Below are 57,100 nucleotides of genomic sequence, written 5' to 3'. Positions count from 1 at the left end.
GCTCGTTCTTACCCTGATACTGAGCGGCAACGTTCAGACCATCAACCAGTCCAAAGAAGCCATTATTACGCCAGGTCAGCAGACCGCCTGCACGCCCGGCGAGGAACGCATCGGCATACCCTGAGTTACCGCCAAAGAAGGGCAGCATATCGGTATAGCCTAATGCGTCATAGACCAGACCGTAATTACGGCCGTAATCAATGGAACCGAAATCGCCATATTTCAACCCGGCAAAGCCGAGGCGGGTACGGTTATTGGTTTGTGCATCGCTACCTTCCGAGTTAGCCAGGCTGTACTGATATTGCCAGAAACCATAGCCGCTCAGTTTATCGGTGATTTGTGTTTGCCCTCTGAAACCAAAACGCGCATAAGAGGAGACATCACCATTGTTGCTGTCATCATTGGAAAACAGATGGGAGACGCTGACTTTGCCGTTTAAATCTATTTTATTGCCATCTTTATTATAAATCTCGGCAGCCTGAGTGGAAGATATTGCCAGTAATAACGGCATCAATGCCGTCAGTAACGAACGCTTCATCATCAAATAAACCCTTTTTCATTATGTAAGTTATAAGTTGGTGCGGAGTGAAAATGACACAGAAAGTAAAATTAATCGATTGCAATACCTGTTACAAAATATTTCAGTTAATTTCTATATAAGATGATTATCTTAAGTGACGATGATAAAGAGTTGAATCCCAATATTCGATAACAGTAATGCAATGGGTGGGATTTAAAATATTCATTGAATACAGTGTGTTGTGGTGTTCTGTCTAAGATTAGACAAGGTGAGGGTTACAGCGGGTTTTTATTTGACGGTGACTCTATATACGTTTATATCACAAAGGGAAATAAAGTTAGATGGCTAATTATTCCTCTGGAAATAGATTTTCATTTGTTTTTTGGTCTTTATTTTCGCCTGGTTCATAAGGTTGTTATTATTTTTCACGTGCAGAGAGGGGAATAATGGCAAAGTGAGCAAGAGGCAAACCGCTTCGGACAGGGGGTTGGAAATTATGCTTCCACTTTGCAAACACAATGATTACACTTCTCCATCATTCCTGCTAATTATGCAGTTGGTTAATATCTATTTTCAATTCCTCACGCTTTTCTTCTCATTGTCTTCATGATCGGCGAATCAGTGTCTTTTATGCTTGCAGGGCTTTACTCAGGTTCTGAGTAGTTGACGTTCAGCTGCGTACACTTGTTTCCGAAGACGCGACACAGGCTGTCGTCATGACACTGAATAGTAAGGATAAGAATATGCGTAAACTGACTTCCCTCTTTCTCGCTACCACCCTCGCTCTGGGTGCTGTTACTGTCGTTCACGCGGCGGCTGACAATCTGACACCACCGCCAGCGGGCAGTGAACAACCGCATCACAAGCCGCCACATCGTCCGGGCGACTTCATGTTCAAAAACCTGAACCTGACCGATGCGCAGAAAAAACAGATTCACGATATTTTCGAAGCCAGCCATAAAGAAGGGCATCCGCCAATGAAGGCCGACTTGCAGGCCGGGCATGATATCGTGACCGCAAGCAGCTTTGACCATGCTAAAGCGGAAGCGCTGGCCGATAAAATGGCCGCAGGTGCGAAACAGCGCACTCTGCAAATGCTTGAAACACAGAATAAAATCTACAACATTCTGACACCTGAGCAGAAAAAGCAGTACAACGCCAATTTTGAGAAACGTCTGACAGAGAAACGTCCTCATCACGGTAAAATGCTGCCACCGCCAGCTGAAGGCCAGGATGCACCGCCTCCAGCACAGTAATGGCTTAACGTTTTAAAGACCGCCGGGGCTGTCCATTTTTCAATAAAGTGGGCAGCTTCGGCGGTTTGACGTTGGGTGCCGTTACAGCGGGACCAGCGGATAGTTTCCGGACAACAGTGGCCCGCATAAAATCTTATAGCCGTCATGATCAAAGCCCGATCGTACCTGCTTAAGCCCGGCTGCCTCTTCAAGGCGTTCAACCGAACCCAGATAAAACCAGTGATCAATGACATGAATCTGTGTCTGGTGGCTGCCCGTCTCAATCAGTCCCACCGGCCCTTGCCACGGCCAGCATATTAACCGAAGTCTTTCCAGTGCGGCCAGCAAGCGCATCTGGTGATCGGCGACCGATTCGCGACCACAGCAGGCTCCGCCACAGCGCTTCAGGGCTGAACGGAAACAGGCACGCCCGTTGCTGATGTTTTCCAGCCCGAGTAAGCCGTGACAGAGCCGCTGTTCATCAGCAATATTACGCAGGGTTTCAAGCGCCGCATGTCTGTTTTGAAACAGACCAAACAGGTTGGGTGAGGTAGAAAAGTCCAGATCGCGGGCGTAGACCACTTGCGGGCTGTTGTGCTGCAACTGGAGAGAACAGAGCTGGCGATTGTGGCGCAGACGTTTATTAAACAGGGGCTGCTGCTGTTTGATCATCTGCGCTTCCAGCAGCAGGGCACCTAAGTCCCCGGCGGTGGTGACCCAGGTGATTCTACGCGCCTGGCGCAGCATTTTGGCTTCTTCGACGGTGCGGAAATGGGCCATCACCCGGCTACGCAGGTTGATACTTTTGCCGATATACAGCGGCAGGGTTTCGCTTTCACCGTGAAACGTGTAGACCCCAGGCAAAGCAGGCAGGCCATTTAGCCAGTCACGCAAATGTTCGGGATATTCATAAATAGCCGCCGCGTCAAATTCAAGGCGGGAGGAAGAACGGTTGACCAAAACAGACTCCACTTACTGGTTAAGCATACAGCATATCAGCCTGTATGAACTTTCGCCAGTAAGTGGTTCGGGCTTACGTTTTCGCGAAGTGCGTTTATTTCCAGAAATCATCAAACACGGTAATCGGCGGGCGACGTTTGTGTTCGGTTTTCAGATACCAGGTTTCAATGATCTTCGCCGTTTCTGCTGGGACGGTTTTCCCTTCCAGGTAGGCATCGATCATTTCGTAGGTGACGCCAAGGGCGACTTCATCCTGCAGACCTGGGCGGTTATCTTCCAGATCGGCCGTGGGCTGCTTGAGATACAGGTGCTCAGGACAGCCAAGGTGTTTCAACAGCTGTTTGCCCTGGCCTTTATTCAGGCGGAAAATCGGGTTGATGTCGGTGCCACCATCGCCGTATTTGGTGAAGAACCCGGTTAAGGCTTCTGCGGCATGGTCAGTGCCTACGACCACGCCTTTGGTCATCCCTGCAATGCTGTACTGGGCTTTCATGCGCTCACGGGCTTTCTCATTGCCGCGAATAAAGTCAGAGAGCGTGATGCCAGCAACTTCCAGTGCGCGCTCGCTGGCCAGCACGGCCTCTTTAATATTCACCACCAGAGAACGATCCGGATTGATGAAGGCGAGGGCGTCCTGACAGTCTGCCTCATCGGCCTGAACGCCATACGGCAAACGCACGGCAATAAAGGTGTACTCTTGATCGCCGGTTTCTGCGCGCAGTTCACGAATGGCCGTTTGCGAGAGAATGCCGGTCAGGGTTGAGTCCTGGCCGCCGCTGATCCCCAACACCAGGGTTTTAATAAAGGGATAACGACGTAAATAGGCTTTAAGAAAATCCACGCTAGTACGCACTTCCTGCGCGGCATCAATAGTGGGTTTTACGCCCAGAGCGGCGATAATTTCCTGTTGTAATGACATAGACCTCTCCTCAATTCAGTAGCCTGGCGGCACAATGCGAATCTAGTGCTAAGCTAACGCGCATCACAAAAAACAACAAGCCAGATGGCTTGTTGTTTTCAGGTATTCCTTGAGCAATCAGTGTGTTTGCGCTTTGGGGGCGGGTTTTTTAGCCAACAGCAGGAACATCAGGATGGCACACATGAAACAACCCCAAATGGTGGCCGTCATGCTCAGTACGGAAGTCCCACCAATGCCGGTGAGAGGCACGGCAATGGCACCGAGGGTAAACATAACCACGCCGATCACCGCAGAGGCGCTGCCCGCACGATGTCCCTGGCTTTGCATGGCAAGAGACGATGCGGTGGTTGCGATCACGCCGTTGCTGGCGATAGTAAAGAACAGCAAGCCAAGCACCACCGACAGGGGAGCACCGCTCAGGCCTGCAATCAACAACAGGGTTGAGGAGACGAAGGCCAGCGTTAAGCCACCTTTCAACACGCGATACTCGCCAAAGCGACGGCACAGGCGGGCGCTGGTTTGTGACGCGATGATTAATCCGAAGCCGTTAGCCGCAAAGCAGATACTGAACATTTGCGGGCTCAGACTATAGATCTGTTGCAGGACAAACGGTGACGCGCCGATGTAGGCAAACATCCCTGACATCATGAAGCCCTGTGTCAAACAGAAGCCCATAAAGCCACGGTGTGTGACTACCTGGCCCAAGGCCGCCCAGGCGGAGAAGACCGATCCCTGGCTACGGCGTTCTGCAGGCAGTGTTTCATGCAGCTTCCAGCGCGCCAGGAACACCAGCAGCACCGCGATACAACCCAGCACGACGAAAATGCCGCGCCAGTTCAGCACCGTCATTAACACCCCACCTAATACGGGCGCACCAATCGGGGCCAGACCGTTCACCAGCATCAACAGCGCAAAGAAGCGCGTTAACTCATGGCCACTGTACATATCGCGTGCAATCGCACGGGACAATACTGCACCGCCAGCACCGGCTAAGCCTTCAAAGACGCGTGCGGCCAGCAGTTGATGAATGTTTTGTGCCAGCGCGCAGCCAACAGAGGCGACAAAAAGCAGCACCAGAGAGATGTATAAAGGCCGGATACGGCCAAATTTGTCGCTCATTGGGCCAAACAGCAGTTGGCCTACGCCCAGCCCAATCAGGCCTGCTGTCAGGCTCAGCTGTGCGGTTGCCGTAGACGTATTCAGGTCGCGTGCCAGTTCTGGCAAAGAAGGCAGGTAAAGGTCGATACATAGCGGCCCAAGGGCAGCCATCAGGCCGAGCGTGATGGCATAAACCAGCCGGTTAGAGTGTGCAGGTGTCATTTATCCTCTGATATTTTAACGAGATGTTGAATCATATTTTGATACAGCGCCTGTAGCGTCTCCGCTGACGCTTTCTGCGGCGTCAGGCGGCGAAAGGCGGTGCCTTCTACCAGCACCGACAGGACTTCGACGCAGGCTTTAAGCTGTTCTTCGCTGAGGTGCGGATGGTTTTTACGCAGTTTTCCACACGCACTTTTGAACATGTGGGCATCGGCATCATGCAGAATCTGTGCAACACGCGGATTACGGCTGGCCTCTGCCGCGACTTCCAGCATCAACAGCTCATCTTCCTGGTTGAGGCTAGTGCGCCAGGCGAGCATGGTGGCAATCTGGCCGGCATCAAACTTATCCTGCATCGCGGCCACACGGCTGGTGACGATGCGTGTCACCATCACTTCAATCAATGCATCTTTACTGGGGAAGTAGCGATATAACTGACCTACGCTCAGTTCAGCGGCGCGGGCCAACTGCGCCATGCTGGCAGCGTGAAAGCCAGACTGGCGAAAACAGTGTCTGGCCGCGCAAATGATCTCATCCTGGCGACAGCGATGTCGTTCGTCTCTGGCGTCCTGCTGTCGGGTCATTTGATCCTCTGAGATAGTTTTGAGAGTGCTCATTCTCGACGGGCGATTATACGCAGGAGCATACCGGTGGACACCTTTTTTTCCGCAAAAAACGTGTAAATGCACCATGCAAAAATAGATAAACGGATTTGATAAACAGGGATTTATGTTCCAGGCTTATGTCACATGGATAATCAATGAGGAATAACAAGATGAATAAAGTCATGGGATGTATTGCCGCAGCGCTGACCCTGGCAGCCCTGTCAGGATGTACGACTTACGATCGTGCAGAAAGTTATGTGACTAAGCCGGTCGTAAAAGATGTGAAAAAAGGGATGACACGCGACCAGGTACGCCAGATTGCTGGAGCACCTTCAACTGAAATCACCATGGTACATGCACGCGGAACTTGCCAGACCTATGTTATTGGTGAGCGCGATGGCAAGCTGCAAACCTACTTTGTCAGCTATAACGACACCGGACATGTCATGAACTATGGCTTCCAGAGCTGTAAAGATTACGACACTGACCCGCAAAGCGGACAGTAACGCCAGTTAAATGAAAAATGGCCCGTCAGGTGACTGACGGGCCATTTTTTTAGCTGTAATTACAGGCCGTAAGGGCGAGGAACTTCCGTGTATGAGCCATTAATATCGCGCTCATAGTAGTGGCCTTCCTGCACATAGTAGCGGCGACCGTTGAAATCCAGTACACGCATACCTTCAACCCGATCGGCTGGGGGCTGAACCACTACGTATGTATCACCAGAACGCTGGTAATAATTGCCATTCAACATGTAATAGGTGAGGCCACCAATCAAGACTGCGGTAGCCGCTTCTGGCAGGAACCGCAGTGGGCCAGGGCCACCCCAGCGAGGGCCAGGACCGCCCCAGTGAGGACCCGGTCCGCCACCCCAATGTGGGCCAGGGCCGGGACCCCAGGGATGGGCAAATGCAATGGCTGGCGCAATCAGCGTTAACGCCAGCACAGAGGCGATAACTTTTTTCATGGGTGTGTTCTCCTGCTTGGACTGTATGCAGGATTCTCCTTTTTCAGTGCAAAGACAAGCACAAACAAGGGGGTTTTTCCTCTATTTACCAGGCTTAACGCTTTCTTAACGGAGAGGGGTGTTCGAGGAGAAATTGTGGAGTTTGGGCGGGAAAAAGCAGACGAGCCTGCAATCAGACTCGTCTGTATTATGACCTTATTGTTCAGCCAGTTGCCCGGCATCATCACTGTTTAAAATCTTTTTATCCGTGACGCCTAACCAGCGGCTGGTGAGGGAGCCCGCTGTCATTGCGCCGTTGACGTTCAACGCAGTACGGCCCATATCAATCAGCGGCTCAATGGAGATAAGTAACGCGACCAGGGTCACTGGCAAGCCGAGCGTCGGCAACACAATCAGTGCTGCGAACGTTGCACCGCCACCTACGCCTGCTACGCCCGCTGAGCTGAGTGTGACTACGCCCACCAGCGTCGCAATCCAGACTGGATCGAACGGATTGATGCCTACAGTAGGAGCAACCATGACGGCCAGCATCGCAGGGTAGAGACCGGCACAGCCATTCTGGCCAATCGTGGCACCAAATGAGGCAGAGAAGCTGGCGATGGACTCTGGAACACCCAGGCGGCGCGTCTGCGCTTCAACGTTGAGTGGAATGGAAGCGGCGCTGGAGCGGCTGGTAAACGCAAAGGTAATCACCGGCCAGACTTTACGGAAGAAGCGGAAAGGATTGATGCCGTTAACCGACAGCAGCAGGCCATGAACCGCAAACATGATCGCTAAGCCGAGGTAGGAAGCCACAACAAAGCCACCCAGTTTAATGATGTCTTGCAGATTTGACCCGGCAACCACTTTGGTCATTAAAGCCAGCACACCATACGGTGTCAGCTTCATTACCAGACGCACCAGTTTCATTACCCATGCCTGAAGGGTATCGATGGCCGCTTTTACGCGCTCGCCTTTTTCCGCATCATCTTTGATCAGCTGCAATGCCGCCACACCGAGGAAAGTGGCGAAGATCACCACACTGATAATGGAGGTTGGGCTGGCACCGGTTAAATCGGCAAAGGGATTTTTCGGTACGAAGGAGAGCAGCAGTTGCGGCACGGTGAGATCGGCCACTTTCCCGACATAGTTACTTTGAATGGCGGCGAGGCGAGCACTCTCCTGAGCGCCTTGTACCAGACCTTCTGCACTCAGGTGGAACAACCCGGTGACCAGCACACCCACAAAAGCCGAGACGGCGGTAGTGGCTAAAAGCACACCCAGCGTCAGCAGGCTGATTTTACCCAGTGATGAAGCATTGTGCAGGCGCACTACGGCACTGAGAATGGAAGCAAACACCAGTGGCATCACAATCATCTGCAATAGCTGCACATAACCATTACCGACGATGTTGAACCAGGAGATCGACGTTTTCAGGATCGGGTTATCGGCACCGTAAATCAGCTGGAGTGCCAGTCCAAAAACCACACCCAACACCAGGCCCGTCAGGACCTTTTTCGCCAGCGACCAGCGTTGGCTGCCGAGGCGTGAAAGCACCACGAGCAGTACAATAAATACGGCGAGATTCAGCAGTAGTGGAAAATCCATAACATCCCCAGTTGCCCCGGTCAGGGGGCAGCATTTTATTTATGACGAAATAAGTTGTCACAGAGGGTAGCAGCCAATAATGGTGCGCGGATATATCCAAATGGAATGGCTTATAACTTTTTTGGTTTTTTTGTCTGCTTAATGTACTTTTTGCGTGGAGATCAGCCGACTAACGCCGTTCTGTAGCGTATCGAACAGTTGATTAGGCCAGCCGTTTGCACCAAATGAGGGCGTTCCGGCAGGGAAAATCAAGGCGTATCCCACCAGGGCCAGACACAATGCGCGTTCAAGCTGATTGCCTCTTTGGCTGTTCAGGATAGGCAGACGAAAACGCCAGCGGCAGGGCCACAACAGGGGAACACCCGCAGGGGTGAGCATATCCGCCACGATATGGCTGAGATAGCCTAACGTCAGTCCTTGCAGGACATCTGCGGGCATGAGCCAGTCACCAGGGACATTAACCTGAAATAGCCACAACCCCGCGGCCACCGCCAGCAGGCTGTGGGTAAAGCCGCGATGACCAAACGCCCGGGCAATGGGTTTCGAGATCCATTTCAGGCGCTGGCCCAGCAATGATTTAGGGTGATCGATATCGGGCAGCAAGCAGGTGAGGAGCGCCGCAGAAATCAGGTGCCACCAGTCGGCTTGCGCCAAAACGGGTGTCAGTTCAGCGCGCTTAGCAAAAATGGCGCTGGCAATGGCAAAAATGATGTGGCCTTCGGCCGTCATGATGAAACCTGGCTGCAAACTGTCAATGCATCCAGTATAGGGATTTATCCAGTGAATGAGAATATGTGACGCTGTAACGAGGCGTGAATTTTTTCATGTCAAAATGGCAGCCCGTAGCGCAAAGGGCTGCCGTCTCAACCGCTGTTACTGACCGAGCAGATGGTGATCGTGCAACTGCGTAAGATCGATGAGCTTAACATCGGCCAACGCCCAGCGTGGATCCGGACGATGCTCAGGGGCAGGTACGACGATAGAACGCATTCGCGCCGCTTTGGCGGCAATCATACCGTTGAATGAGTCCTCAAGTGACACGCAATCTAACGGATCAACGCCCAGTTTGGCGGCACCGTCAAGATAGACCTGCGGATGGGGCTTGCTGTAGGGCAACACTTCCGCTGAAGCCAGTGCATCAAAGTAATGACGCAGCTGAAACAGCTCCAGCACGCGCTCCAGCATATGCAACGGTGAGGCAGAGACTAATGCGGTTTTGAGTTCCAGGCTGCGGCAGAGCTTAAGGGCATTTTCTACGCCTGGAAGCAGTGGACGCGTCTCTTCAACCAGTGACAGCGTTCGGGCAAAAATGCGGTTGGTGACTTCTTGTTGACTCGGGCCATTCCACGGTGCGACCTCATACCACATCCGTACCACCTGATCGATGCGCAAACCCAGGGTGTTGGGCAGTTGATCGCGCCGGGAAATATCGACGCCGATACTGGTAAACACCTCCAGTTCGGACTGTTCCCACAACGGTTCTGAATCAATAATCAGGCCATCCATATCAAACAGGGCGGCAAGGATAGGGCGATGATAAGCCATGTATGCACTCCAGAGTGAATTTACGTTACCTTATCATGGCGACACAAGATGACAGTAATCTAACCGCTTGTTACCGCTGCTTATGTTGCATCTGCGGATTTTCCAGGAAAAAACAGCGGGGTGCAGGTAGACTTAGCGCAAACTACTTCAAGTGCAGGAGATACGATGACTTATCAACAGGCTGGCCGCATTGCCATCCTCAAGCGTGTGGCGGGCTGGATCATTTTCCTTGTTGCGTTACTTTCAACGCTGATTTCAGTGCTGAGTTTTATGTTCAAGCACAGTGAAAAGAAACCCGGCATTGATGCGGTGATGCTCGACTTTGTCCACGTCATGATCGACATGATTCGCTTTAATACCCACTTCCTCGATATTTTCTGGCTGAACTCACCGGTGCCTGAATTCCAGGGCTCGGCGAACATCGGATTCTGGATTATTTATATTCTCATCTTCGTTGGCCTGGCGCTGGAAGCCTCTGGTGCACGGATGTGGCGTCAGTCGCGTCATATTAAAGAAGGGATTGAAGATCAGTTGATCCTCGAACAGGCCAAAGGCAGCGAAGGGCGCACGCGTGCGCAGCTCGAAGAGAAGATCAACGTGCCGCACCATACGATTCTGCTGCAAATTTTCCCGCTGTATATTCTACCGATAGTCGTGATCGTCAGCGGTTACTTTGTTTTCTCCCTGCTCGGTTTTATTTAATCCCTTGCGTCAGGCCGGCCTGGTCTGACGCTCTTTCACGCTCTCTTCATCCAGCAACGCCACGATTGCCACCTGTGCTTCCTGCACCCATTCGCCACCAAACACGTTAGCGCGATTTAACAGGTAATAGAGCTGATAAACCGGCTGCCGTTGAGAAAACCCTTCCGGGAGAGGCCAGACATGATGATAGCCTTCATAAATTTGGCGCGGCAAATGCGGAAAATGACTCAGCATCGCCAGGTCACACTCCCGGTCTCCCCAGTAACAGGCGGGATCAAAAATCCACGGCCCCTGGCTGCTACCTGCGCAGTTAGCTGGCCACAAATCGCCATGCAGCAATGAAGGTTGTGGATGATGGGAGGCCAGAACGCGTTGAACGCAGGCGACGATTAACTCTGTATTGCCGTAGCGAATGCCTTTTTCTTCGGCGAGCTGCAATTGCCAGCCAATACGCTGCTCAGCAAAAAACAGTGACCAGCGTTTTAACCAACTGTTCGGCTGTGGAGAAGTGGTGATGTTATTGTCAAAGTCGAGGCCAAATTGCGCTTGCTCACTCCATTGATGTAGCCGCGCCAGTTGAGCACCTAATTCGTAAGCCTGCTCATTGTCCAGTGGCTGTGGCTCTATGTACTCGAGCAGCAGGAAACTTTCATCCCGGTCGGCCCCTACGCCATAGACTTTCGGCACGCGCACTGTGTTACTGCGGGCCAGTAATCCTAGCTGGTCTGCCTCCCAGGTGAATAATGAGAGCATGTCGCGGCTATTACACTTAACAAACACCTGATGCTGACCATAGAGGATCACCCAAGTGGGATGGATATCTCCTCCGGCAAGTTGGCGGCGTTGGCTGATTTCGGCATTGCCTAACTCTTCACGTAACAGACGGCTGATGGCTGACCACATAGGGCTATCCTCGCGATGCGCTGTGTTAAGACCAGTTTAACGCCTAAATATTAAACAAAACTAGCGTTGGAGCGCGCTTTACTGACCTGATGGGCCAGCCTGGAGATACGCCTCCAGCGTCGTAACCTGCACGCTTAACGGCTGTTCCAGCGCGACAGCAGCAGTAGCCGCCGCTTTTTCTTTCATCTCCTCAATGGTAAGCGCACCTACATAACCAAAACTGTTGGTGCCTAATTCATGAGGATGGCCTTCACTGTCACTGAGTGAGGTTGTAAATCCACCGATAGTCATGGTGCTGTTCAGTTCCAGAATATTGCTCAGCCCTGACTCTTGATATTCAATCGTCACAACATAACGGGTAATTTCTGCGGCGCTCATGATTCACCTCTTTGTATTGCAACAGAATTGAGCGTAGACCAGTCAGGAGGAATGAGCGAATAATCTACAGCGCGGATTTATCGTCCCGAGATAAGACAAATTTCATGATTAAAAAGGCGATTTTTCCTGTTTTAATTTGCGTGTTTTTTCGCTAACTGCCTTCTATAATGCGCGCCGTGAATGGGAAGAGTCCGAATAAAAGTCAGGCTTCCCATAATTGCGTGTCTTTTTGAGCGATTTAATATTTTTTTACAATGCTTACTAAAATTAGCGTTGATCGCCGGGAAAAACGCTTCAAACTCTCTGTTTTTTAATCTGTCGTGCGGATCACATTTCATGAAACCGATTTCCAGGATTTCTGCCGTTTTATTGCTTTCAGCCGGGGCTTTCTGTCATCAGGCGTTTGCTGATAACACCGTTTTTACCTCTATGGATGACCCTGCAACGGCGAAAAAACCGTTTGAAGGCAGCGCTGCTGCGGGTTATCTGGCGCAGACCGGCAACACCACCAGCTCTTCTTTGACAGCGCAAGCCAGCATGACCTGGTATAAATCCAGCTGGGCTTACAGCCTGTGGGGCAATGCGGCTAACACCTCTTCTAACGATGAGCGCTCTTCTGAGACTTATAACCTGGGTGGCCGTTCACGTTACAACCTGAACTCCAACGACTACCTGTTCGGTCAGGCTAGCTGGCTGAGCGATCGTTATAACGGTTACTCTTCGCGTGATACGCTGACTGCCGGTTACGGTCGTCAGATCCTGAGCGGCCCGGTTCACTCGCTGCGTGCTGAATTTGGTCCTGGCGTACGCTATGACGATTTCCACGAAGGCGGTCATCAGACTAAAGCCCTGGCGTATGGTGCTTTGAGCTATCAATGGCAGCTGACCGACACCACTAAATTCATTCAGGGCGTCTCTGTATTGAGCAGCCTGGGTGACGATACCACGGTGAACTCTGAGACCGGTTTGCAGGTCGCTATCAACCAGAACTTCTCCTTGAAGCTGGCTTATGATGTGACCTGGAACAACAATCCACCAGAGTCAGCCCCAGATCACACCGATACCAAAACCACGGTGATGCTCTCTTACGCGATGTAATCGCTACAGCCCCGGTACTCCCGGGGCTGGTTCAGACCCGCTTCGCAAAAAAGATAAGCCATTCAGGCCTTAACGCACACTCGGCTGTTGCGGGCAGGGCAAAAGCTGTTATGATCGTCCGCGCTTTACTCTCCTGGCGTCATTCCGACAATGTGGGTCTGACATTACGCCGGGTACTCACACTCTTTCTACTCAGTGTTGCATGTAGGCTTTCGTGTGGCTTACCACTGCAATTAAGGATATGAAATGCCTGTAATTACTCTTCCTGATGGCAGCCAGCGCAGCTTTGATCGTGCGGTTAGCGTTATGGACATTGCTCTGGACATCGGTCCTGGTCTGGCGAAAGCCTGTATCGCGGGTCGCGTTAATGGTGAACTGGTTGATGCGGTTGATCCCATCACTGAAGATGCCAACGTAGCGATTATCACCGCGAAAGACGAAGCGGGTCTGGAAATCATCCGTCACTCCTGCGCACACCTGTTAGGCCATGCGATTAAGCAGTTGTGGCCGAACACTAAGATGGCGATTGGTCCGGTTATCGACAATGGCTTCTACTATGACGTTGACCTCGATCACACCCTGACCCAGGAAGATCTCGACCAACTGGAAAAGCGTATGCACCAGTTAGCTGAGACCAACTATGACGTCGTGAAAAAGAAAGTCAGCTGGCAGGAAGCGCGTGATGTGTTCGCAGCGCGTGGTGAGAACTATAAAACCACGATTCTGGACGAAAACATCAGCCATGATGACCGCCCTGGCTTGTATCACCATGAAGAATACATCGACATGTGCCGTGGTCCGCACGTGCCGAACATGCGCTTCTGCCACCATTTCAAACTGCAGAAGATTTCAGGCGCGTACTGGCGTGGCGATAGCAACAATAAAATGTTGCAGCGCGTTTACGGTACTGCCTGGGCAGATAAGAAGCAGCTGAGTGCTTACCTGCAACGTCTGGAAGAGGCCGCGAAGCGCGATCACCGTAAAATCGGTAAGCAGCTTGACCTCTACCACATGCAAGAAGAAGCACCGGGGATGGTTTTCTGGCATAATGACGGCTGGACCATCTTCCGCGAGCTGGAAGTGTTTGTTCGTACCAAGCTTAAAGAGTACGACTACCAGGAAGTTAAAGGTCCGTTTATGATGGACCGCGTGCTGTGGGAAAAAACCGGGCACTGGGAAAACTACAAAGAAGCGATGTTCACGACCTCTTCTGAGAACCGTGAATACTGCATCAAGCCAATGAACTGCCCAGGCCACGTTCAGATCTTCAACCAGGGTCTGAAATCCTACCGCGATCTGCCATTACGTATGGCGGAATTTGGTAGTTGTCACCGTAATGAGCCATCAGGTGCCTTGCACGGCCTGATGCGTGTACGTGGTTTCACCCAGGATGATGCCCACGTCTTCTGTACAGAAGAGCAGGTGCGTAGTGAAGTCAACAGCTGTATCCGCATGGTTTATGACATGTACAGCACCTTTGGCTTCGAAAAAATCGTGGTTAAGCTGTCTACTCGCCCAGAAAAACGTATCGGAACCGACGAAATGTGGGACCGTGCGGAGAAAGATCTGGAAGCAGCTTTGATAGAAAATGAAATTCCATTTGAATTTCAGTACGGAGAAGGTGCATTCTACGGGCCGAAAATTGAATTTACCCTGTATGATTGCCTCGACCGTGCTTGGCAGTGTGGGACAGTGCAGTTAGACTTCTCGCTGCCGAAGCGTCTTGACGCGACTTATGTCGGCGAAAACAACGATCGTCAGACCCCGGTGATGATTCACCGTGCGATTCTCGGTTCAATGGAGCGCTTTATTGGCATCCTGACCGAAGAGTTCGCCGGTTTCTTCCCAACCTGGCTGGCTCCGTTGCAGGCCGTGGTGATGAATATCACCGACGCGCAAGGTGAATATGTCGAAACTTTGACACGTAAATTGCAGAAAGCTGGCATTCGTGTGAAAGCGGACTTGAGAAACGAGAAGATTGGCTTTAAAATCCGCGAGCACACATTAAGACGTGTCCCCTATATGTTGGTCTGTGGTGATAAAGAGGTGGAAGCAGGCAAAGTTGCCGTTCGCACCCGCCGTGGAAAAGACCTTGGGACAATGGACATTGATGTGTTTGTTGAGAAGCTGCAACAAGAGATTCGCAGCCGAAATCTTCACCAACTGGAGGAATAAAGTATTAAAGGCGGAAAACGAGTACAACCGACGCGTCCTAATCGCATCAACGCTGAAATTCGTGCAACTGAAGTGCGCTTGAGCGGCATTGATGGCGAGCAAATTGGTATTGTCAGTCTACGTGAAGCTTTGGAAAAAGCTGAAGAGGCGGGCGTAGATTTAGTTGAAATCAGCCCGAACGCCGAACCGCCGGTTTGCCGCATCATGGACTACGGCAAGTTCCTCTACGAAAAAAGCAAATCTTCTAAGGAACAGAAGAAGAAGCAGAAAGTTATTCAGGTTAAGGAAATTAAATTCCGTCCTGGAACCGACGATGGCGACTACCAGGTAAAACTCCGCAGCCTGGTACGCTTTCTGGAAGAGGGCGATAAAGCCAAGATCACGCTGCGTTTCCGCGGTCGTGAGATGGCGCACCAGCAGATCGGTATGGAAGTGCTTAACCGCGTCCGTAAAGACCTGTGTGAAGATCAAGATCTGGCGATCGTCGAGTCCTTCCCTTCGAAGATTGAAGGCCGTCAGATGATCATGGTGCTCGCACCTAAGAAGAAGTAACAGGCCTACAAGTAACAGAACCGCAGCGCCTTCGGGTTAAGTGGTTCTGTTCGCCCGTTATTTCATTTTATTAACAATGCGAAGTGGATATTTGTAAAAATGCCAAAGATTAAAACTGTACGTGGTGCAGCTAAGCGCTTCAAAAAAACCGGTAAAGGTGGATTTAAGCACAAGCACGCCAACCTGCGTCACATTCTGACTAAAAAATCAACTAAGCGTAAACGTCACCTGCGTCCAAAAGGCATGGTGTCTAAAGGCGATCTGGGTCTGGTTATTGCCTGCCTGCCGTACGCATAAGTTAACTTTTTTATAAATCTGCCCTAAAACTTTGCGTACTGGCATTGCCGTAACAAAGCGTAAAGGCATCACAGAATCTGATACAGGAGAGCTCACATGGCTCGCGTAAAACGTGGTGTAATTGCTCGCGCACGTCACAAAAAAATCTTAAAACAAGCTAAAGGTTACTACGGTGCACGTTCACGTGTATACCGCGTTGCCTTCCAGGCTGTTATCAAAGCTGGTCAGTACGCTTACCGCGACCGTCGTCAACGTAAACGTCAGTTCCGTCAACTGTGGATTGCGCGTATCAACGCAGCAGCGCGTCAGAATGGCATCTCTTACAGCCGTTTCATCAATGGCCTGAAGAAAGCTGCTATTGAAATTGACCGTAAAATCCTGGCTGACATCGCTGTATTCGACAAAGTGACATTTACTGCACTTGTTGAAAAAGCAAAATCAGCTCTGGCGTAAGTCAGGTAAAAAAGGGAGCTTGCTCCCTTTTTTATTGCTGTAACTTCGCGTAAAGATTGACATTTTACCCGTGGCGCATTTCAATAGTGCACACCGTTCACCATCACAAGGTAATGCAAGCATGTATGCTGCTATTTTCCGTTTCTTTTTTTACTTTAGCACCTGACTTCGGGGGCTTTTGCGCAAAGAAAAGAAACGGAAAATCGCGCTAAAAGCCTCCCTCGTGGAGGCTTTTTTGTTTCCGGCGACAGCACATTGGACGTTAAGTCCCAACAAGAACTGACCAGACCGACTGGAAAAAGAGGAAAACATGTCCCAACTCGCAGAACTGGTGGCCCGTGCCACGGCCGCACTCGACGAGGCGACGGATATCGCCGCCCTTGACGCTGTACGCGTCGAATACCTGGGTAAGAAAGGGCATCTGACGCTGCAAATGACCACGCTGCGTGAACTGCCTGCGGAAGATCGTCCGGCAGCCGGTGCGGTGATCAACGACGCTAAGCAGCAGGTGCAGGCGCACCTTAACCAGCGCAAAGAAGCGTTGGAGTCCGCAGAGCTGAATGCACGTCTGGCTGCGGAGACCATTGATGTCTCTCTGCCGGGCCGTCGGGTGGAAAACGGCGGATTGCATCCGGTTACGCGCACCATTGACCGCATCGAAACCTTCTTTGGCGAGTTGGGCTTTGAAGTGGTGACCGGTCCGGAAATTGAAGACGACTACCACAACTTTGATGCCCTGAACATTCCTGGCCATCACCCGGCGCGTGCCGATCACGACACCTTCTGGTTTGATGCAACACGCCTGCTGCGTACTCAGACATCGGGCGTACAGATCCGCACCATGAAGAACCAGCAGCCACCTATTCGTATCATTGCGCCGGGCCGTGTGTATCGTAATGACTATGATCAGACCCACACCCCAATGTTCCATCAGATGGAAGGCCTGATTGTTGATAAAGACATCAGCTTCACCAACCTGAAAGGGACGCTGCACGACTTCCTGCGCAACTTCTTTGAAGAAGATCTGCAAATCCGCTTCCGTCCTTCTTACTTCCCGTTCACCGAACCGTCCGCAGAAGTGGATGTGATGGGCAAAAACGGCAAGTGGCTGGAAGTACTGGGCTGCGGCATGGTGCACCCTAATGTATTGCGCAATGTGGGTATCGATCCTGAAGTCTATTCTGGCTTTGCGTTTGGTATGGGCATGGAGCGTCTCACCATGCTGCGCTACGGCGTCAACGATTTGCGCGCTTTCTTCGAAAATGATTTACGTTTCCTCAAACAATTCAAATAAGGGCCGATTATCCAATGAAATTCAGTGAACTCTGGTTACGCGAATGGGTAAATCCAGCCCTGGACAGCGAAGCGCTGTCTGAACAAATTACGATGGCAGGCCTGGAAGTGGATGGCCTCGACCCGGTTGCGGGTGCTTTTCACGGTGTTGTGGTGGGTGAAGTGGTTGAGTGCGGCCAACATCCAAACGCGGATAAACTGCGCGTAACCAAAATCAACGTCGGTGGCGAGCGTCTGCTGGACATCGTGTGTGGTGCACCAAACTGTCGTCAGGGCCTGAAAGTGGCTGTGGCAACCGTGGGTGCTGTACTGCCGGGTGATTTCAAAATCAAAGCCGCCAAACTGCGTGGCGAGCCTTCTGAAGGGATGCTGTGCTCCTTCTCCGAGCTGGGTATTTCTGATGATCATGATGGCATCATTGAGCTGCCAGCAGACGCACCAATTGGCACCGATATTCGCAGCTACCTGCGTTTAGACGATAACACCATTGAGATCAGCGTCACGCCAAACCGCGCCGACTGCCTCGGTATTGCGGGCATTGCACGTGACGTAGCCGTATTGAATGGTCTGCCATTGACTGAGCCGGCTATCGAAGCGGTACCCGCAACACTGACAGACACTTTGCCAATTCGTGTTGAAGCAAGCGCAGCATGTCCGCGCTACCTTGGCCGTGTGGTTAAGGGCATCAACGTTAAAGCCGCTACGCCACTGTGGATGCGTGAAAAACTGCGTCGCTGCGGTATCCGCTCCATCGACCCGGTGGTGGATATCACTAACTATGTGTTGCTGGAGCTGGGTCAGCCGATGCACGCCTTTGACCTTGACCGCATTGAAGGTGGCATTGTGGTGCGCCTGGCGGAAGAGGGCGAAGCGCTGACGCTGTTAGATGGCACAGAAGCAAAACTCAACCAGGACACCCTGGTGATTGCCGATCAGCAAAAAGCGTTGGCCATGGCTGGTATCTTTGGTGGTGAGCACTCAGGTGTTAACGAAGAGACGCAAAACGTCCTGCTGGAGAGCGCATTCTTCGCGCCACTGGCAATTACTGGCCGTGCACGCCGTCATGGCCTGCATACCGATGCTTCACACCGCTATGAACGTGGTGTGGACCCGTCGCTGCAATACAAAGCCATTGAACGCGCAACCCAACTGCTGCTGGAAATCTGCGGTGGTCAGGCAGGTCCGGTTATCGACCAGACTGATGCAAAAGAACTGCCAGCGCGCGCCACCATCACCCTGCGTCGTGAGAAGCTGGACCGCCTGATTGGCCATGTGATTGCCGATGAGCAGGTCACAGATATTCTGACCCGTCTCGGCTGTGAAGTGACCGTAGGTGCAGGTGAGTGGCAAGCAGTAGCGCCAGGCTGGCGTTTCGATATGGCCATCGAAGAAGATCTGGTGGAAGAAGTGGCGCGTATTTACGGCTACAACAACATTCCAGATGTGCCGGTCAAGGCGAGCCTTATCATGACCGAACACCGTGAAGCTGCGCTGTCACTGAAACGTGTCAAAACGCTGCTGGTGGATAAAGGCTATCAGGAAGCGATTACCTACAGCTTTGTTGATCCAAAAGTACAGCAGTTGCTGCACCCTGGTGAAGAAGCCCTGATTCTGCCAAGCCCTATTTCAAGCGATATGTCAGCAATGCGTCTGTCGCTGTGGACCGGTTTGCTGAGCGCAGTGGTGTATAACCAGAACCGTCAACAGGGCCGCGTGCGTCTGTTTGAGAGCGGTTTGCGCTTTGTGCCAGAACCTCAAGCTGATTTAGGCATTCAACAGGATCTTATGCTGGCGGGTGTCCTGAGTGGCCATCGTACTGAAGAACATTGGGACATGGCGCGTCAGGCCGTAGACTTCTATGATTTGAAAGGCGATTTAGAGTCGATCCTGGAATTAACGGGTAAGTTAGAAGCGATTACTTTCCGTGCGGAAGCAAATCCAGCGCTACATCCAGGACAAAGCGCGGCAATTTATTTACACGACGAAAAAATCGGATTTATCGGGGTCATTCACCCAGAGCTGGAACGCAAGCTGGATCTTAATGGCCGCACCTTAGTCTTTGAACTGCTGTGGAATAAGGTTGCAGACCGCGTCCTGCCTGATGCGAAAGAGATTTCACGCTTCCCGGCAAACCGTCGTGATATCGCTGTAGTCGTAGCTGAAAACGTCCCTGCAGCAGATATTATCGCGGAGTGTAAGAAAGTTGGCGCAAATCAGGTAGTTGGCGTAAACTTGTTTGACGTGTACCGTGGTAAGGGCGTGAACGAGGGTGAAAAGAGCCTCGCGATTAGCCTGACTTTGCAGGATACCAGTCGGACACTCGAAGAAGAGGAGATTGCTGCGACCGTTGCCAGATGCGTTGCGGCATTAAAAGAGCGATTCCAGGCAACCTTGAGGGATTGAACCTATGGCGCTTACAAAAGCTGAAATGTCTGAATACCTGTTTGAAAAGCTCGGGTTAAGTAAACGCGATGCGAAAGAGCTGGTTGAGCTGTTTTTTGAAGAAGTTCGTCGCGCGCTTGAGAACGGCGAACAGGTAAAATTGTCCGGGTTTGGTAACTTTGACCTGCGTGACAAGAATCAGCGGCCGGGAAGAAACCCGAAAACCGGGGAAGATATCCCGATCACTGCGCGTCGCGTTGTGACATTCCGACCTGGACAGAAACTGAAAAGCCGTGTCGAAAATGCAACACCGAAAGAAACTGACTGATTTCAGTTGAATAGAAGGCCGCTCATGCGGCCTTTTTTTATGTCTAAAATTTATTGTATTCCTGCCTTTCACGATCTCTCCACAGTGTTAGTTTTCCGTAAGGCTCAGGAAAATAGCCCGCAAATCGTCAACCTCTGATAGTGACGAAGAACGGTGTTTGCTATAACCATTGCAACACAAAACAAGAGGTTAAAGCTGATGAAAAAGACAGCCCTATTTTTAAGCATTCTGTTAGGAATGCCGCTGCTGGCAAGTGCAAATCCGGGTCCTGCGGGTCACTTCCAGACCGGTGAACGTGATAAACACGGCAACTACTGGGATGGTTACCAGTGGCGTCAGCCAGCATGGTGGAAAAATCACCATGGCCGCAATGTGGGTCTGAAAGGCCCACACGGTTACTGGAACGGTAACGGCTGGCAGGCACAGCCTCCGGGCAAGCATGCACCAATGAAACCACACGAAGACCAGGCACCACCTCGCCACTAAGGTTTACTGCGGTGCCTCCTGGCACCGCAGATTGCTCCTTCCTTTTTCAGCCAATCGCACTACAATCAAACCTCTGTTTTCTCATCCGATCTTATCTATGGCTCTGCTGGAGCAATTTGCATATCAGGCCGCCCGAGGTCATCGTCGCAGGCTCTTCGCGCTAACGCTGTTGCTGTTGCTGCTGTTTGCCATCAGTTTATGTGCGGGTGAAAGCTGGATTGGCCCTGAGCACTGGCTCTCTGTGGATGCCCGACTCTTTGTCTGGCAACTTCGTCTGCCACGAAGCCTGGCCGTGGTGCTGGTCGGTGCGGCATTAGCCGTCAGCGGTGTGGTCATGCAGGCACTTTTTACCAACCCTCTGGCGGAACCCGGTTTATTGGGGATATCCAACGGCGCGGGCATCGGGCTGGTGCTGGCTGTGCTGCTTGGCAGCGGTGCGCTGTGGAGTCTGAGCCTGGCGGCGATTGCCGGGGCACTGATCATGACGTTGATTTTATTGCGTTTCGCCCATCAGAAGATGTCGACCAGCCGTTTATTACTGACCGGTGTTGCGTTAGGTATTATTTGCAGCGCGGCCATGACCTGGGCTGTCTATTTCAGTACCAGTCTCGATTTGCGTCAGTTGATGTACTGGATGATGGGAAGCTTTAGTGGCATTGACTGGCGCTACACTGGGCTAATGGCGGGTTTACTCCCGGTTACCCTCGCACTGATGAGGGCGGCACGCCCACTCAATTTACTGGCATTGGGCGAAACCAGTGCGCTTCAACTGGGGTTGTCGCTGTTACGCTGGCGCAATCTACTGGTACTGGCGATAGGCTGGCTGGTCGGCCTGAGCGTTGCCCTGGCGGGTGCCATTGGCTTTGTCGGCTTAGTTATCCCGCATCTGCTGCGCCTGAGCGGCATGAACGACCATCGGTATCTGCTGCCGGGTAGTGCACTGGCAGGTGCTTGCGTCCTGCTTGCATCGGACATTCTGGCACGACTGGTATTAACTTCTGCGGAGCTACCCATCGGCGTGGTAACCGCCACCGTCGGTGCTCCGCTGTTTATCACTTTATTGTTAAAAACAGCGCGTTGAAGCGCATCCTCACTGAATGAACCCAACGGGAAACTGACATGAGCATCTACCAAACCGAAGTGACGACCATTGAAGGCGAACACACCACACTGGGCCACTGGCAGGGCAAGGTCCTGTTGGTGGTTAACGTCGCCTCTAAATGTGGTCTCACGCCACAGTATGAACAACTGGAGAAGTTACAGCAGGAGTGGCAGTCCAGCGGCTTTAGCGTATTAGGTTTCCCGTGCAACCAGTTCCTTGAGCAGGAACCGGGCAGCAACGAAGAGATCAAAACCTTCTGTAGCACCACCTATGGTGTCAGCTTCCCACTGCTGGCGAAAGGCGATGTCAATGGTGAGCATCGTCATCCACTGTATCAACAGTTGATTGCTGCACAGCCAGAGGCTCAGACCCCGGCAGAGAGTGGTTTCCTGCAACGCAGGATGGATAAGGGGCAGGGGCCAAAGCAGGCTGGTGACATCCTGTGGAATTTTGAAAAATTCCTGATTAATCGCCAGGGTGAAGTGATTCAGCGCTTCTCACCGGATATGACCCCGGACGATGCTGTTATCCGCAACAGCATTCAAGCCGAACTGGCAAAATAAATGCCGTTAGTCCTGAAAGATGCCCTGGTGCCAGGGCGTCTCTCTGCCACCTCCGCTACCCTTTCTCACGGTGTCCTGCTGCACTTATTGGGGCCTAACGGTGCCGGAAAAAGCACGTTGCTGTCGGCAATGGCGGGTCTTCAGCCGGTGCAGGGGGATATCTGGCTGGAAGGGCGTCAGCTGGAACAGTGGTCAAGGGCTGAGCTGGCAAAAGTGCGTGCCTGGTTACCACAGCAGCAGCCGGCACCCAGCAGCATGCCGGTTTACCACTATTTGCAACTGCACCAACAATCTTCCGGCGTGGCGCAATCCGCACAACTGGAAACGCTATTAAAACGGCTACAGCTGCACGACAAGCTGGCCCGCAATATCACTCAGCTCTCTGGCGGAGAGTGGCAACGTGTGCGTCTGGCTGCGGTATTACTGCAGTGCGATCCGGTCTGTAACTCCGCAGGCAAGCTGTTGATTATGGATGAGCCGCTCACCGGGCTGGATATTGCGCAACAAAAAATGATGGACACGGTGATCAAGGCGCTGTGTGAACAGGGTGTCACGGTGATCACCAGCGGTCATGATCTCAATCACAGCCTGCATCATGCCGATGAAGTCTGGCTGATGGGCGAGGGGACAATTATTGCGCAGGGCACCCCGCAACAGGTGATGACGCCTGCACGGCTTTCACGGTTATATGGCCTTGCTTTTCGGTTGGTCGAATTTGAGCAACAGCCGTGGTTATTGAGCACAGTTTGAGAAAACTTGCCTGAGGGGATTATTTCCCGCTACATTATCTGCCGTTACCTGTAAAAGACGATAAAAGGATAAAAACCATGCGCACAGGGATTCTTTTACTGGTGTTATTTTTGGTTGGCTGTTCACATCATGCGCCTTCCCCCTCCGGTCGTTTGTCCGATTCCCGCGCCGTGGCGGTGCAACTTAATCAGCAACTTGGACGTTGGCACGGCACCCCTTATCGTTACGGTGGTTTGAGCCACAGAGGGGTAGACTGCTCCGGGTTTGTCTATCTGACCTTCCGCGACAGGTTTGAGATGCAGCTTCCCCGTTCTACGCGTGAACAGAGCGATCTTGGAACGCGTGTGCGTAAAGAGGATTTAGTGCCAGGTGATTTGGTGTTCTTTAAAACCGGCGAGGGGGAGAATGGTTTGCATGTCGGGATCTACGATCGTGATAACACCTTCATTCATGCCTCTACCCGTGTTGGTGTCACGCGATCGTCTTTGAATAATAGCTACTGGCGAAAAGTATTCTGGCAGGCAAGACGATTATAAAAGTCAGGGGAAATAGGGATGCGATGTCTGTCTGCATATGTCGTGACAGATTGAGAGAAAAATAGGCCTCTGCACGAAGTGCAGTAATAACTCAAATAAAAACGCGGCTATTTGGCTTAGGGAATAAAAACGTTGTTTAACCGAACTTTAACGGACAAGTTGTTACTCTTCTCTGAGGTTTGTCGCAGTTGCGAGTCCGTTTTCTATGAGATAGGATCTAAGGGTTGCCACTATTACTGGCTGTAGAAATGAAAATTGAATCTTCTGCCGACATTCAGTCGGAATTTTGGTTTTATCCTGTTTATAACGCTGCTGGGGGGCTGGCTGCATTTGTGCTGCACAGCCAGTTAACACGAGCAGGTACAGAGGTGCTTTTATCTCAACTGGACGAGATGCACCGTATGTGGCTGCTACAAAGACAAATTAGCTTGATTGAGAGTAATGCCGGGTGTTTTACGGCGCACAATATTAACATCATTCTACCGTTGGATTACCCAATGGTGCAGTCGATGTTGATCAGCGAATTACTGGTTCGTCGAATAAAACAGCTGAGTTTTCTTTTGCTGGATATTGATGAGTCGTTTCCACAGTTGTCCCTGGGTAAAAATGATCCATTATTAGCGTCGCTGGCACAGCAATTCAGGCTATCGCTCTCGCGTTTTGGTGCAGGGCAAACCACCGCTAATGCGGTTTATGATAATCTTTTTAGCTGCCTGAGACTGGATGAGAAGTTTATTCACGCGCTGGCGCGCCGAAGTTCATTCCAGGCATTTACTCAGAGTATCGTCGATAATTTCCGCAGCCACAGTGAGGGGGTAATTATTAGTGGTATCGATAATGAAGAGATGCTGGCAAACCTGAGTGGGATCAGTGGATCCTTAATTCAGGGGCGAGTTTTCCCGGCGATAGCTGCTCATGAAATATCCACCTGGTGTCCGGTTAATCCTGCACCGGAGATCACACAGCCTGTTTAATCACCACGGCTGTTTTGCTTATGGAATCAGAGGTAAACTGTAAGCAAAGCAGCCAAAGCATGTCGCGCACACGCAACATGCAGGAGTGATTATGTCCTTTATTACCAGCTGGTTCGATGAACTGGCAGACTGTTATTCTCCCGTAATGCCCACCCCTCTGACGGGAGGGCGTCTGTTGTACCACAACATTCCATTAGCCGAAGAACTCGAACTGGCACCCGCGTTGTTTGATGCCAGCCAGGGTGTATGGCATGGCGCACAGCTACTGCCAGGCATGCGCCCGTTGGCACAGGTCTACAGTGGCCATCAGTTTGGTGTCTGGGCCGGGCAATTAGGCGATGGCCGAGGCCTGTTATTGGGTGAACAACGTCTGGCCGATGGGCGCAAAGTTGACTGGCATCTCAAAGGTGCCGGTTTAACGCCCTACTCACGTATGGGGGATGGGCGCGCCGTGATCCGCTCCAGTGTGCGTGAATTCCTGGCTTCTGAGGCGTTACACCATTTAGGCATCCCCACCACCCGCGCGCTGGCGATCGCTATCAGCGATGAACCGGTGTACCGGGAAACCACCGAGCGCGGTGCTACGCTGATGCGTATCGCTGAGAGTCACTTGCGCTTTGGCCACTTTGAGCACTTTTTCTATGCTAAACAACAAGATAAAGTACAGCAATTAGCTGATTACGCCATTCGTCACCACTGGCCGCAGTGGCAGGATGAAGAGGACCGCTACCTGCTGTGGTTCAGCGACATTGTGTTGCGTACTGCACGGTTGATCGCCAGTTGGCAAAGCGTGGGGTTTGCGCATGGCGTAATGAACACCGATAACATGTCGATTCTTGGGCTAACCCTCGACTATGGTCCGTTTGGCTTCATGGATGATTATCAGCCCGATTTCATCTGCAACCATAGCGATCATCAGGGGCGATATGCTTTTGATAATCAACCTGTTGTGGGGCTATGGAACCTGAACCGGCTGGCACACAGTTTGTCAGGGCTGCTCACCACGGAACAGCTAAAACAGGCGCTGGCGGGCTATGAGCCTGAACTCATGCGCGTCTGGGGCGAAAAGATGCGTGCGAAGCTGGGCTTGCTGACGCCAGATGCCAATGACAACGCGATTTTGACCGAACTGTTGGGCTTAATGGCGCAAGAGCGCAGTGATTATACTCTGACCTTCCGACTACTGAGCGATACCGAGCAGCACAGCACCCGCTCACCGTTGCGCGATGAATTTATCGATCGTGAAGCGTTTGATGCCTGGTATCAACGCTATCGTGTGCGTTTGCTTCAGGACGAAGCGACGGATGAGCAGAGACAGCAGGTGATGCAGGCGGCGAACCCCGCACTGGTGCTGCGCAATTATCTGGCACAACAGGCGATTGAAGGGGCGGAGCTTGGGGATACCACGGCGCTGGCACGGCTGCATCAGGCGCTACAAACCCCCTATAGCCATGAGACCGCCAGCGACTTGCGCCAGCGGCCTCCGGAGTGGGGGAAAACGCTGGAAGTGAGTTGTTCCAGCTAAACCCTGCGTTTACAGGCGATGCGTAACGGCTTCTGCCAGCATCGCCAGTACCTCTTCAGTATCTTCCCAGCCAAGGCAAGGGTCAGTAATCGACTGGCCGTAGGTCAGCGGTTGGCCTGCCACCACTTTCTGATTCCCCTCCTGCAGGAAACTTTCAATCATCACGCCGGCGACGTTAAGCGAACGGTCGCGCAGTTGCTGAGCGATATCCACTGCGACATCACGCTGACGACGATGCTGTTTTGCACAGTTGGCGTGGCTGAAATCAATCACTAACTGACCGGGCAGATGATGCTGTTGCAGCGCTTGTGCTGCCTCCGCCACATCCACCGCACTGTAGTTCGGTTGTTTGCCGCCGCGCAGAATGACATGCCCATGGGGATTGCCGCTGGTCTGGTAAATCGTCATCTGACCGGTTTTATCCGGCGAGAGGAACATGTGGCTGACGCGTGCCGCGCGGATAGCATCCACCGCAATTTGCACGTTGCCATCGGTACCGTTTTTAAAGCCTACCGGACAAGAGAGGGCGGAAGCCATTTCACGATGGATCTGACTTTCGGTGGTACGTGCGCCAATGGCTCCCCAACTGATCAGGTCAGCAATAAATTGCCCGGTCACCATATCGAGAAATTCGGTGGCGGTCGGCATACCCAGACGGTTGATATCAAGCAGCACCTTACGTGCCAGGGCAAGGCCGCGATTGATATCCAGGCTGCCGTCAAGGCCGGGATCGGAAATCAGCCCCTTCCAGCCCACGACGGTGCGCGGCTTTTCGAAATAGGCGCGCATAACAATCTCGAGCCGATCCTGGTAGCGTTCACGCAAGGCCTGTAAACGTGTCGCATAGTCAACGGCGGCGTGAGGATCGTGGATTGAGCAGGGGCCGACAATCACTAACAGGCGGCGATCTTCTCCGGTCAAAATGCGGCCAATGCGCTGGCGCGCAGCCGTCACGCGGGCGGCAATGTCATCAGTAATCGGGTGGGCATCGGCCAGCTGGGCTGGCGTAATCAGGCTACCGATACGTGCGGTACGTAATTCATCTGTCTTTGTCATGGTGGATCCAGAATTGGGTCTTCGCACGGTGAAATACCGGGAAGTTATGCTGGTCACGATAAAGCAAATAGCAGCGAATTCAACCCACTGAATGTGCATCTTTCCGCTTGCTAAGCGGCAGCCTGGCTTTACAAATTGACGTCAGAACATACGGCGCGTCAGACCGGTGATATCGAGAATGCGCGTAGCAATCTCTTCAACAGAGTAATTGGTACTGTTGAGATAACGAATTTTATGGGTGCGGAACAGCGCTTCGACTTCGCCAACCTCAAGGCGGCACTGGCGCATAGAGGCATAGCGCGTGTTGACCGCCCGCTCCTGGCGAATGGCAGAGAGCCGTTCCGGATCGATAGTCAGGCCAAACAGCTTGTGCTGGAAGGGCCGCAGTGCGGCAGGCAATTTGAGGTTATCCATATCATCCGCAATAAAGGGGTAGTTAGCGGCACGAATACCGAACTGCATCGCCAGATAGAGGCTGGTAGGCGTTTTACCACAGCGTGAAACCCCCAGCAGGATCACCTGTGCATCTTCCAACCCGCGCAGAGAAATGCCGTCATCATGGGCTAACGTATAGTCGATGGCCGCAATACGCGCATCATATTTGCCCAGGTTACTGGCTGTCAGTCCGTAGGCGCGATGGGCAATGGGAGAGGGGGGAACGCCGAGCTCTTGTTGCAGTGGGGCCACCAGTGATTGCACGATATCCTGGCAAAATCCCTCACTTTGCAAAATGATCTCCCGCACTTCAGGCGTCACAATCGAGAAAAACACCAGCGGGCGAATCCCGCTTTTCTCATACAGGGTGTTGATCTGCGCTTTAACGGCCAGCGCGCGTTGCTCATTCTCCACAAACGGCAGCGTCACACTTTGTGTTCCCACGGGAAACTGTGACAGAACGGCATGGCCTAACACTTCAGCGGTGATGGCGGTGCCATCCGAGATATAAAACACGCTTCTTTCAGTTGTCATGATTGAACCTGCGAGTGCGAATTAATTTACATTACATTAACAGAGTCGATGCAAAGTGCTAATTGAAATAAAAAATCCAAAAAAACATAAAATGGATTTTATTTTCCTATTCCAGTTTGAAACAGACTTTAGCACCTCAATTATCCGCTGAATACAGGCAATAAATGAAATGCCCGTGGGATTTTTATTTTATTGCGCAAAATTGAATTCTTTTATCATTATGAATTTTAAGGATTAGTTATTTTTCTGCTGTTTTGCAGATAGCGATTTGCGCAACAGTGCTGCCCTGCCGGTAATTGTCTGAAAGTGTGTTTTCTTTCACGCTTTCACGATTCAACAATTAGTAAATAATCCGGAATTGTGCGAGTGTGGTGTCTGCGAATAGCAAAATGATCCATGTGACCATTCAAAGAAAAGGATAATTGCAATGTCCAACGTAGGCGAACAGTCGCTCGTGCTCTGGTACAACCAGCTGGGTATGCATGATGTTGATCAGGTAGGCGGTAAGAATGCTTCCCTCGGTGAAATGATTACTAATTTGTCGTCTCTCGGCGTTTCCGTGCCTAACGGCTATGCCACGACATCTTACGCGTTTAATCAATTCCTGGAGCAGAGCGGCCTGAATCAACGCATCTATCAGCTGTTAGACCAGACTGATATCGACGATGTTGACGCGCTGGCACAGGCAGGTAAACAGATCCGCCAGTGGGTGGTGGAAACACCGTTCCAGCCTGAACTGGAAGCCGCTATTCTGGCTGCTTATGAACAACTTTCAGCAGATGACCACGAAGCGTCATTTGCTGTGCGATCCTCTGCGACCGCAGAAGATATGCCGGATGCCTCGTTTGCCGGCCAGCAGGAAACATTCCTTAACGTGCAGGGCATTGAGGCCGTGATGGTTGCGGTGAAGCACGTCTATGCTTCGCTGTTTAACGACCGCGCTATCTCTTATCGCGTACACCAGGGTTACGATCACCGTGGCGTGGCGTTATCTGCCGGTATCCAGCGGATGGTCCGGTCTGACCTGGCGTCCTCTGGTGTGATGTTCACCATTGATACTGAATCTGGTTTTGATCAGGTGGTATTTATTACCTCGGCGTTTGGTCTCGGGGAAATGGTGGTGCAGGGTGCGGTTAACCCTGACGAATTCTATGTGCACAAACCAACGTTGGCGGCGAAACGTCCAGCCATTGTGCGTCGCACCATGGGTTCGAAAAAAGTCCGTATGGTGTACGGTGATTCCAGAGAGCACGGTGAGCAGGTACGCATTGAAGATGTGCCTGAAGCTGACCGCGACCGCTTCTCGTTAACCGATGACGAAGTTCAGGCGCTGGCGCATCAGGCGGTGCTGATTGAGCAGCACTACAAACGGCCGATGGACATTGAGTGGGCCAAAGATGGCCACACCGGTAAGCTGTTTATTGTGCAGGCTCGTCCAGAAACGGTCCGTTCAAACGGTCAGGTGATGGAACGCTATACCCTGCAAGCGCGCGGTAAAGTGGTCACCGAAGGACGTGCGATCGGCCACCGTATTGGCGCGGGTCCGGTGAAAGTTATCCATGACATCAGTGAGATGAACCGGATTGAAAAAGGCGATGTGCTGGTGACCGACATGACCGACCCGGATTGGGAACCGATCATGAAGAAAGCCTCCGCCATTGTGACCAACCGAGGTGGACGTACCTGCCATGCCGCAATCATCGCGCGTGAGCTGGGCATTCCTGCGGTCGTTGGCTGTGGCGATGCCACTGACCGTATCCAGGAAGGCCATAAAGTGACGGTTTCCTGTGCGGAAGGTGACACGGGTTATGTCTACGACGATCTGCTGGATTTCGATATCACCAGTTCACGCGTAGACAAAATGCCTGATCTGCCGCTGAAAATCATGATGAACGTGGGTAACCCGGACCGGGCGTTTGACTTTGCCTGCCTGCCAAATGAAGGTGTGGGTCTGGCGCGTCTGGAGTTCATCATTAACCGTATGATTGGTGTTCACCCGCGTGCATTGCTGGAGTTTGATCAGCAAACGCCGGAGATCCAACAGCAGATCCGTCAGTTAATGAAAGGGTTTGATGATCCGGTTGAGTTCTACATTGCGCGTTTAACAGAAGGCATCGCGACGTTGGGTGCTGCTTTTGCCCCGAAACGTGTCATCGTGCGCCTCTCAGACTTTAAGTCTAATGAGTACGCCAACCTGGTGGGCGGCGAACGTTACGAACCGGAAGAAGAGAACCCGATGCTGGGCTTCCGTGGTGCTGGGCGCTATGTGGCGGATAGCTTCCGTGATTGCTTTGCGCTGGAGTGTGAAGCGGTTAAGCGCGTCCGTAATGAGATGGGCTTAACCAACGTTGAGATCATGATCCCGTTTGTGCGCACCGTGGCGCAGGCAGAAGCGGTCGTGGCTGAGCTGGCTAAACAGGGGCTGAAGCGTGGCGAAAATGGCCTGAAAGTGATCATGATGTGTGAGATCCCTTCCAATGCGCTGTTGGCTGAACAGTTCCTTGAGCACTTTGACGGCTTCTCGATCGGCTCGAACGATATGACGCAGCTGGCGCTGGGCCTTGACCGTGACTCAGGCGTGGTTTCTGCGCTGTTCGACGAGCGCAATGAGGCGGTGAAGGCGTTGCTGTCTATGGCGATTCGCGCGGCGAAAAAGCAGGGCAAATATGTCGGGATCTGTGGTCAGGGACCGTCGGACCATCAGGACTTCGCGGCCTGGTTGATGGAAGAGGGCATTGATAGCCTGTCGCTTAACCCAGATACCGTGGTGGAAACCTGGTTGAGCCTGGCTGAACTTGACTAAACCGTTCAGGTAATCTGTTCAATGGGGATGGCATTCTTGCCATCCCCTTTTTTATCCTCACATCCTGTCCCTGCTGCGTTGATGTTTCCCTTGTGCTAATGCGTTCTTTTCCGATGATTAACTGTGCAAGAAATCGACAAAATCGAGCTTTGGTCGCCAGTCTGCCGGTTTTTAGCCGTTTAACGGCACTTCTTTCTATAAATCACAGACAAAAAAAAGCCCATCACATTGGATGGGCAAAGACTACACACAGCAATTCTTTACTTCACTCAGGGGAAAGGGTGTTTATAAATCAACCAGTTGATTCAAAACTTAACCGTTATCTTATTCGCTTCGTTTGACGGCGTCATTAAGAATCCTCTTAATAGTTTAAACTCAGTAATATTTAGCGAGCATGAGACAAGCTTACCAGAGCTTATACTGTGAGAAAAGTAATGTTTTTTTACGGTGGGATGCGGGATAGGTGGGTAAATGCTTTTTTTAGTTTAAGTTGGCTAAACAAACGTCAGAAAAAAGTTGGCGATAACATCAGGGCGCTAATGCGCCCTGATAAGGCAAACGACGTGTTATTCGTCGTGGTCGTTAAGCGCTTCGATAACTTGTGAGGCATCCAGCGACGGTTCCGGGACTTCATGGATCCACACCGTCACCAGGCGATAGGAGACGGCCAGTACCACTGGACCAATGAACAGGCCAATCATGCCAAAGGCAACCAATCCGCCGATAACCCCAGAGAGAATCAGAATGATCGGTAAGTCTGCACCCATACGAATCAACATCGGGCGCAGTACGTTATCCAGGGTGGCAACCACGCAACTCCAGACAATCAACACCGTACCCCAGGTGGTATCGCCGCTGTAGTAGAGCCAGATGATGGCCGGAATCAACACCAGCAGAGGGCCAATCTGCACCAGGCAACACATAAAAATCACGACAGTAAGCAGCGTGGCATAGGGAACGCCTGCAACGGCCAAACCAACACCCCCCAACACCGCCTGAACCAGTGCCGTAACCACTACGCCCAGTGCAACAGAACGAATTGCCTGACCGGCCAACAACACTGCAGCATCACCACGGCGTCCGCCCATACGGCAGGCAAAATGGCGAATACCATAGGCAACGCGCTCACCACGCCAATAAAGCAGCACGCTAAACAACAACATCACGGCAAGGTGAATAAAGAAGCGACCAAAATGCCCCGCCTGAGAAACAAAGAAGCCGGTGGTACGTCCGAGATAAGGTTGTACCTTTGCCATAATCGCAGCGCCGCCACCGGCGACCAGGGTGTGATAGCTATGGTAGAGCTTATCGCCAAAGTAGGGGACTTCCTGCAACCAGAGCAGTTCCGGCAGTTCGACATGGCCTTTTGAGATCCAGGCGATCAACGGTGCGCTATTATCAATCAGGCTGCTAACCAGCAGAGCTATCGGGAAAATGAACAGCAGCAACAGCAGAATGGTCATGGCAAAAACCGCCAGTGAGCGTCGCCCCCACAACAGCTTCTGTAATTTCAGCATCAATGGCCAGGTGGCGATAACCACCATACAGGCCCAGGTAAAACCAAGAATGAAGGGCTGCACGACCCACAGGCAGGCAGCAATCATCACCAATATAAACATCAGGGTAAACAGGACTTGCGGTAAATCCGTACCACGTTGCAGGTTTTTCATAGAAACGTTGTGACCTCATAAACTCCTTTAGGGGGGGGTGGCGAGCACCCACCTTAATCATGAGCGATCTGGGGAGATTTGAACACCAGGAAAAAGCGAGGAAATCAGTCGCCGCGAAAAAACAGCGGATAGCAAAAAAATGTGATAAAACGGGAGATTCCGTCAGAATGACAGAAGCAAACGATTACAACATCGCGGCCTAACAATAATGATCCCACAAATATCGCAAGCACCGGGTCTGATCCAAACGGTGCTGACATTCCTTGAAACCTTAAAAGCGCAAGGATTCACCGGCGAGTACGCCACCAGCTACGCTGATCGTCTCTCCTTATCCACCGATAACAGTATCTATCAGTTACTCCCTGACGCAGCACTGTTCCCACGTTCCACGGCAGATATCGCTTTGATCGCCCGCGTGGCGGCAGAGCCGCGTTTTGCCAGCCTGGTATTCGCACCTCGCGGCGGCGGCACCGGCACCAACGGGCAGTCGCTTAATCAGGGGATTGTGGTAGATATGTCCCGGCATATGAACCGCATCCTGGAGATCAACCCCGACGAGGGTTGGGTGCGTGTGGAAGCCGGGGTGGTGAAAGATCAGCTCAATGCTTATCTCAAACCCTACGGTTATTTCTTCTCCCCAGAATTGTCGACCAGCAACCGCGCCACGCTGGGCGGCATGATCAATACCGATGCTTCCGGGCAAGGTTCTCTGGTCTATGGAAAAACCTCCGACCATGTGATCGGGTTACGTGCCGTGCTACTGGGTGGCGACATTCTGGATACGCGCGCCATGCCGACCGAGTTAGCGGAAACCCTGGCAGAAAACGACAGCAGTGAAGGGCGGATTTATCGCGCGGTGCTGCAAAGCTGCCGCGATAAGCGCGAGCTGATTCTGGAGAAATTCCCGAAACTCAACCGCTTCCTCACCGGCTACGACCTGCGTCATGTGTTCAGCGACGATCTGCAGACCTTTGATCTGACCCGCTTGCTGTGTGGTGCTGAAGGTACGCTGGCGTTTATCGCCGAAGCCCGTCTGGATATCACCCGTATTCCTAAAGTCCGTCGGCTGATCAACATCAAGTATGACTCCTTTGATTCGGCACTGCGCAATGCTCCTTTTATGGTGGAAGCAGAGGCCCTTTCAGTCGAGACCGTGGATTCCCGCGTGTTAAACCTGGCGCGTGAAGACATCGTCTGGCACTCCGTGAACGAGCTGATTACCGATGTTCCCGGTAAAGATATGCAAGGCCTGAACATGGTCGAGTTTGCCGGAGATGATGGTGAGAAGATCGCGGGGCAGGTTGATGCACTGTGTGAACGGCTCGATAGCCTGATGGCACAACAGCAGGCAGGTGTGATTGGCTATCAGCTGTGCAACAGCGTTGAAGGCATTGAACGTATCTACAATATGCGCAAGAAAGCGGTGGGGCTGTTAGGCAACGCCAAAGGGCGCGCTAAGCCGATCCCGTTTGTTGAAGATACTGCCGTGCCCCCCGAGCACCTTGCCGACTATATTGTGGAGTTCCGCGCGCTGCTGGATGGGCACGGGCTGAGTTACGGTATGTTTGGCCACGTGGATGCGGGTGTTTTACACGTGCGCCCGGCGCTGGATATGTGCGATCCGCAGCAGGAGATGATGATGAAACAGATCTCCGATGAAGTGGTCGCGCTCACCGCACGCTACGGTGGCTTACTGTGGGGCGAACACGGTAAAGGCTTCCGCGCTCAGTACAGCCCGGCGTTCTTTGGCGAAACCCTGTTTAATGAACTGCGCCGCATCAAGGCGGTATTCGATCCCGATAACCGTCTCAATCCAGGCAAAATCTGTACGCCGCTCGGCAGCGAAGCCCCGATGATGCAGGTGGATGCGGTGAAGCGCGGTTACTACGATCGACAAATTCCGCTGACCGTACGCACCGAATGGCGCGGGGCGATGGAGTGTAACGGCAATGGGCTGTGCTTCAATTTTGATGCGCGTAGCCCGATGTGCCCGTCGATGAAAATCACCCGCAACCGTATTCACTCGCCCAAAGGGCGCGCCACGCTGACGCGTGAATGGCTGCGTCTGTTGGCTGAGCAGGGGGTAGACCCGAATCAGTTGGAGAAGCAACTGCCGGAAAATCGTTTATCTCTGCGCACCTTTATTAGCCGCACGCGTAACACCTGGTTTGCCAAGCGGGGCGAATATGACTTCTCCCACGAAGTGAAAGAGGCGATGTCAGGGTGCCTGGCCTGTAAAGCCTGCTCCACGCAGTGCCCGATAAAAATTGATGTACCCAGCTTCCGTTCGCGCTTCTTGCAGCTCTATCACACCCGCTATCTGCGCCCGGTAGGCGATCATCTGGTTGCCGCCGTTGAAGGTTATGCGCCGTTAATGGCAAAAGCGCCAAAAACCTTTAACTTCTTCCTCAGGCAACCGTTGGTGAAGTCGCTGAGTCAGCGTCATCTCGGGATGGTGGATTTACCGCTGCTCTCGACGCCCGCTTTGCAGCAGCAGTTGAGCGGACACCCGGCGATGAACATGACGCTGGAGCAGCTAGAAGCGCTGGATGTAACGCAGCGTGCCGAGTATGTGCTGGTGGTGCAGGATCCGTTTACCAGCTTCTATGAAGCGCAGCTGATCACGGACTTTATTGCCCTGATTGAGAAACTGGGACTGCGTCCGGTGTTATTGCCTTTCTCACCCAATGGTAAAGCCCAGCACGTAAAAGGCTTCCTGCAACGTTTTGCACGCACCGCCAGTAAAACCGCTGATTTCCTCAATCGCGTAGCAAAACTGGGTATGCCGATGGTGGGTGTCGATCCGGCGACGGTGCTCTGCTATCGCGATGAATATAATCAGACGTTGGGTGACAAGCGGGGTGATTTTCATGTACAGCTGGTACACGAATGGCTGCAAACCGCCCTGGCGGAACGCAACATTCAGCCCACCAGCGGCGAAGCCTGGTATCTGTTTGCCCACTGTACTGAAGTGACCTCACTGCCTTCAACGCCCGATCAGTGGCGGGATATTTTCTCGCGCTTTGGCGTGAAGCTGGAAAACATCAACGTCGGTTGCTGTGGCATGGCGGGAACCTATGGTCACGAAAGTAAAAACCTGGAAAACTCACGCGGGATTTATGCGCTGTCATGGCAGCAGCAGTTAGAAAAACTGCCGCGACAACGTTGTCTGGCCACCGGCTTCTCCTGTCGTAGCCAGGTTAAACGCATGGAAGGGAGTGGTATGCGTCATCCACTCCAGGCGTTGTTAACAATTTTGTAAAAAAATTGTGGCGACGAAAACACGTGGCTGGATTAGAATATCCAGCCCGCGTGGCGGACGAAATCGCTCTGTAGCTCGGTGGCTTTGTCCCATTCGCCGCTGAGCGCTAGCTGATGGCACAGGCGGGTGAGGGAGAGGCGAGCCAGTTGGTAAGCCTGAATGCGGAACAGTTGTTCACGATCGCTGTTACCCATCTCCTGCACCAACCGGTGGTGCAATTTGCCTAATGCATGCAGGTAGCTTTGGTCGTCGCCATTGAGTTGACAGATCTCCGCCATATCAAGGCAAGTGTCGTTAAACTGACGTAATTGCTGGATGGTACAGTCATCCCGGTTGAGCTTTGCCTGAGACATATAAAAATCGACGGTGAGATCGCGCACCGAAAATTGGTATTCGTCGATTTTGTGTTGAAGCCAGGCGGAGACGGAAAGCGACATGCGGCAACCCTAAAGCGATAATGATAATAATTATCATATTCATTCCGCAGGGGATTGCAATTGCTCGCGAAGATTTTTTATTGATTTACTTAGCCTGTTAATAAAATCGGTAATAACAATTTCGCTACATGACAGAAAGGCGTAACCTATCAATCGTAGCGTTTTCAAAAAGTGATATTGTAATTTTTTGTGAAAAAAGAGTGAGTTACGTCAGGTTAGTGTGCTGAAAATCCTGAAGTTCATCCCGTCAGGGAGAGACTATGCTTAATAAAGCAGCGATGAAAAACAGCACAAGATGATTATCCCTGCAAATCAAGTGGTTGAAGTGAACCTCCAGATCACTACCATAGGGGGATAGCCTGAAAAGGTCCGGACTTATGAGGTATCAATATGGCATCTGTTAATGCAGCCACGTTTTCTCCCGACGACTTCGTCTGGAAAGGGCTGACGCTGACCGAATCCGCAGCGAAACAAATTCTCAATCTGGTGGCGCAGGATCCCGAAGTGAAAGGCTTACATCTGGGCGTTAAGCAGTCCGGCTGTGCAGGCTTTGGCTATGTGATGGAACTGGCGAAAAACCCGGCTGATGACGATCTGCAGTTTACTTTTTTTGGCGCATCTTTGTATGTCCCGCTTCAGGCAATGCCCTTCGTGGATGGCACTGAAGTGGATTACGTCCGCGAAGGTTTGAACCAAATTTTTAAATTCAATAACCCGAAAGCTCAACATGCCTGTGGGTGTGGTGAGAGCTTTGGCGTAGAGTAAGTAAAATATGTCACGACACAGCGAAGCATCTGACGATGTACAAATGTGGGATGGAAAGCTCAACTACAAAGAGGGCTTCTTCACCAACCTGCAAACTGATGAGCTGGCGCACGGCATCAATGAAGATGTTGTTCGTGCCATTTCTGCTAAGCGTAATGAGCCGGAGTGGATGCTTGAATTCCGCCTCAAGGCCTACCATGCCTGGCTGGAAATGGAAGAGCCACACTGGCTGAAAGCGGAATATGAAAAGCTGGATTATCAAGATTACAGCTACTACTCCGCGCCTTCTTGCGGCAACTGCGATGATACCTGTGCCTCAGAATCAGGTGCAAAACAGTCTTCAGGCAGCACGCCTTCTGGCGACTTCCTGACGCAGGAAGTTGAAGACGCATTCAATCAGTTGGGTGTCCCGACGCGTGAAGGACGTGAAGTGGCGGTTGATGCCATCTTTGACTCCGTGTCAGTTTCAACCACTTATCGCGGCAAGCTGGCGGAGCAGGGCATTATCTTCTGCTCATTCGGTGAAGCGATCCACGAATACCCGGAACTGGTGCAGAAATACCTCGGCACCGTGGTTTCCTACAATGACAACTTCTTTGCGGCATTGAACTCCGCCGTGGCTTCAGACGGCACTTTCGTGTACATCCCGAAAGGCGTGCGTTGCCCAATGGAACTGTCTACCTATTTCCGTATCAATGCAGCCAAAACGGGCCAGTTCGAACGCACCATTCTGGTGGCGGACGAAGACAGCTACGTGAGCTACATCGAAGGCTGTTCCGCGCCGGTGCGTGATACCTACCAGCTGCATGCGGCAGTGGTTGAGGTCATCATTCACAAGAATGCGGAAGTGAAGTACTCCACCGTACAGAACTGGTTCCCAGGCGGGGAAGGTCAGGGCGGGATCCTGAACTTCGTGACCAAGCGTGCGTTGTGCGAAGGCGACCACAGTAAAATGTCCTGGACCCAGTCTGAAACCGGTTCAGCCATCACCTGGAAGTACCCAAGCTGCATCCTTAAAGGTGACTACTCCATTGGTGAGTTCTACTCTGTGGCGCTGACCAGCGGTCGTCAGCAGGCAGATACCGGCACCAAGATGATCCACATCGGTAAAAACACCCGTTCTACCATCATCTCAAAAGGGATTTCCGCCGGTAAAAGCGAGAATACCTACCGTGGTTTGGTGAAGATCATGCCGACAGCGACTAACGCGCGTAACTTCACGCAGTGTGACTCGATGTTGATTGGCCCTGATTGTGGTGCGCACACCTTCCCGTACGTGGAAACGCGCAACAACTCAGCGCAACTCGAGCACGAGGCGACCACCTCGCGTATCGGCGAAGATCAGATGTTCTACTGTCTGCAACGCGGCATCAGCGAAGAAGATGCGATCTCAATGATCGTAAACGGCTTCTGCAAGGATGTATTCTCTGAGCTGCCACTGGAGTTCGCGGTGGAAGCACAAAAACTGTTAGCCATCAGCCTTGAGCACAGCGTGGGCTGATGCCATCACACGTGATGCCGGAAGCAATGTGAAGGAAAGAGTATGTTAAGCATTAAAAATTTGCAGGTCAGCGTTGAAGATAAAGCCATTCTGCGTGGCCTCGATCTTGAGATCAAACCAGGTGAAGTTCATGCCATCATGGGACCTAACGGTTCAGGGAAAAGTACCCTGTCAGCAACCTTAGCGGGCCGTGATGATTACGAAGTGACCGGCGGTTCCGTCACGTTTAAAGACAAAGATCTGCTGGAAATGGACCCGGAAGAGCGCGCAGGTGAAGGCATCTTCATGGCGTTCCAGTATCCGGTAGAAATTCCTGGCGTCAGCAACCAATTCTTCCTGCAAACTGCGGTTAATGCGGTACGTAAACACCGTGAGCAGGATGAGCTGGACCGCTTTGAGTTCCAGGACTTCATCGAAGATAAAATTCGCCTGCTGAAAATGCCAGAAGACCTGCTGACGCGTTCCGTCAACGTTGGCTTCTCCGGCGGTGAGAAAAAACGTAACGACATCCTGCAGATGGCGGCACTTGAGCCGGATCTGTGCATCCTGGATGAAACAGACTCAGGTCTGGATATCGATGCCCTGAAAACCGTTTCTGAAGGCGTTAACAGCCTGCGTGACGGTAAGCGTGCCTTTATCATTGTTACGCACTACCAGCGTATCCTGGATTACATCAAACCTGACCACGTACACGTGTTGTATCAGGGCAAGATCGTTAAGTCTGGTGACTTCTCGCTGGTGAAACAACTGGAGGAGCAAGGCTATGGCTGGCTTACCGACCAGGAGTGATAAAGCGCTGCAGCAGTGGCACCACCTGTTTGAATCCCGTGGCGACGCTCGTTCGTTGCAGGCTCAGCAGCACTGGCAGCAACTGATGCGCGAAGGCTTACCGACCCGTAAGCACGAAAACTGGAAATATACCTCACTGGATGCACTGCTGGAGCAGCAGTTCGTTCTGCCGCAGGCACAGGCCGCCTTGAGCGCCGCTCAGGTTGATGCGCTGGCGCTGCCGATCGATGCCGTGCGACTGGTGTTTGTTGATGGCCAGTTCCAGGCGGAACTGAGCAGCGCGGATACCGATCTGTTCACCATCCAGCACAGCCGTGCGGCTGAACGCCGTCCACTGCCTGCACCCGTGCAGCCGGAGGTGTTCCTGCACCTGACGGAAAGCCTGGCGGAAGAAGTGACCACCATCAGCCTGGCGCGGGGTAAATCCGCTGCGCGTCCGCTGTATCTGGTTCACATCAGCCGTGGTCAGGCCGATGCGCTGAATACCGTGCATCACCGCCATCACCTGCAACTCGAAGAGAGTGCTGAAGCGGAAGTGATTGAGCACTATGTCAGCCTGACGGCTGAGACGCACTTTACCGGCGCACGCTTCACCTTCGAAGTGGCCGATAACGCGCGGCTTAACCACATTAAACTGGCCTTTGAAACCAGTGCCAGCTATCACTTTGCCCATAACGACATCGTGATTAGCCGTGATGCAAACGTCAGCTCCAGCAGTTTCCTGTTGGGTGCGGGCCTGAGCCGTCACAACACCAGCGTTCAGCTTAACGGCGAAAACACTGAACTGGCATTAAACAGCCTGGTGCTGCCTGTGGGGCAGGAAGTGGCGGATACCCGTAGCTACCTTGAACACAATAAAGGCTACTGCCTGAGCCGCCAGCTGCATAAAACCATCTCACGCGACAAAGGCCGTTCGATCTTTAATGGTCACATTAAAGTCGCACAGCATGCGCTGAAGACAGATGGACAGATGACTAACAACAACCTGTTGCTGGGTCGTCTGGCCGAAGTGGATACCAAGCCACAGCTTGAGATCTACGCGGATGATGTGAAGTGTAGCCATGGTGCCACCATCGGTCGTATCGATGAAGAACAGCTGTTCTATCTGCGCTCACGCGGCATCGATCAGGATGCAGCACAACAGATGATCATTCACGCCTTCGCTGCGGAAGTGACCGAAGTGATTGAGAATGACATCGTGCGTAAAGCAGTCCTGGATCGCATTGCACAGCGCTTTCCTGGAGGCGACGCATGACATTTGATCTCAAACGTATCAGGGCTGATTTCCCGATCCTGAAGCGTGAGGTCAACGGGCAACCGCTGGCCTATCTGGACAGCGCCGCCAGTGCGCAACGTCCATTGGCGGTGATTGACGCCGAAAGTCACTTCTACAAGCACGGCTATGCGGCCGTGCACCGTGGTATCCACACCCTGAGCCAGATCGCCACAACGGACATGGAAAATGTCCGTTCTCAGGCTGCTCGCTTCCTCAATGCCGCGTCGGCGGAAGAGATTGTCTTCATTAAAGGGACAACGGAAGGGATTAACCTGGTGGCGAACAGTTGGGGTGGCAGCCAGCTGCAAGCGGGCGATAACCTGATCATCACCGCCATGGAGCATCACGCTAACATCGTGCCCTGGCAGATGGTCGCCCAGCGTACCGGTGCAGAGATCCGTGTGTTGCCGTTAACGGAAAATGGCGAGCTGGCGGTGGAAAAACTGGCCGATTTGATCGATGAGCGTACACGCCTGCTGGCTGTCGCACACGTGTCAAACGTGCTGGGTACGGTTAACCCGGTTAAAGCGCTGGTGGCTCAGGCCAAAGCGGCGGGGCTGGTAACACTGGTTGACGGTGCGCAGGCAGTGATGCACGAGAAAGTGGATGTGCAGGATATCGGTTGCGACTTCTACGTCTTCTCAGGTCACAAGCTGTATGGGCCAACCGGCGCCGGTATTCTCTACGGTCGCAAAGCGCTGTTAGATGAGATGCCACCGTGGGAAGGGGGCGGATCGATGATCGACAACGTCCTGCTGCCCATGGGTACCACCTGGAACAAAGCGCCTTGGCGTTTTGAAGCGGGGACGCCGAACACCGGCGGGATTATTGGTCTCGGTGCTGCGTTACACTACGTAGAAACGCTAGGCTTTGATGTGATTCATCAGCGGGAAACCAGCCTGATGAACTATGCACTGGAAAAGCTGGCTGACGTGCCGGATTTAACCATTTATGGTCCTGCGACACGCTATGGCGTTATCGCCTTTAATCTGGGCAAGCATCACGCCTTTGATGTGGGCAGTTTCCTCGATCAGTATGGTATTGCCATCCGTACCGGACACCACTGCGCCATGCCGCTGATGCGTCACTACAACGTACCCGCCATGTGCCGTGCCTCGTTCGCGATTTACAACAGTGAAGCGGAAGCCGACCGCCTGGCGGCTGGCCTGACACGTATTCACCGTCTGCTCGGTGGTTGAGCAGACAGCAGGAGTCAGTGATGGCTAATTTGCCAGATAAAGAAAAGCTGGTGCGTAACTTCAATCGTTGCGCTAACTGGGAAGAGAAGTACCTTTATATCATCGAGCTGGGGGCGAAATTGCCTGCTGCGGCAGACGATTTGCATCAGCCTGAGAACGTTATCTCTGGTTGCCAGAGTCAAGTGTGGATCAAAATGACCCCGCAAGCGGATGGCACCATTGCCCTTGCCGGTGATAGCGATGCCGCCATTGTAAAGGGCCTGATTGCGGTGGTCTTTAGCCTCTATCAGAACCTGACCGCGCGCGATATCGTCGCGCTGGACGTGCGTCACTGGTTCGGCGAGCTGGCATTGACTCAGCATCTCACCCCCTCGCGATCGCAAGGCCTGGAGGCGATGATACGTGCCATTCGCCAACATGCACAAACGCTAAGCTAAGCTACACTCAAAAGACGCCATCCGGCGTCTTTTTTTATCCCGTCAGGATAATCCCATGAGAACAGTTTACTTACTTTTAGGTGCACTGCTCGCCGCCGCGTCTCTGTCTGCACCGGTTAATGCCACAGAATACCGTCTCCCAGCCCCAGATAGCCGTTTAATTGGTGAAAACACCGTAATCACTGTCCCCAACGATAAAAAGCCGCTGGAGGCGATTGCTGCACGCTATCAGATTGGCTTACTGGGCATGCTGGAAGCCAATCCAGGTACCGACCCATGGTTGCCGCGCGCGGGCAGTCAACTGACTGTACCGTTGCAGATGCTCCTCCCGGATACGCCGCGCCAGGGCATTGTCATCAACCTTGCCGAGCTTCGGCTCTATTACTATCCCCCGGATGAAAATCGGGTGATTGTGTATCCGATTGGTATCGGCCAGCTTGGGGCCGCGACCCCGGTAATGGTCACGCAAATCCGACAAAAAATTCCGAACCCGAGCTGGACACCCACGGCCAACATCCGCAAGCGCTACGCGAAACAGGGCATTACGCTGCCGGGCACCGTGCCAGCCGGGCCAGAAAACCCCATGGGCTTGTTTGCACTCAGGCTGGCGCACGGCAGCGGGCAGTATCTGATCCATGGCACCAATGCGGACTTTGGTATCGGGATGCGCGTCAGCTCCGGCTGTATCCGCCTGCGGCCACAGGATATTGAAGCCTTGTTCAATGCCGTTCCAGCAGGGACGCGGGTGCAAATCATCAATCAGCCCATCAAATATGCGGTAGAGCCTGATGGTAAGCGCTACATCGAGGTCCATCAGCCACTGTCACGTAATGAAAGCGATGATCCACAAACGGTGCCAATCGCGCTCAGTGCGGATTTAAGAGGTTTTCTTCACAGCAGTGGGACGGACAAGGCGCAGGCGGATGCAGCGATTACACGGCGTTCTGGGATGCCTGTGCTGGTGAGTGCAGGGGAGTAGAACAGGGCTTACGAAGAGGCACCAAAATCAGGGCAAAAAAAATGGCACCACGAGGGTGCCATTTTTATTACCAGTACTCTTACTTACGGTAAGAGTGAGCCTGGTTGTCCAGACGCTGGTTAGCGCGAGCTGCGTCATCTTTAGCAGCCTGAACGTCAGAACGGATTGCGTTCACGTCGTTGCTCAGCTGGTCAACTTTAGCGTTCAGAGTCTGAACGTCTGAAGACAGCTGGTCGATTTTAGCGTTGCTTGAGCAGCCAGCCAGCAGAGTTGAACCCAGGATTACCGCGCCCAGTACCAGTTTAGTACGATTCATTCTTTATACCCTCTAGATTGAGTTAATCTCCATGTAGCGTTACAAGTATTACACAAAGCTTTTTGAGTTGAGAATAAATTTTTGCTAATAACCTGCTTAAACTTGATCGTTCGCTCAAAGAAGCAGCGTCGAACAGAAGATGATAAAAAAATTTAGCGAAAACAGAGAGTTTTAATCGGATTAACCTTAATTTTTCGACGAATTGAATAGTTATTTTCGATTGGAAATTTTGCCAGTTTGTATTAGCTGAGGAATAAAAAAACGCCCGAGGAGGGCGTTTTTTAAAATAGGATGAAAAATATCTTACAGACGATGTACAGAAGCGGTGTTAGTAGTACCGCTCGGAACTAATGCGCCCGAAACCATTACCACGATATCACCCTGCTGCGCGTAGCCACTTTCCAGGGCCGCTTCTTTACCAAGACGGTAGAAGTCATCGGTTGATTCAATTTTAGAGACCAGGCGAGTTTCCACACCTTTGGTCAGAACCAGCTGACGCGCGGTGGTTGGATTGGTAGTCAACGCCAGGATAACAGCATCCGGGAAATACTTACGGATCGATTTGGCTGACTTACCGGCTTCGGTCGCAACAACAATCAGAGGTGCTTCCAGTTTTTCTGCCGTTTCTACCGCACCGCGACATACTGCTTCAGTGATACGCAGTTTGTGGGTGTCATGCGGTGTGTCGATACGAGACTGCATCACGCGGTCTGTACGTTCACAAATGGTCGCCATGATGGTCACAGCTTCCAGTGGGTATTTACCTTTGGCACTCTCACCAGACAGCATTACGGCATCCGTACCATCGAGGATGGCGTTAGCCACGTCGCCTGCTTCTGCACGGGTAGGGCGCGGGTTTTTGATCATCGAGTCCAGCATCTGCGTTGCAGTGATAACCACTTTACGCGCCTTGTTGCACTTCTGGATCATCATCTTCTGCGCAAAGATAACTTCTTCAACCGGGATTTCAACACCCAAGTCGCCACGTGCGACCATGATGCCGTCTGATGCTTCGAGGATTTCGTCGAAGTTGTTCAGGCCTTCCTGGTTTTCAATTTTAGAGATGATCTGAATCTTCTCGCCACCGTGCTGCTTCAGGTGTTCACGGATCTCTTCAACATCTGAACGCTTACGAATAAAGGAGGCTGCAACAAAATCTACACCCTGTTCGCAACCGAAAATCAGGTCACGCTTGTCTTTTTCCGCCAGCGCAGGCAGCTGAATCGAAACGCCTGGCAGGTTAACGCCTTTGTTCTCGCCCAGATCACCGTTGTTCAGGACTTTACACACCACGGTATCGCTGTTGACTTCAGTCACTTCCATGCCAATCAGGCCATCATCAACCAGCACGGTGTTGCCTACTTTCAGGTCCTGGGTCAGGCCTGCATAAGTCACTGCTACGCGCTCGTTGTTGCCGATAACGGACTGGTCTGTGGTGAAGGTAAAGGTCTGACCGGCTTTCAGCGCAACGTCATTACCGCCTTCCAGCTTAATGGTGCGAATTTCTGGGCCTTTGGTGTCGAGTAATACCGCTGCAGTCTGGCCGGTTTTCGCGAGTACCGCTCGCAGGTTAGCGATGCGCTGACCGTGTTCGGCGTAGTCACCGTGGGAGAAGTTTAAACGCATGACGTTCATGCCTGCGTCCAACAGTTGGGACAGCACTGCTTCAGATTCAGTTTTCGGGCCGATAGTACAAACGATCTTAGTCTTTTTCATGACGAGTTATCTGTAGGTTGTGATGAATGATAAAGGTCGGGACGTGCTGCTGGTGCAACACGTGAGAATGCGATTGTTGTTTTTGTACAGAATAAAGAATAGAAGATGAGGTCAGCGCGTGCAGAGGAAGTTGTGCGCGAATAGGAAAACGCGATGGCGTTGTTGCGCAATAAAAAGACGTTAATTTGGCTGTCACGTTAGCGCTGAAACCTTTCAAGTGGGTCAACGGCGCTAGTATAGACGCTAAGTATGCGAAAACCAATTGGAAAACGGAAAAAGTCTTAAAATGCTTAGGGTTGGGATTTTATTGCGCAACAAGGGGAATAATCAGGAGATGGTGCGCTCTAGTGGACTCGAACCACCGACCCCCACCATGTCAAGGTGGTGCTCTAACCAACTGAGCTAAGAGCGCATTTCAGAATTTGGTGCGTCCGAGTGGACTCGAACCACCGACCCCCACCATGTCAAGGTGGTGCTCTAACCAACTGAGCTACGGACGCACTTTGGTGCGCTCTAGTGGACTCGAACCACCGACCCCCACCATGTCAAGGTGGTGCTCTAACCAACTGAGCTAAGAGCGCAACATGCTGTCTGGGTGACAGCGGGGACGAATATTATCGACAGTGTGTCTGACTGGCAAGGAGAAAAATGCAATTTTCGTGACGACTGACTGACATCTGTGCGATGCGCCGTTTTTTTATCCGAAACGGGGCATTTCAGCCCCGGATCAAGGACTAACGTGCGGCGCGAGTCAGGATCATCTCGGCAGGCAAACGCTGTAAACGACGGATGCGCCAAATCATCATCACGGCGGCCGACGTCAGCCCGGCAATGAAGCCGCACCAGAAGCCCGCAGGCCCCATGCGTGGCACAATCACATCTGTCAGCGCGAGCAGGTAGCCCGTGGGCAGGCCCAGTACCCAGTAGGCAATAAAGGTAATAAAGAAGATGGATCGCGTATCTTTATACCCGCGCAGGATACCGCTGCCGATCACCTGAATGGAATCCGAGAACTGGTAAATCGCGGCCAGTAGCATCAATTGTGCTGCCAGCGTCACCACCAGCGGGTCCTGGCTATACAACAGGGCGATGTGGTGACGGAAAACCACCGTAAACAGCGCAGTGATTGCCGCCATACAGATGCCAACGCCTTGCGCCGTCCATGCGGCGACGCGCGCCTGCTCGGCAGAACCCTGACCCAGACGGAAGCCTACCCGGATAGTGGTTGCCACACCCAGCGACAACGGCAAGACAAACATCAGCGAACTAAAGTTGAGTGCGATCTGGTGCCCAGCCACGCTGACAATCCCTAAAGGCGATACCAGTAAAGCCACAACCGCGAACAGCGTCACCTCGAAGAACAGCGCCAGCCCAATAGGAAGGCCTAAGGTAACAAAGCGCCACAGCACCGGCCACACAGGCGCAGACCAGCGTTCGGTCAGGCGGATATCCCGCATATGGGGGATGCGACGCACCCAGAAGCGCATCGCCACAAACATCACCCAGTACACCGTGGCAGTCGCGACACCACAGCCGGGGCCGCCCAACGCGGGCATGCCCAAATGGCCATAAATAAAGATCCAGTTAAGCGGGATGTTCAGCATCAACCCGAGGAAGCCCATGATCATGCCTGGCTTGGTTTTCGACAGACCTTCACACTGGTTACGCATCACCTGAAACAGGAGATAGCCGGGCGCACCGAACAGCAGAGCGTGCAAATAGGCTTCGGCTTTTTGCGCTAGCTGCTCGTCGATATTGTGCATGGAACGCAGTAGAAAACCGGCATTCCACAGCACAATCATAATGATGATGGCGAGAAACAGCGCCAACCAGTGCGCCTGACGGACCTGATGAGCAATCCGCTCGCGGCGACCGGAGCCGTTAAGTTGCGCAACGGTGGGGGTCAGGGCGAGTAAAATGCCGTGGCCCAGCAAAATCGTCGGCAGCCAGAGGGAGGTGCCAACGGCCACCGCTGCCATATCGGTGGCACTGACGTCGCCAGCCATAATCGTATCGACAAAGCCCATCGCAGTCTGAGCAACCTGCGCCAAAATGACCGGAATAGCTAAAGCGAGCAACTGTCGTGCTTCTGTTAAATACTTCTGCACTTAAACACCTGTTGTTATGAGGAATATTGAAAAAACGGGAAACCACAAGGAAAACGCGGCTTAGTGTAACTGGCAGCGGGAAGTTCGCCAATCTTTGCCGGCGTTTCGCTGTGGATGGCCTCTAATGCTAAGGCCGTGCTGCGCTAAGCTGTGATAAACTAACGCAAACTTCGCAGAGGCTATAGCTATGTTTACCGGTATTGTGCAGGGCACCGCAAAGATCGTATCAATAGAAGAAAAAGAGCTGTTTCGTACCCACGTGGCTGAATTGCCGGAAGAATTATTGCCTGGCCTGGCGCTGGGGGCTTCCGTTGCCCACAACGGTTGCTGCCTGACGGTCACCGCCATCGAAGGCAATCGCGTTAGCTTTGATTTAATCAAAGAGACGCTGCGTGTGACCAATCTCGGCGATATCCAAACCGGCGATGTGGTGAACATTGAGCGTGCAGCCAAATTCAGTGATGAGATTGGCGGCCACTTGATGTCTGGACACATTATGACCACGGCTGAAGTGTGCAAAATTATCCAGTCAGAAAATAACCGTGAAGTGTGGTTCAAGCCACTGGATGCTTCACAGATGAAATACATTTTGCATAAAGGTTTTGTGGGCATTGATGGTATCAGCCTGACCGTGGGCGATGTGACCAGGACCAAATTCTGTGTTCATCTGATCCCGGAAACCCTGGAGCGCACCACGCTGGGCAGCAAAAAGCTGGGACATCGCGTAAATATTGAGATCGATCCCCATACGCAAGCAATTGTTGAAACCGTAGAACGCGTATTAGCACAGCGGGAAGCCGCGGCTCTGGCAGCAGCGCAAGCAGCTCAGGACGAGCAAGAGGAAGAGTAATTCTGTGAACTGCGGTGGCCGGTGCCACCGCAGTAACTACTATCGCGCGACGCGCAATCCACCCTCTACGCCACGGCTAAATACCACTTGCCATAGCTGAATATCCCTGGCACGGAAGGCACCGGCGCAGGCATTCAGGTAGTAGGAGAACATGCGTTTAAAACGATCGCCATATTTCTCTTCCAGCTGTTCCCAACTGGCAATAAAGCGATCATACCAGGCCATCAGCGTAATATCATAATCGGCACCGAAGTTGTGCCAGTCTTCCATGATAAAGTGGGGTTCACTGGCTTCCGCAATATGACGGACGGATGGCAGGCATCCATTAGGGAAGATATATTTGTCGATCCACGGATCTACATTCATATCTGTCCTGACTGAACCGATAGTATGCAGCAGGAAAATACCGTCGGGTTTCAAATTTTTATCAGCAACATCAAAGTAGGTGGCGTAGTTTTTAGGCCCTACGTGTTCAAACATGCCGACGGAAACAATGCGATCAAATTGCTGATTCAGGTCGCGATAATCCTGCAACAAAATAGTGACGTCCAGACCTTCGCAACGTTGCTGCGCCAGCTTCTGCTGTTCCGCCGAAATAGTGACACCGTAAACGCTCACGCCATAATTACGGGCAGCAAATTCCGCTAATCCGCCCCAGCCACAGCCGATATCCAGCAGGCTCATGCCCGGTTGCAACTCCAGCTTACGGCAGATCATGTCTAGCTTAGCGTGTTGTGCGTCTTCCAGCGTTTCTGCGCTATCCCAGTAACCGCAGGAATATTGCATGAAGCGATCGAGCATCAGTGTAAAGAGGTCATTACCTAAATCGTAATGCTCTTTTCCAACAATCCAGGCACGTTTTTTGGATTGCAGGTTAGTTAAGCGCGCAGCAGCGATGCGCAGGGTATCTTTAAAATGGCGCGGCAGTTGCTGATCCAGTTTATGTTTTAACACATGGTGAAAAAACATATCGAGGCGTTCGCACTCCCACCATCCGTCCATATAGCTTTCGCCAAGGCCTAGCGACCCTTCCTGTAATACCCGCTTGAAGAAATCAGGGTGTTTCACCTGAATATCCCAGGGACGCGTACCATTAATTTCAATATCTGCCTTGCTCAGTAATTCATGGGCAATACGAAACCAATGGTTCTCTTCGAGGCTCACTTCTTCTATACACGATGAACTCATAGCATCTCCATCACACCTGTCCGGTCTTACCTGAGAAAAAGAATAGTCAATTTCTCGAAGCTTGTGAGAAAACTCACGGAATATTCCGTTCGCTTGAAATCCGGCGTTTTACAGAGGATTGATTCTGTGAAATGTCGTCTGAAACTCAGGGTACTGAAAAAAAAGCACAAGCCATCACGGCGACAGTGTCGCGCGCAAATGTGTCACTCATGTTATTGTTTTGTTAAGAACTTAATGGCCCAAGCGAGTATATGCTCACCTGGGTCAATATTCAACGGATTAATGTTAGCGTGCTAACCAATCCGTATCAGGGGTTATCTTCGCAGGCAGGAGAGGAAGAAACAATGTCAGAACGTGCGTTTAGCGGGCGCTGCCAGAGGTAGCCGAATGCGGCGATAACCACCGTGGCCGTCATGACCCAGGTGGTGGTACTCAGTGCCTCAACCAGCCCTGCGGAGACAATCAAGCTGGCGATAAAACAGAGCCCAAGTTGCAGCGCGTTCTGTAGCGCCGCTGCTTTGCCACTGGCTTGTGGGAAAGGCATGAGTGCGCGCGTCACCACCAGCGGATAAATGGCACCGTTTGCCATCGCCATGCCGCAGAAAGGCAATAACAGTGCGGTCAGGCTATCACCCATCCATTTTCCTGCTGCCAGCAGCAGCAAAATACTGACCGCATAGATGACGAGCAGGCGCGGCAGTAACAGCTGATCCGGGAACCGGTTCAGAAGGGCGCGACAGCCAAAACCACCAATCAGAAAGGCAACCGTCTGCGGCAAATAGCTCAAGCCAATGGCGGCGGGACTTAAACCGAGGTCTGCGAGAATAAACGGGGAGCCCGTCAGCCACGCAAAGAAACTCGCTGAACAGGCAGAATAGATAACGACATTTCCGCTGTAGGTGCGGTTAGCCAGCAGCGCAAAAAATCCGGGCTGCTTTTCCGTTACGTTGCGTGCCACCGGCTTAGTGGTGATGCGCAACGTAGCCAGCATGAGCACCAGGGCGATAACCGCCAGCACGGCGAAGATAGCGCGCCAGTTAAAGTGATCGAGCAACCAGGCACCCAGCAGCGGGGCCAGCGCAGGAGAGAGCGCCACCAGCGGCATAATCGTGGCGAACACTTTACCGGTTTGTGACTGGTCATAACGGTCCACCACCAGTGCCTGCCAGCTGATCGCTGCCGCACAAACGCCTACCGCCTGAACAAAGCGCAGCACCAGCAACATCTCGCCGCTCTGTACCCACAGCATACCGGCACAGCCCAGCGCAAACAGACCCAGTCCCGCTAACAGTACCGGACGGCGGCCGAGGCGATCGGACAGCGGTCCCCATACCAACTGGGCGCAGGCGAATCCAGCCAGGAACAGGCTTAAGCTCGCGCTAATAATACCCGGCGTGGTACTCAGGCTGGTTTGCATGGCAGAAAACGCGGGGAGGTACATATCCGTTGCCAGAAAGCCCAGCATACTAAGCACGGCGAGATAGAGCATAAATCCTTTTGACGACAACATAACAGGCTCATGGTTAATTCACACAGGCGGCAAGTGTAAAAGAGTGCAGCCGGGAGTGTGAAACGTTAATATTTGCAGGTTGCTGTGAAAATAATTGAAGGCAAGCTTATGTGGTCAGAATATGCACTTGAAGTGGTGGACGCGGTCGCGCGCAATGGCAGTTTCAGTGCGGCGGCACAGGAATTACATCGCGTCCCCTCTGCCGTCAGCTATACGATCAGGCAGTTGGAAACCTGGCTGGCCGTACCGCTGTTCGAACGTCAGCACCGCGATGTTGTATTAACGCCAGCGGGTGCGCATTTTGTCTCAGAAGGTCGTGAGGTCATCAAAAAAATGCAAGCCACTCGCCGCCAGTGTCAGCAGCTAGCCAACGGCTGGAGAGGGCGCTTTACGGTGGCCGTGGACAGCATCGTCAAACCCCACCGCGTCAGGCAAATGGTGCTGGATTTCTATCGTGCTTTTCCAGATATGGAACTTGCCGTGCAGTATGAAGTATTTAACGGTGTCTGGGATGCCCTGGCTGATGGGCGTGCCGATGCGGCCATTGGTGCCACTCAGGCTGTTCCGGTAGGAGGGCGTTTTGCCTGGCGCGATATGGGCGCACTGAACTGGCGCTGTGTGGTCGCAACCGACCACCCGTTAACACAAGTGGCCGAACCTGATGAAGACGCGCTACGTGCGTGGCCGTCACTGGTGATTGAGGATACCTCACGCGCGCTGCCACGCCGTATGACCTGGACCCTGGATAACCAACGTCGCCTGGTGGCACCGGACTGGCAAACAGGCCTGGCCTGTACGCAAGCGGGATTGTGTGTGGCGATGACGCCGGGCCATCTGGCGCAGCCGCTGTTGCAGCAGGGACAGTTGCAGGAGCTGAAATTACCGCAGGCGTTTCCAGACAGCCCCTGTTTTGTCACCTGGGCCGAGCAAAGTGCGTCACCGGCGTTGGCATGGTTGCTGACGTATTTGGGTGACAGCCACACCCTGAATCAGGAGTGGCTGAGTGAAGACTGTCCGGATTAACGGCGATAATCGCGGAACGGTCCATCGGCGACGGAACGGCGTTCAATTAATGTCGGATTCACTTCAATGGTCTGAGAGTCTTCACGTTTACTGGTGATGCGATCCAACAGCATATCCAGCGCTTTTTCACCTAACTCAGATTTTGGCTGATGTACGGTAGTGAGCGCTGGCGTGTAATAACGCGCGTTGCGCAAATTATCATAGCCAATCACGGAGATATCCTGCGGCACGCGCAGCCCCAGCTCATCGGCGGCGCAAATTGCGCCCATTGCCATGGCATCTCCGCCGCAGAACACCGCCGTAGGGCGCTGTTTTTGTGCCAGAATCTGCTGCATGGCGAGATAGCCCGATTCGGTTTCGAAATCCCCTTGCACAATCCACTCATCACGGATCGCCACGCCTGCTTCCTGTAGTGCCTTAACAAACCCGGCATGACGACCACCCCCGGTGTTACGTGCCATCTGTCCAGGGATCGCGCCAATATCACGGTGGCCGCGTTCAATCAGATAGCGACCGACCATATAACCGCCCTGGAAGGCGTTATCTAATACGGTATCGGTGAAATCGCCCTGACATTCGCCCCAGTCCATCACCACCATAGGGATATTACGGTTCTCTTCCAGCATTTTCAGGAGATCGTCCGGGTATTCCGAACACATCACCAGCAGGCCGTCTACGCGCTTTTGCGCCATCATTGACAGGTAGGCGCGCTGCTTATTCAGGTCATTGTGTGCATTACCCAAAATAAGGGTATAGCCCTTGTCGAAGCAGTGTTTTTCAACGGCATCAATGATTTCCGCGAAGTAAGGTGCTTCGCTTGAGGTCGCTAACAGGCCCAACGTCTTGGTGTGATTCACCTTCAGGCTACGTGCGACCGCGCTTGGGGAGTAATGCAGCGCTTTAATGGCTTCCCATACTGCATTGCGGGTCTCTTCAGCCACAAAGCGTGTTTTATTGATGACGTGCGAAACGGTGGTGGTTGAGACGCCCGCGCGTTTTGCCACATCTTTAATTGTTGCCATGTAAACCGGACTCCAATGCTTATCCTAATGTATTGATAAACATAATGTTAAACGTTTGCGTGCGCAGGGTGAAATTTGCGGAAATCCAACTGCCTTTTGACCACTATTTTGCCGCCAGAGTGTGACTTGGCGTGGGTAGGGTGGGCGGTGAAAAAACGCTGTTGCGCAACGAAGAAGGGGATTCTAGCAAGACACAGCAAAGATGACGAGATTTTTACAAGCCGCCACACGAAGCGCTAAACCAGAGGGGGCGGTGACAGCGGGGCAACCGAGGGAATCATTCACTGATGCTGTATCTGAATGCGTAGTTATCGCAGGCAAAAAAAAAGCCTGAAGGTCATCTTCAGGCTTTTTTCTCCGCAACACTCAGCGAATGGTGGTTGGGGTCATCATGCGGCGAGCACCGACATAATGGCTCTGCCAGTAATCATTACTGAGTGCGCTGATCTGAATATCTTTGCCGGTACGGGGTGACTGAATAAATTTACCGTTACCCAAATACACGCCAACGTGATCGGCCGCCCCGCGATGCGCAATGCGGAAGAAGACCAAATCCCCTTTCTGTAGCATGTCACGCTTAATCGGCGCTGCGTCGCGCAAATGGTACATCTCATTCGCGGTACGCGGGAATTTGTAATTCACCAGATCTTTATAGGCATACCAGACCAGGCCGCTGCAATCAAAACCGGTATACGGCGAGGTGCCGCCCCACTGGTAAGGTTTGCCCAACTGGCCCATTAGCTTGTTCATGGCCGTTTCACGGGCTTTCTGATAGCGCTGGCGGTGAGCATTGCTCATTTTAATCGTGGCCAGTTCAGTCGCTTTACCACGCGCACCACGCTTATGGCCGTAATATTTAACCCGTGCAGACTTAAGCTCGGCTTTCTTTTTTAATGGGGTGTGTTTTGTCAGATGCGCGGCTTTTTTAACCGGTTCGTGATGCACTTTCTCAGGCGCGGCTTTTTTACTGCGCTTAAGTTTCAGCTTTTCCATGGTTGTGGTACGGGTTTTCTTACCCGAACTTTTCACCGGGCGTCGCTTGCGGCGTTCATCTTCACGCGCACTTTTCTTCTCTGCATTATGCAAGCTGGCGTTAACCGGCTTATGCGGAGAAGCACATGCAACGTTCAAAAAAACTTGAGTAAAAGCCAGTATGAAAAGCGTAATCAGTAAACGCATAGTCCGGTTACAGGTTAAGCTGCCACGCGATATTGGCCGCGACAAAGTTAGACAAATCTGATCCTTGATCAGCACCGAAGTAATTCTAATCCAGTTTTTTTCGAAAAGGTAAGGTCTTTTTTTATTTAATTCTTACAGAGTGTGATTGTCGGAAAAACACGCAATCTCAGTAGGTTATAGCACCACAATTATGACAAAGAATGAATGAATCACCCTAAAAAAGGTGTGGCGGATATCGACTCATGAAAAATTTGAATTAACACAGATGGCGATTTGCTTTAGGGAACGCAAAATCCGGTTTTCAGTCGTGCCTGGAAATCGCTACAATAAAGAAACACGAAGTAGGGAATTGAGAGAGACATTTTATGAGCACAATTGAAAAAATTCAGCAGCAGATCAGCGAAAACCCAATCCTGCTGTATATGAAAGGTTCGCCAAAACTGCCTAGCTGTGGTTTCTCCGCCCAGGCGGTTCAGGCGTTGTCTGCCTGTGGTGAGCGCTTCGCGTATGTTGATATTCTGCAGAACCCGGATATCCGTGCTGAGCTGCCACGTTATGCTAACTGGCCGACCTTCCCACAGCTGTGGGTTGACGGTGAGCTGGTTGGCGGCTGCGATATCATCGTGCAGATGTTCCAGGCCGGTGAATTGCAGCAGCTGATTAAAGAAACCGCAGAAAAGTTTAAAGAAGCTGAGTAATGCATCCAGGCTGACAATGCCGTGATGCTTGCCAGTTAAGATCATATTCAAACAGGGCTGCCATTTTCAGGAATGGCAGCCTTTTTTATGTGCCTGAATTTTGTGACGCCGTCACGATTACGCTTCTTCCGCGCTCTCAGTGTCTTCTTCCACCGCTAAAGGCAGCGGCCAGCCACCAAGGCGTTTCCAGCGATTGACCAGTTCACAGAACAGCAGGGCGGTTTGCTCGGTATCATAAAGCGCGGAGTGCGCCTGGGTACTGTCGAAATCAATCCCGGCGGTTTTACAGGCTTTCGCCAGCACGGTTTGCCCCAGCACCAGACCACTGAGTGCGGCGGTATCAAAAGTCGCAAACGGGTGGAATGGATTGCGTTTCAGGCTGGCACGCTCAGCGGCGGCCGACATAAAACTCAAATCAAAATTCGCGTTATGGGCCACCATAATGGCGCGATTACAGCCGTGATCTTTGATGCCTTTACGCACCATCTTAAAGATGGCATGCAGAGCATCATGTTCACTCACCGCACCACGCAGCGGGTTGTGCGGGTCGATACCGGTAAACGCCAGCGCTTCCGGGTTTAAAATCGCCCCTTCAAAGGGCTCGACGTGGAAATGCAGTGTTTGATCGCAATGTAACCAGCCATCTTCATCCATCTTTAACGTCGTGGCTGCCACTTCTAATAAAGCATCAGTCTGGGCATTGAATCCGGCAGTTTCAACATCAATAACCACAGGATAGAAGCCGCGAAAACGTTGATTTAAAGCATTTTGGGAAGTTGAAGCAGACATCGGGATCTCATTGCAGATTTAGGCAGCGGGCATTATGGCAAAAAACGGCTGACGGTGCAGCAGGTTAAGCGAGCAGTCTGCCGGAACGGCAGACTGAAGGGGAGAGATTAGTGTCCCAGGCCGTGACCGGCGTGCTTGTTTTCGATCAGCTCAATTTTGTAACCGTCTGGATCTTCAACAAAAGCAATCATCGTGGTGCCGCCTTTAACCGGGCCAGCTTCACGGGTCACTTTACCGCCCTGTGAGCGGATGCGCTCGCAGGTGGCTGCAACATCGTCAACACCCAGTGCGATGTGACCATAAGCGTTGCCGAGATCGTAGCTCTCTACGCCCCAGTTATAGGTCAGTTCGATCACAGCACCTTCGCTCTCCTCGGTGTAACCGACGAATGCCAGGGTGTATTTGTATTCGGTATTCTCGCTCTGACGCAGCAGGCGCATGCCCAACACTTCGGTGTAGAACTTAATTGCACGTTCCAGGTTGCCCACGCGTACCATGGTATGAAGTAAACGCATAATATCCTCTTAATAAATGACGTAAAGCCCGTATAACCATGATGGCAACGGGCGAAAAAGGCAAGCCGCAACCTGAGGTCACGGCTTACTGATTACAGCGTTGGGTAGTCGGTATAGCCTTCGGCACCACCGCCGTAGAAGGATTCCGGGCGCTGTGGGTTCAGAGGCGCATCCTGTTGCAGACGCGCCACCAGATCCGGGTTGGCAATGTAGTCACGGCCAAAGGCGACTGCATCAATCAGGCCACGCTGGATTAAATCTTCCGCTTTTTCCACGCTGTAGGCACCGGCACCGATGATGACGCCAGGATAGATGCTGCGCACTTTCTCGCGGAAAGCATCAGTATACGGCTCGCCACCGGCCCAGTCTGGCTCGGAGAAGTGAATATAGGCAACGTTGCGTTTCGCGAGTTCAGCCACATACCACAGCGCCGCTTCCTCTTCATCTGGCCCATTGGCCAGGTTCTGGAAACTGCCGATCGGTGAAATACGGATCCCGATGCGATCTGCCGACCAGTTAGCAATCGCTGCATCCACCACTTCCAGCGCAAAACGACCGCGTTTTTCCATGCTGCCACCGTATTCATCGCTACGTTGGTTAGAGCCAGGAGCCAGGAACTGGTGGATCAAATAGCCGTGGGCAGAGTGCAGTTCCAGCAGATCAAAATCAGCTTCACGCGCATTGGCCGCGGCCTGACCGAAATCAGCCACGATGTGCTGGATCTCTTCCACGCTCAGGGCACGTGGCGTTGAAGTGTCTTCACGGTAAACCGTGCCATCTTCCGCACGTAATGAGGTGCGTGTTCCGGCCGCCAGGGCAGAAGGTGCTACCGGGGCCAGGCCTTCAGGCTGAAGGCTGGAGTGAGAGATACGCCCGGTGTGCCAGAGT

Annotated in this window: 56 protein-coding genes, 3 tRNA genes, 1 other RNA gene and 1 other annotated feature (2 of these 61 only partly in view); of the genes, 31 read left to right on the top strand and 29 right to left on the bottom strand. The window is 52.4% G+C overall.

The window, feature by feature from the left end; genetic code table 11:
* On the bottom strand, nt 1-541 hold the 5' portion of the coding sequence (locus F3J40_RS00550; RefSeq protein ID WP_304623104.1) for a porin. The gene continues 533 nt to the left of window position 1, outside the view; the window shows 541 of its 1,074 coding nt (coding positions 1-541); the start codon lies at nt 539-541; its stop codon lies off the left edge, out of view.
* A 722-nt stretch (nt 542-1,263) separates the two neighbouring features.
* On the opposite strand from F3J40_RS00550, the gene spy reads away from it, so the two are divergent.
* Entirely contained in the window at nt 1,264-1,776 is a 513-nt protein-coding gene (spy, locus tag F3J40_RS00545; protein ID WP_167011927.1) for an ATP-independent periplasmic protein-refolding chaperone Spy, read from the top strand.
* 81 nt (nt 1,777-1,857) lie between these two features.
* Here spy and cho read toward each other — a convergent pair whose 3' ends face one another.
* From cho to F3J40_RS00525, 4 genes are all read right to left on the bottom strand, one after another.
* Nucleotides 1,858-2,715, bottom strand: coding sequence for an excinuclease Cho (gene cho / locus F3J40_RS00540; protein WP_167011925.1), 858 nt, complete (start codon nt 2,713-2,715; stop codon nt 1,858-1,860).
* Between the two features lie 94 nt (nt 2,716-2,809).
* Entirely contained in the window at nt 2,810-3,634 is an 825-nt protein-coding gene (nadE, locus tag F3J40_RS00535) for an NAD(+) synthase (RefSeq protein WP_167011923.1), read from the bottom strand.
* Between the two features lie 117 nt (nt 3,635-3,751).
* A complete protein-coding gene (locus F3J40_RS00530) occupies nt 3,752-4,954 on the bottom strand; it encodes a multidrug effflux MFS transporter (protein ID WP_167011921.1) in 1,203 nt (400 codons plus the stop codon).
* A complete protein-coding gene (locus F3J40_RS00525; protein WP_167011919.1) occupies nt 4,951-5,538 on the bottom strand; it encodes a TetR/AcrR family transcriptional regulator in 588 nt (195 codons plus the stop codon). Before F3J40_RS00525 ends, F3J40_RS00530 begins: the two co-directional genes overlap by 4 nt.
* 191 nt (nt 5,539-5,729) lie before the next feature.
* On the opposite strand from F3J40_RS00525, the gene osmE reads away from it, so the two are divergent.
* Complete coding sequence (osmE, locus tag F3J40_RS00520; RefSeq protein ID WP_017349012.1) at nt 5,730-6,065, top strand: osmotically-inducible lipoprotein OsmE; 336 nt, start codon at nt 5,730-5,732, stop codon at nt 6,063-6,065.
* A 59-nt stretch (nt 6,066-6,124) separates the two neighbouring features.
* Here the strand turns inward: osmE and F3J40_RS00515 are convergent, their stop codons facing one another.
* The 4 genes from F3J40_RS00515 to hxpB all read right to left on the bottom strand — a co-directional run bounded on the left by F3J40_RS00515 (nt 6,125) and on the right by hxpB (nt 9,658).
* A complete protein-coding gene (locus tag F3J40_RS00515) occupies nt 6,125-6,526 on the bottom strand; it encodes a DUF6515 family protein (RefSeq protein WP_017349011.1) in 402 nt (133 codons plus the stop codon).
* A 195-nt stretch (nt 6,527-6,721) separates the two neighbouring features.
* Nucleotides 6,722-8,113, bottom strand: coding sequence for an L-cystine transporter (locus tag F3J40_RS00510; protein ID WP_167011917.1), 1,392 nt, complete (start codon nt 8,111-8,113; stop codon nt 6,722-6,724).
* A 138-nt stretch (nt 8,114-8,251) separates the two neighbouring features.
* The gene (locus tag F3J40_RS00505) at nt 8,252-8,842 is read right to left on the bottom strand and encodes a metal-dependent hydrolase (protein WP_167011915.1); all 591 of its coding nucleotides are present in this window, start codon (nt 8,840-8,842) and stop codon (nt 8,252-8,254) included.
* A 144-nt stretch (nt 8,843-8,986) separates the two neighbouring features.
* The gene (gene hxpB, locus F3J40_RS00500) at nt 8,987-9,658 is read right to left on the bottom strand and encodes a hexitol phosphatase HxpB (RefSeq protein WP_017349008.1); all 672 of its coding nucleotides are present in this window, start codon (nt 9,656-9,658) and stop codon (nt 8,987-8,989) included.
* 165 nt (nt 9,659-9,823) lie between these two features.
* Between hxpB and F3J40_RS00495 the strand changes: the two genes are divergently transcribed.
* On the top strand, nt 9,824-10,360 hold the full coding sequence (locus F3J40_RS00495; protein ID WP_167011913.1) for a YniB family protein: 537 nt from the start codon (nt 9,824-9,826) through the stop codon (nt 10,358-10,360).
* A 9-nt stretch (nt 10,361-10,369) separates the two neighbouring features.
* Here the strand turns inward: F3J40_RS00495 and F3J40_RS00490 are convergent, their stop codons facing one another.
* Complete coding sequence (locus tag F3J40_RS00490; RefSeq protein ID WP_167011911.1) at nt 10,370-11,263, bottom strand: fructosamine kinase family protein; 894 nt, start codon at nt 11,261-11,263, stop codon at nt 10,370-10,372.
* A gap of 78 nt (nt 11,264-11,341) precedes the next feature.
* A complete protein-coding gene (gene ghoS / locus F3J40_RS00485; protein WP_167011909.1) occupies nt 11,342-11,641 on the bottom strand; it encodes a type V toxin-antitoxin system endoribonuclease antitoxin GhoS in 300 nt (99 codons plus the stop codon).
* Nucleotides 11,642-11,977: 336 nt separating this feature from the next.
* Between ghoS and F3J40_RS00480 the strand changes: the two genes are divergently transcribed.
* The 16 genes from F3J40_RS00480 (at nt 11,978) to F3J40_RS00405 (ending at nt 26,155) form a co-directional block, all read left to right on the top strand.
* Complete coding sequence (locus tag F3J40_RS00480) at nt 11,978-12,739, top strand: DUF481 domain-containing protein (RefSeq protein ID WP_017349003.1); 762 nt, start codon at nt 11,978-11,980, stop codon at nt 12,737-12,739.
* A gap of 246 nt (nt 12,740-12,985) precedes the next feature.
* Complete coding sequence (gene thrS / locus F3J40_RS00475) at nt 12,986-14,914, top strand: threonine--tRNA ligase (protein WP_017349002.1); 1,929 nt, start codon at nt 12,986-12,988, stop codon at nt 14,912-14,914.
* A gap of 3 nt (nt 14,915-14,917) precedes the next feature.
* Nucleotides 14,918-15,466 carry a translation initiation factor IF-3 gene (gene infC / locus F3J40_RS00470; RefSeq protein ID WP_036646390.1) on the top strand — a complete coding sequence of 183 codons (549 nt, stop codon included), beginning with the start codon at nt 14,918-14,920 and terminating at the stop codon, nt 15,464-15,466.
* A 99-nt stretch (nt 15,467-15,565) separates the two neighbouring features.
* A complete protein-coding gene (gene rpmI / locus F3J40_RS00465) occupies nt 15,566-15,763 on the top strand; it encodes a 50S ribosomal protein L35 (protein WP_017349000.1) in 198 nt (65 codons plus the stop codon).
* A gap of 96 nt (nt 15,764-15,859) precedes the next feature.
* Entirely contained in the window at nt 15,860-16,216 is a 357-nt protein-coding gene (gene rplT, locus F3J40_RS00460; RefSeq protein ID WP_017348999.1) for a 50S ribosomal protein L20, read from the top strand.
* Between the two features lie 116 nt (nt 16,217-16,332).
* Nucleotides 16,333-16,456: a sequence feature (Phe leader region), on the top strand.
* Complete coding sequence (gene pheM / locus F3J40_RS24705; protein ID WP_181684249.1) at nt 16,338-16,382, top strand: pheST operon leader peptide PheM; 45 nt, start codon at nt 16,338-16,340, stop codon at nt 16,380-16,382. Its footprint overlaps the feature before it by 45 nt.
* Nucleotides 16,457-16,526: 70 nt before the next feature.
* Complete coding sequence (pheS, locus tag F3J40_RS00450; protein WP_167011905.1) at nt 16,527-17,510, top strand: phenylalanine--tRNA ligase subunit alpha; 984 nt, start codon at nt 16,527-16,529, stop codon at nt 17,508-17,510.
* 14 nt (nt 17,511-17,524) lie between these two features.
* The gene (pheT, locus tag F3J40_RS00445; RefSeq protein ID WP_167011903.1) at nt 17,525-19,912 is read left to right on the top strand and encodes a phenylalanine--tRNA ligase subunit beta; all 2,388 of its coding nucleotides are present in this window, start codon (nt 17,525-17,527) and stop codon (nt 19,910-19,912) included.
* A gap of 4 nt (nt 19,913-19,916) precedes the next feature.
* Nucleotides 19,917-20,219: an integration host factor subunit alpha gene (gene ihfA / locus F3J40_RS00440; protein ID WP_003853259.1), complete on the top strand. Its 303-nt coding sequence runs from the start codon at nt 19,917-19,919 to the stop codon at nt 20,217-20,219.
* 198 nt (nt 20,220-20,417) lie between these two features.
* Nucleotides 20,418-20,705 carry a DUF2502 domain-containing protein gene (locus tag F3J40_RS00435; RefSeq protein ID WP_167011901.1) on the top strand — a complete coding sequence of 96 codons (288 nt, stop codon included), beginning with the start codon at nt 20,418-20,420 and terminating at the stop codon, nt 20,703-20,705.
* Nucleotides 20,706-20,802: 97 nt separating this feature from the next.
* Complete coding sequence (btuC, locus tag F3J40_RS00430) at nt 20,803-21,786, top strand: vitamin B12 ABC transporter permease BtuC (protein WP_167011900.1); 984 nt, start codon at nt 20,803-20,805, stop codon at nt 21,784-21,786.
* Nucleotides 21,787-21,824: 38 nt separating this feature from the next.
* On the top strand, nt 21,825-22,370 hold the full coding sequence (locus tag F3J40_RS00425; protein WP_167011898.1) for a glutathione peroxidase: 546 nt from the start codon (nt 21,825-21,827) through the stop codon (nt 22,368-22,370).
* The gene (gene btuD / locus F3J40_RS00420) at nt 22,371-23,120 is read left to right on the top strand and encodes a vitamin B12 ABC transporter ATP-binding protein BtuD (RefSeq protein ID WP_167011896.1); all 750 of its coding nucleotides are present in this window, start codon (nt 22,371-22,373) and stop codon (nt 23,118-23,120) included.
* A gap of 77 nt (nt 23,121-23,197) precedes the next feature.
* Nucleotides 23,198-23,656 carry a C40 family peptidase gene (locus F3J40_RS00415; protein ID WP_167011894.1) on the top strand — a complete coding sequence of 153 codons (459 nt, stop codon included), beginning with the start codon at nt 23,198-23,200 and terminating at the stop codon, nt 23,654-23,656.
* Between the two features lie 248 nt (nt 23,657-23,904).
* On the top strand, nt 23,905-24,630 hold the full coding sequence (locus F3J40_RS00410; protein ID WP_167011892.1) for an EAL domain-containing protein: 726 nt from the start codon (nt 23,905-23,907) through the stop codon (nt 24,628-24,630).
* Nucleotides 24,631-24,721: 91 nt separating this feature from the next.
* The gene (locus F3J40_RS00405; protein WP_167011890.1) at nt 24,722-26,155 is read left to right on the top strand and encodes a protein adenylyltransferase SelO; all 1,434 of its coding nucleotides are present in this window, start codon (nt 24,722-24,724) and stop codon (nt 26,153-26,155) included.
* A gap of 9 nt (nt 26,156-26,164) precedes the next feature.
* Here F3J40_RS00405 and F3J40_RS00400 read toward each other — a convergent pair whose 3' ends face one another.
* Nucleotides 26,165-27,211, bottom strand: coding sequence for a 3-deoxy-7-phosphoheptulonate synthase (locus tag F3J40_RS00400; protein ID WP_167011889.1), 1,047 nt, complete (start codon nt 27,209-27,211; stop codon nt 26,165-26,167).
* A 141-nt stretch (nt 27,212-27,352) separates the two neighbouring features.
* Nucleotides 27,353-28,180, bottom strand: coding sequence for a posphoenolpyruvate synthetase regulatory kinase/phosphorylase PpsR (gene ppsR, locus F3J40_RS00395; protein WP_167011888.1), 828 nt, complete (start codon nt 28,178-28,180; stop codon nt 27,353-27,355).
* A gap of 427 nt (nt 28,181-28,607) precedes the next feature.
* Here ppsR and ppsA point away from each other — a divergent pair, with 427 nt between their 5' ends.
* On the top strand, nt 28,608-30,983 hold the full coding sequence (gene ppsA / locus F3J40_RS00390) for a phosphoenolpyruvate synthase (protein WP_167011886.1): 2,376 nt from the start codon (nt 28,608-28,610) through the stop codon (nt 30,981-30,983).
* Nucleotides 30,984-31,191: 208 nt separating this feature from the next.
* Here the strand turns inward: ppsA and rprA are convergent.
* Nucleotides 31,192-31,298, bottom strand: an RNA gene (gene rprA / locus F3J40_RS00385) — antisense sRNA RprA.
* A 251-nt stretch (nt 31,299-31,549) separates the two neighbouring features.
* The gene (gene ydiK, locus F3J40_RS00380; protein ID WP_167011885.1) at nt 31,550-32,653 is read right to left on the bottom strand and encodes an AI-2E family transporter YdiK; all 1,104 of its coding nucleotides are present in this window, start codon (nt 32,651-32,653) and stop codon (nt 31,550-31,552) included.
* A gap of 208 nt (nt 32,654-32,861) precedes the next feature.
* Between ydiK and ydiJ the strand changes: the two genes are divergently transcribed.
* Nucleotides 32,862-35,915: a D-2-hydroxyglutarate dehydrogenase YdiJ gene (gene ydiJ, locus F3J40_RS00375; protein ID WP_167011883.1), complete on the top strand. Its 3,054-nt coding sequence runs from the start codon at nt 32,862-32,864 to the stop codon at nt 35,913-35,915.
* Between the two features lie 32 nt (nt 35,916-35,947).
* On the opposite strand, the gene F3J40_RS00370 is transcribed toward ydiJ, so the two are convergent.
* Nucleotides 35,948-36,352, bottom strand: coding sequence for a hypothetical protein (locus F3J40_RS00370; protein ID WP_017348984.1), 405 nt, complete (start codon nt 36,350-36,352; stop codon nt 35,948-35,950).
* 390 nt (nt 36,353-36,742) lie between these two features.
* Here F3J40_RS00370 and sufA point away from each other — a divergent pair, with 390 nt between their 5' ends.
* From sufA to F3J40_RS00335, 7 genes are read left to right on the top strand one after another with little or no spacing between them, the layout of a single operon-like run.
* The gene (gene sufA / locus F3J40_RS00365; protein ID WP_017348983.1) at nt 36,743-37,117 is read left to right on the top strand and encodes a Fe-S cluster assembly scaffold SufA; all 375 of its coding nucleotides are present in this window, start codon (nt 36,743-36,745) and stop codon (nt 37,115-37,117) included.
* A gap of 7 nt (nt 37,118-37,124) precedes the next feature.
* Nucleotides 37,125-38,618 (top strand): Fe-S cluster assembly protein SufB, encoded by a 1,494-nt coding sequence (gene sufB, locus F3J40_RS00360; RefSeq protein ID WP_026042769.1) that lies wholly within the window; start codon nt 37,125-37,127, stop codon nt 38,616-38,618.
* 42 nt (nt 38,619-38,660) lie between these two features.
* The gene (gene sufC, locus F3J40_RS00355) at nt 38,661-39,407 is read left to right on the top strand and encodes a Fe-S cluster assembly ATPase SufC (RefSeq protein ID WP_017348981.1); all 747 of its coding nucleotides are present in this window, start codon (nt 38,661-38,663) and stop codon (nt 39,405-39,407) included.
* Nucleotides 39,382-40,662 carry a Fe-S cluster assembly protein SufD gene (gene sufD / locus F3J40_RS00350; RefSeq protein ID WP_167011881.1) on the top strand — a complete coding sequence of 427 codons (1,281 nt, stop codon included), beginning with the start codon at nt 39,382-39,384 and terminating at the stop codon, nt 40,660-40,662. The genes sufC and sufD overlap by 26 nt, the downstream gene beginning before the upstream one ends.
* Nucleotides 40,659-41,882: a cysteine desulfurase SufS gene (gene sufS / locus F3J40_RS00345; protein ID WP_167011879.1), complete on the top strand. Its 1,224-nt coding sequence runs from the start codon at nt 40,659-40,661 to the stop codon at nt 41,880-41,882. The genes sufD and sufS overlap by 4 nt, the downstream gene beginning before the upstream one ends.
* Nucleotides 41,883-41,902: 20 nt before the next feature.
* Entirely contained in the window at nt 41,903-42,319 is a 417-nt protein-coding gene (gene sufE / locus F3J40_RS00340; protein WP_017348978.1) for a cysteine desulfuration protein SufE, read from the top strand.
* Nucleotides 42,320-42,374: 55 nt separating this feature from the next.
* The gene (locus F3J40_RS00335) at nt 42,375-43,298 is read left to right on the top strand and encodes a L,D-transpeptidase family protein (RefSeq protein WP_167011877.1); all 924 of its coding nucleotides are present in this window, start codon (nt 42,375-42,377) and stop codon (nt 43,296-43,298) included.
* 79 nt (nt 43,299-43,377) lie between these two features.
* Here F3J40_RS00335 and F3J40_RS00330 read toward each other — a convergent pair whose 3' ends face one another.
* The 6 genes from F3J40_RS00330 to F3J40_RS00305 form a co-directional block, all read right to left on the bottom strand.
* The gene (locus tag F3J40_RS00330) at nt 43,378-43,614 is read right to left on the bottom strand and encodes a major outer membrane lipoprotein (RefSeq protein WP_007374746.1); all 237 of its coding nucleotides are present in this window, start codon (nt 43,612-43,614) and stop codon (nt 43,378-43,380) included.
* 303 nt (nt 43,615-43,917) lie between these two features.
* Nucleotides 43,918-45,330 carry a pyruvate kinase PykF gene (gene pykF, locus F3J40_RS00325; RefSeq protein ID WP_167011875.1) on the bottom strand — a complete coding sequence of 471 codons (1,413 nt, stop codon included), beginning with the start codon at nt 45,328-45,330 and terminating at the stop codon, nt 43,918-43,920.
* A 335-nt stretch (nt 45,331-45,665) separates the two neighbouring features.
* Nucleotides 45,666-45,742: transfer RNA gene (locus F3J40_RS00320), tRNA-Val, on the bottom strand.
* An 11-nt stretch (nt 45,743-45,753) separates the two neighbouring features.
* Nucleotides 45,754-45,830 (bottom strand) — tRNA-Val (locus F3J40_RS00315).
* 4 nt (nt 45,831-45,834) lie between these two features.
* Nucleotides 45,835-45,911: transfer RNA gene (locus tag F3J40_RS00310), tRNA-Val, on the bottom strand.
* A 153-nt stretch (nt 45,912-46,064) separates the two neighbouring features.
* Nucleotides 46,065-47,438: an MATE family efflux transporter gene (locus F3J40_RS00305; protein ID WP_167011873.1), complete on the bottom strand. Its 1,374-nt coding sequence runs from the start codon at nt 47,436-47,438 to the stop codon at nt 46,065-46,067.
* 187 nt (nt 47,439-47,625) lie between these two features.
* On the opposite strand from F3J40_RS00305, the gene F3J40_RS00300 reads away from it, so the two are divergent.
* A complete protein-coding gene (locus F3J40_RS00300; RefSeq protein ID WP_167011871.1) occupies nt 47,626-48,288 on the top strand; it encodes a riboflavin synthase subunit alpha in 663 nt (220 codons plus the stop codon).
* A gap of 39 nt (nt 48,289-48,327) precedes the next feature.
* On the opposite strand, the gene cfa is transcribed toward F3J40_RS00300, so the two are convergent.
* Together cfa and punC are read right to left on the bottom strand one after the other, a co-directional pair.
* Nucleotides 48,328-49,476 (bottom strand): cyclopropane fatty acyl phospholipid synthase, encoded by a 1,149-nt coding sequence (cfa, locus tag F3J40_RS00295; RefSeq protein ID WP_167011869.1) that lies wholly within the window; start codon nt 49,474-49,476, stop codon nt 48,328-48,330.
* A 307-nt stretch (nt 49,477-49,783) separates the two neighbouring features.
* Nucleotides 49,784-50,986 carry a purine nucleoside transporter PunC gene (gene punC / locus F3J40_RS00290; RefSeq protein WP_167011867.1) on the bottom strand — a complete coding sequence of 401 codons (1,203 nt, stop codon included), beginning with the start codon at nt 50,984-50,986 and terminating at the stop codon, nt 49,784-49,786.
* A 108-nt stretch (nt 50,987-51,094) separates the two neighbouring features.
* Between punC and punR the strand changes: the two genes are divergently transcribed.
* Nucleotides 51,095-52,009, top strand: a complete 915-nt coding sequence (punR, locus tag F3J40_RS00285) for a DNA-binding transcriptional activator PunR (RefSeq protein WP_167011864.1) — start codon at nt 51,095-51,097, stop codon at nt 52,007-52,009.
* Here punR and purR read toward each other — a convergent pair.
* Together purR and F3J40_RS00275 are read right to left on the bottom strand one after the other, a co-directional pair.
* Nucleotides 52,006-53,031, bottom strand: coding sequence for an HTH-type transcriptional repressor PurR (gene purR / locus F3J40_RS00280; protein WP_167011862.1), 1,026 nt, complete (start codon nt 53,029-53,031; stop codon nt 52,006-52,008). The genes punR and purR overlap by 4 nt on opposite strands.
* 366 nt (nt 53,032-53,397) lie before the next feature.
* Nucleotides 53,398-54,210 carry a C40 family peptidase gene (locus F3J40_RS00275; protein ID WP_017348969.1) on the bottom strand — a complete coding sequence of 271 codons (813 nt, stop codon included), beginning with the start codon at nt 54,208-54,210 and terminating at the stop codon, nt 53,398-53,400.
* Nucleotides 54,211-54,575: 365 nt separating this feature from the next.
* On the opposite strand from F3J40_RS00275, the gene F3J40_RS00270 reads away from it, so the two are divergent.
* Nucleotides 54,576-54,908 (top strand): Grx4 family monothiol glutaredoxin, encoded by a 333-nt coding sequence (locus tag F3J40_RS00270; protein WP_167011860.1) that lies wholly within the window; start codon nt 54,576-54,578, stop codon nt 54,906-54,908.
* Nucleotides 54,909-55,025: 117 nt separating this feature from the next.
* Here the strand turns inward: F3J40_RS00270 and rnt are convergent, their stop codons facing one another.
* The 3 genes from rnt to F3J40_RS00255 form a co-directional block, all read right to left on the bottom strand.
* The gene (gene rnt / locus F3J40_RS00265) at nt 55,026-55,697 is read right to left on the bottom strand and encodes a ribonuclease T (protein WP_167011858.1); all 672 of its coding nucleotides are present in this window, start codon (nt 55,695-55,697) and stop codon (nt 55,026-55,028) included.
* A 107-nt stretch (nt 55,698-55,804) separates the two neighbouring features.
* Nucleotides 55,805-56,212, bottom strand: a complete 408-nt coding sequence (gene gloA, locus F3J40_RS00260) for a lactoylglutathione lyase (RefSeq protein WP_017348966.1) — start codon at nt 56,210-56,212, stop codon at nt 55,805-55,807.
* 92 nt (nt 56,213-56,304) lie between these two features.
* Nucleotides 56,305-57,100, bottom strand: the 3' portion of a protein-coding gene (locus tag F3J40_RS00255) for an alkene reductase (RefSeq protein WP_167011856.1). The gene runs 302 nt beyond the window's last position; only the last 796 of its 1,098 coding nucleotides appear in the window; its start codon lies off the right edge, out of view; the stop codon is at nt 56,305-56,307.

Source organism: Candidatus Pantoea multigeneris (assembly GCF_011752615.1).
In the GTDB taxonomy this organism is placed as follows: Bacteria; Pseudomonadota; Gammaproteobacteria; order Enterobacterales; family Enterobacteriaceae; genus Pantoea; species Pantoea multigeneris.
The sequence above is the reverse complement of the archived record's forward strand: the minus strand, read 5'-3'. Positions and strand labels throughout refer to the sequence as shown.

Coding starts and splice junctions, on each gene's coding strand:
- spy (WP_167011927.1), top strand. CDS start 1,264: ATGCGTAAACTGACTTCCCTCTTTCTCGCTACCACCCTCGCTCTGGGT.
- nadE (WP_167011923.1), bottom strand. CDS start 3,634: ATGTCATTACAACAGGAAATTATCGCCGCTCTGGGCGTAAAACCCACT.
- F3J40_RS00530 (WP_167011921.1), bottom strand. CDS start 4,954: ATGACACCTGCACACTCTAACCGGCTGGTTTATGCCATCACGCTCGGC.
- F3J40_RS00525 (WP_167011919.1), bottom strand. CDS start 5,538: ATGACCCGACAGCAGGACGCCAGAGACGAACGACATCGCTGTCGCCAG.
- osmE (WP_017349012.1), top strand. CDS start 5,730: ATGAATAAAGTCATGGGATGTATTGCCGCAGCGCTGACCCTGGCAGCC.
- F3J40_RS00515 (WP_017349011.1), bottom strand. CDS start 6,526: ATGAAAAAAGTTATCGCCTCTGTGCTGGCGTTAACGCTGATTGCGCCA.
- F3J40_RS00510 (WP_167011917.1), bottom strand. CDS start 8,113: ATGGATTTTCCACTACTGCTGAATCTCGCCGTATTTATTGTACTGCTC.
- F3J40_RS00505 (WP_167011915.1), bottom strand. CDS start 8,842: ATGACGGCCGAAGGCCACATCATTTTTGCCATTGCCAGCGCCATTTTT.
- hxpB (WP_017349008.1), bottom strand. CDS start 9,658: ATGGCTTATCATCGCCCTATCCTTGCCGCCCTGTTTGATATGGATGGC.
- F3J40_RS00495 (WP_167011913.1), top strand. CDS start 9,824: ATGACTTATCAACAGGCTGGCCGCATTGCCATCCTCAAGCGTGTGGCG.
- F3J40_RS00490 (WP_167011911.1), bottom strand. CDS start 11,263: ATGTGGTCAGCCATCAGCCGTCTGTTACGTGAAGAGTTAGGCAATGCC.
- ghoS (WP_167011909.1), bottom strand. CDS start 11,641: ATGAGCGCCGCAGAAATTACCCGTTATGTTGTGACGATTGAATATCAA.
- F3J40_RS00480 (WP_017349003.1), top strand. CDS start 11,978: ATGAAACCGATTTCCAGGATTTCTGCCGTTTTATTGCTTTCAGCCGGG.
- thrS (WP_017349002.1), top strand. CDS start 12,986: ATGCCTGTAATTACTCTTCCTGATGGCAGCCAGCGCAGCTTTGATCGT.
- rpmI (WP_017349000.1), top strand. CDS start 15,566: ATGCCAAAGATTAAAACTGTACGTGGTGCAGCTAAGCGCTTCAAAAAA.
- rplT (WP_017348999.1), top strand. CDS start 15,860: ATGGCTCGCGTAAAACGTGGTGTAATTGCTCGCGCACGTCACAAAAAA.
- pheS (WP_167011905.1), top strand. CDS start 16,527: ATGTCCCAACTCGCAGAACTGGTGGCCCGTGCCACGGCCGCACTCGAC.
- pheT (WP_167011903.1), top strand. CDS start 17,525: ATGAAATTCAGTGAACTCTGGTTACGCGAATGGGTAAATCCAGCCCTG.
- ihfA (WP_003853259.1), top strand. CDS start 19,917: ATGGCGCTTACAAAAGCTGAAATGTCTGAATACCTGTTTGAAAAGCTC.
- F3J40_RS00435 (WP_167011901.1), top strand. CDS start 20,418: ATGAAAAAGACAGCCCTATTTTTAAGCATTCTGTTAGGAATGCCGCTG.
- btuC (WP_167011900.1), top strand. CDS start 20,803: ATGGCTCTGCTGGAGCAATTTGCATATCAGGCCGCCCGAGGTCATCGT.
- F3J40_RS00425 (WP_167011898.1), top strand. CDS start 21,825: ATGAGCATCTACCAAACCGAAGTGACGACCATTGAAGGCGAACACACC.
- btuD (WP_167011896.1), top strand. CDS start 22,371: ATGCCGTTAGTCCTGAAAGATGCCCTGGTGCCAGGGCGTCTCTCTGCC.
- F3J40_RS00415 (WP_167011894.1), top strand. CDS start 23,198: ATGCGCACAGGGATTCTTTTACTGGTGTTATTTTTGGTTGGCTGTTCA.
- F3J40_RS00410 (WP_167011892.1), top strand. CDS start 23,905: ATGAAAATTGAATCTTCTGCCGACATTCAGTCGGAATTTTGGTTTTAT.
- F3J40_RS00405 (WP_167011890.1), top strand. CDS start 24,722: ATGTCCTTTATTACCAGCTGGTTCGATGAACTGGCAGACTGTTATTCT.
- F3J40_RS00400 (WP_167011889.1), bottom strand. CDS start 27,211: ATGACAAAGACAGATGAATTACGTACCGCACGTATCGGTAGCCTGATT.
- ppsR (WP_167011888.1), bottom strand. CDS start 28,180: ATGACAACTGAAAGAAGCGTGTTTTATATCTCGGATGGCACCGCCATC.
- ppsA (WP_167011886.1), top strand. CDS start 28,608: ATGTCCAACGTAGGCGAACAGTCGCTCGTGCTCTGGTACAACCAGCTG.
- ydiK (WP_167011885.1), bottom strand. CDS start 32,653: ATGAAAAACCTGCAACGTGGTACGGATTTACCGCAAGTCCTGTTTACC.
- ydiJ (WP_167011883.1), top strand. CDS start 32,862: ATGATCCCACAAATATCGCAAGCACCGGGTCTGATCCAAACGGTGCTG.
- F3J40_RS00370 (WP_017348984.1), bottom strand. CDS start 36,352: ATGTCGCTTTCCGTCTCCGCCTGGCTTCAACACAAAATCGACGAATAC.
- sufA (WP_017348983.1), top strand. CDS start 36,743: ATGGCATCTGTTAATGCAGCCACGTTTTCTCCCGACGACTTCGTCTGG.
- sufB (WP_026042769.1), top strand. CDS start 37,125: ATGTCACGACACAGCGAAGCATCTGACGATGTACAAATGTGGGATGGA.
- sufC (WP_017348981.1), top strand. CDS start 38,661: ATGTTAAGCATTAAAAATTTGCAGGTCAGCGTTGAAGATAAAGCCATT.
- sufD (WP_167011881.1), top strand. CDS start 39,382: ATGGCTGGCTTACCGACCAGGAGTGATAAAGCGCTGCAGCAGTGGCAC.
- sufS (WP_167011879.1), top strand. CDS start 40,659: ATGACATTTGATCTCAAACGTATCAGGGCTGATTTCCCGATCCTGAAG.
- sufE (WP_017348978.1), top strand. CDS start 41,903: ATGGCTAATTTGCCAGATAAAGAAAAGCTGGTGCGTAACTTCAATCGT.
- F3J40_RS00335 (WP_167011877.1), top strand. CDS start 42,375: ATGAGAACAGTTTACTTACTTTTAGGTGCACTGCTCGCCGCCGCGTCT.
- F3J40_RS00330 (WP_007374746.1), bottom strand. CDS start 43,614: ATGAATCGTACTAAACTGGTACTGGGCGCGGTAATCCTGGGTTCAACT.
- pykF (WP_167011875.1), bottom strand. CDS start 45,330: ATGAAAAAGACTAAGATCGTTTGTACTATCGGCCCGAAAACTGAATCT.
- F3J40_RS00300 (WP_167011871.1), top strand. CDS start 47,626: ATGTTTACCGGTATTGTGCAGGGCACCGCAAAGATCGTATCAATAGAA.
- cfa (WP_167011869.1), bottom strand. CDS start 49,476: ATGAGTTCATCGTGTATAGAAGAAGTGAGCCTCGAAGAGAACCATTGG.
- punC (WP_167011867.1), bottom strand. CDS start 50,986: ATGTTGTCGTCAAAAGGATTTATGCTCTATCTCGCCGTGCTTAGTATG.
- punR (WP_167011864.1), top strand. CDS start 51,095: ATGTGGTCAGAATATGCACTTGAAGTGGTGGACGCGGTCGCGCGCAAT.
- purR (WP_167011862.1), bottom strand. CDS start 53,031: ATGGCAACAATTAAAGATGTGGCAAAACGCGCGGGCGTCTCAACCACC.
- F3J40_RS00275 (WP_017348969.1), bottom strand. CDS start 54,210: ATGCGTTTACTGATTACGCTTTTCATACTGGCTTTTACTCAAGTTTTT.
- F3J40_RS00270 (WP_167011860.1), top strand. CDS start 54,576: ATGAGCACAATTGAAAAAATTCAGCAGCAGATCAGCGAAAACCCAATC.
- rnt (WP_167011858.1), bottom strand. CDS start 55,697: ATGTCTGCTTCAACTTCCCAAAATGCTTTAAATCAACGTTTTCGCGGC.
- gloA (WP_017348966.1), bottom strand. CDS start 56,212: ATGCGTTTACTTCATACCATGGTACGCGTGGGCAACCTGGAACGTGCA.